A 43,678-nucleotide genomic window follows, 5' to 3' on the forward strand; every position below is an offset into this window, starting at 1 on the left:
CCTTTTATGATGGAGAGCCTGTCGCTTTCGTCCCTAAGCGGCGGATTCATCTTGGCGTTGGTGTTAAAGCCGTCGCAGGCGGCGGCGGTCAAGGCGATGTGGTGCGGAGTGGCTTCGGCTGAAACCTTTATTCCGCGAGCCTTTGCCCTGCGGACAATATCGATGGAATATCCGCTTGAAAGGTGCTGCAAATGAACCCTTGCCCCCGTGTAGTGCGAAAGAATAACGTCTCTTGACACAATCAAATCCTCACCCGCAGACGGCCAGCCCGCAAGACCGAGCTTGTAAGACCATTCGCCCTCGTGAACCTGCCCTTTCGCGGTCAGCGTAGCCTCTTGGCAGTGGTCCATGACCAAAAGCCCGAACATGTCGGCATACTGCAAGGCGTTAAGCATAAGCTCGTTGTTTTGAACGCAACCGCCGTCGTCGGTAATCGCAACAACGCCTGCATTTTTCAAAGAGCCTATCGGTGCAAGCTTTTGCCCCGCCCTGCCCTCTGTGATACAGCCCGTCTGGTAAACTTTTACGACCGCATTCTGCTTTATAAGCTCGTCAACCAGCTTTACTGTTGCGGTGTTGTCAACCGCGGGAACGGTATTGGGCATTGCGACAACGCTCGTAATTCCGCCCGCCGCCGCCGCGCTTGTCCCCGTCCTTATGGTTTCTTTTGAGGTTTGCCCAGGCTCGCGCAAATGCGCGTGAATATCCACAATCCCGGGGATTAAAAGCATTCCGTTTGCGTCGATTGCTTCCGCGCCGTCGGGAGATTGCGAAACGAACTTTCCGTTTGAAACATGCACGTCCGCAATTTTATCGACATTGTTTGCGGGATCCACCACTCTGGCGTTTTTTATTGTAAAATTTTTCATGAAAAGCCGCTTTCTATTTGATTTTTGACGCCGCGCACAGGCAAAGATGAATTGCCGCCATTCTGACTGCAACGCCGTTTGTAACCTGGCTTAAAATAACCGAACGCGGGGAATCCGCAAGGTAGGTGTCAACTTCAACTCCCCTGTTTATAGGCCCCGGGTGCATTATTATTGCGTCTTTTTTAAGGAAGCCCTCGCGCAGCCTGTTAAGACCAAAAACATTGGCATACTCGGATATCGAAGGGAAGTAGTTTGCGCTCTGGCGTTCGTGCTGTATTCTCAAAAGCATGACAGCGTCCGCATCTTTCACCGCATCTTTCAAATCGTGGCAGACTTTAACGCCCATCTTTTCAAATTCGCGCGGAACCAAAGTTGAAGGCCCCGACAAAACGACATCCACTCCCTGCTTTTTGAGGCAGTATATGTTTGAGCGCGCGACCCTGCTGAAAAGAATGTCCCCCAAAATCGTAACTTTCTTGCCCCTCAAATCGTCGCCGAATTTTTCGCGCAGGGTAAAAGAATCGAGGAGAGCCTGCGTCGGGTGGGCATGCGCCCCGTCGCCCGCGTTTATGACGGGAATGCGCAGACGCTCCGCAAGATACTTTGCGGCTCCCGCGGCGGAGTGGCGTATGATAATCATGTCGGCGGTGATTGCCTCGAGATTTTTTGCGGTGTCTTTCAACGTCTCGCCCTTTGTTATGGAAGAGGCGGACGAATTTACCGACAATACATCAGCCCCAAGCCGATAAGCCGACATTTCAAAGGCGTTGCGCGTGCGCGTGCTCGGCTCCAAAAACAAATTCACTATGGTTTTTCCGCGCTGGCAGGGAAGCTTGCCGAGCTTGTTTACAATGCTTTCCTTAAAAACTTTGGCAAGAGCCATAATCTCTTCGATTTCCCAAAGCTCTAAATCTTTAATGTTTGTGAGATCCTTGCGGAACCACTTGAAAGAATTTAAAAATTTTACGGATGCCATATACTGCTATTTTAAAGAATATTGAACCTGCGCAAATATTTTGTCAAAAAAAATCCGAACGGGCGCAAAAAAACTGCGGACGGAAAGCCCGCAGTTTTGCAAATTTATTTTTCAAGAGCCTGTTTGAAATCAACAATAATGTCGTCTATATGCTCGATGCCGACGCTAACCCTGATTAGCTCGGGAAGAATGCCCGTTTCTCTCTGTGCTTCTTCCGAAAGCTGGCGGTGCGTTGTGCTTGCGGGATGCAAAACGCTCGTGCGCGAATCCGCAACGTGTATGACTTGCGCCGCAAGCTTCAAGGAATTCATGAACTTTTCCGCCTCATGCGCCCCGCCCTTCGGACCGAAAGTCAAAACGCCGCTGCAAGCCTTTAAGTATTTGTCGGCATAAGGCTTTTCGGGAGAGGATTTAAGCCCAGGATACTCGACCCACGAAACTTTCGGGTGGTTTTCCAAAAACTCGGCAAGCTTCAAGGCGTTGGAGCTGTGACGCTCCATGCGAAGCGGAAGCGTCTCCAAATTCATGTTTATCAAGAACGCGTTTTGCGGCGACAAAATCGCGCCCGTATCGCGCATTATGTGCGTGCGCGCCTTGACCAAAAACGCGAATTTGCCAAACTTCTTGGCGTAAACCATGCCGTGATAGCTTTCATCAGGCGTGCAAAAATCGGGGAATTTAGGGTTGTCGTAATTGAAGTCTCCCTTGTCAACGATAATTCCGCCCATTGCAGAGGCATGCCCGTCGGCATACTTTGAAAGGCTGTGGATTACCAAATTCGCCCCGAAGTCAAAAGGTCTGCATAATGCGGGTGTCGGGAAAGTATTGTCAACGGCAAACGGAATGTTAAATTCCCTTGCGACATTCGCAAACTTTTCAAAATCCAAAACTTTGACGCTCGGGTTTGACAAAGTTTCGCCAAAAATAAATTTTGTGTTCGGGCGAACTTTTGAACGTATTTCATCTGCGCTTGCCTTGGGGTCAACAAAAGTAACTTCGACGCCGAGCTTTTTTACGGTGTGCGCAAACAAGTTGTAAGTTCCTCCGTAAATTGTCGATGCGCTCAAGATGTGGTCGCCCGCATTGCACAAATTAAAAATAAGAGCCGTCGAAGCCGCCTGTCCGCTCGAAAACGCAATCGCACCTATTCCGCCTTCAAGAGCCGCAAACTTGCGCTCAAGCGCGTCGATTGTCGGATTTCCAAGCCGTGTGTAAAAGTAGCCGCTTTCGTCAAGGTCGAACAGCTTTGCAAGCTCTTCGCATGAAGTGTATCTGAAAGTCGTGCTTTGGCAAATCGGCAATACGCGCGGCTCGCCGTTTTTCGGTTCGTAGCCCGCCTGTACGGCAAGCGTTTCGATATGAGTCTTGTTTTCCATGTTATTAGATTTTTTAAAGGTTGGCGGTTTCCCTCAAAACTTTTATGAGGTTTAGGAAGTCGCTCGGCGGCTTTGCTGAAACATCAATCTGCTTTTCGGGATTTACAGGATGCGCCATTTTAAGCGAATAGGCGTGAAGCATAACCCTCTGCGGCGGCTCGATTTTCTTCATTTTGTTCTTTTGGAAATTGTAAGTGTAATCTCCGAGTATGGGAAATCCGATTGAAGAGAGATGGACGCGGATTGGATGCGTCCTGCCCGTAAAAATTCGGCATTTCAAAAGAGCCGCGTCGCTTCCGAAGCTTTCGAGCATTTCCCAGTCGGTATGCGCGTCCCTGCCCGATAAATCGTCGCAAACGCACATCTTGGTGCGGAAGTCGGGATGCCTTGCAATCGCCTTTTGTATAGACCCCGTGCGAACCGACGGAACACCGCATACAAGCGCGACATAGGTTTTTTCCATATCGCGCTCCGAAAACATTTTGACAAGGCTGTAATAAGCCCTGTCGGTCTTGGCCATAATCATGACGCCCGAAGTTTCCTTGTCGAGCCTGTGGACAATACCGGGGCGCATCGCGCCTCCCGCCATGCTGAGTTTTGACTTGCAGTGGTGCATCATCGCATGGCACAAAGTGTCCTCTCCCGTTCCGCTTCCGGGGTGGACTGTCATTCCCGCGGGCTTGTTCACCACAACAACATCTTCGTCCTCGTACAAAATTTCAACGGGTATTTCAACGGGTTTTACCTCTGCGGGCGGAATTTCGGGAAGGACAATTTCAACAACGTCCCCCGCCTCCAATATCCGCTTTTTGGGAATTGCCTCGCCCGATATTTTCACATTGCCACCCTTAAAGCTTTCTTCGAGCCTCGAACGCGAAAATTCCCCCGCAAAAAATGCGGAAACAGCCTTGTCTGCCCTGACAGGTTCCGCGCCCTCGGGGTGAACGTAAAGGCGCACTTGCGGCTCGGTTTCGGGCGCGCTCATTTCTGCCCCTTCAAGAAGTCGCGCGAAGAACGCTTTATTTTTTTGAGCTTGGACGATATTTTCAAAAGCTGTTTGGAAGAGAGTCTGTCAACAAAAGTGACGCCGTCCAAATGGTCGTTTTCGTGCTGGATACAGCGCGCAAAAAGCCCGTCGCAAACGATTTCATGCCGCAATCCGCGCAAGTCGTTGTAAGTCAGCCTCACCTTGTAAAAACGCTCTACTTCAGCATAAATCCCGGGGAAGGAAAGGCAACCCTCCTCCGCGGTTTCAACATACATGCCCGCGTTTTCAACTTCAGGATTTACGGCAACAAGCGGCATTGCAAGCTCAAGAGGAACATATCGCCCGTCGAGAGTGAAATTGCATTCGCTATCCGTATCGACTCTGCGGCGCATGTCGATTACAAACATTCTTTTAGATATGCCGACCTGCGGAGCGGCAAGCCCTATGCCGTTTGCCTCGCACATCGTCTCAAACATATCGTTTGCGAGCGTTTCAAGCTCATCGTTAAATATGTCGATGTCTTCCGCCTTCTGCTTCAAGACAGGCTCTCCGTACTGTGTGACGCGCATCTGCATAAGAATTTCCTGAATTTACTCTGTTGGAATTTTGTTGTTTGTTGGAACGACCAAAACGGGTTCCTTGCTCTTTATCCAAATTTTCTGCTCCTTGAAAATCTTTGCAGAACCGAACTCGCAGGCTTCGGCGACGGTGCGCACGGGATAACGTCTGCCCTTTATCGAACGGTTGAAGTCGTACGCGCCAAGATGGAGCTTTTCAAGCGCGGTTGCGGGATTGTCGTCTTCGGGAATTTGCACAACCCACCCCGTGAAGTCGGTATCACCCTTGAACTTGCCGTAAGGGTCGCTCAAAAGGAACACAAACTGCTTTTTTACAGGAGGCTCTTTTTCGCCTTTGGACTCCTCCGCAAGCTTTGTCTCCATATTGATGTCCTCTATGATTTTGGCGATGTCAAGCGTGTCTATTTTAGCGCGCTGAAGCACCATTTTTACCAATTCCAAATCTACCTTTGCCATACTGACTTTCTAAAAATTCCTTTCGGGCGGAAAATCGTAAAACTTCCGCGTTTTTTATGTTTTAACCGTAAAAATTTGCCCGATTTCGCCAAAAAGTCAAGTTATATAAAAAATCGAAACAACCCGGTCGGCGAAAAGCTCTTTTTTTTTAATAAAAGATTTTACAAACGCGGAAATACAATCTTTACTTGAAAGATTAAGACAAACTTAAAATAAAGCAGACTATGCCCGCAAAAATATTTTCAATAGCAAACCAAAAAGGCGGCGTTGGCAAGACCACGACAGCAGTAAACTTGTCCGCCGCACTCGCGCGCAGAAAAATCAGGACTCTTCTTGTTGACATGGACCAGCAGGCAAGCGCGACAAGCGCGCTCGGCATAGAAAAAAAACAGGGGGCGAGTCTTTACAAAGTCATGTGCGGAGAAGGCTCCGCAAACGATAAAGTTCTGCCAACCGGGCGCGACAGGCTTTCGATAATCCCGTCAGAAGTCGATATTTCCGCAATAGAAGTCGAGCTTTCGGGCAGCGAAAACTATCTTTTAAGGCTCAAGGAATGCCTTGAACCGCTCAAAAATTCAGAAGAGTACGACGCCATAATAATCGACGCCCCGCCGTCGCTCGGGCTTCTTTCAATGAACTCCCTCGCCGCCTCCGACTATCTTTTGATTGCGCTTCAATGCGAATATTTGGCAATGGAAGGATTGGGGCAGATTTTGGGGGTTGTCGAACAGCTCCAAAACGCGGGTGTTTCAGATTCCCTTCAGCTTGGCGGCGTGGTAATGACCATGTACGACTCGCGCACAAACCTTTCAAAGCAGGTTGTAAACGAAGTGCGCGCCCACCTTGGCGACTATGTGTTTAAAACAATGATTCCGCGCACGGTAAGGCTCGCGGAAGCCCCGAGCTTCGGCAGAACCATTTTCGAGCACGCCCGCTTTAACGAAGGCTCTTTTGCATACGACAAGCTTGCAAAGGAGATAATAAACCGCTTCGCCCTAAAAAAATGATTACGCTCAGAGGCTACATAAAAGGGCTGATGAAACGCCGCGCAGTCCGCAAGGGGCTGAAAAAACGCAAAAAGATTTTATCGCAAAAAGCAATCGAGCAGTTTTCGTCTCTTGAAAAAAACATAGGCTACATCTTTAACGACAAATCGCTTTTAAAGCTCGCCCTGACACACCCCAGCTCGGTAAATTCGGCGCATTCGCGCATACTCTCAAACCAGAGGCTCGAATTTTTGGGAGATGCTGTTTTGCAGACAATCATAAGCGACTTGGTTTACCACAACTTGGACGACAAGCAGGAAGGCGATTTAACCCGCGCAAGAATTGCAATGACGCACGGCAAGTTCTTGGCTAAGCTTGCAGAGGGCCTGTCAATCCCCGAAAATTTGATTTTGCCCAAAAAGCTCGCGCACCTGCGCGAAGTATCATCGGCAAAAGAGGACGCCTTTGAGTCGGTGGTGGGCGCAATTTATTTGGATGCGGGCTTTGAGCAAACCAAGCGCATTGTGCTCTCATGGTACGAAGCGGAAACTTTGGATGTCGGTGAAATGGTCACTACGCAAAACCCGAAAGGCAAACTCCAAGAGCTTGCCGCAAAGAAGTCTATGACGGTGAAATATCGCCTCGCCTCCCAGACGGGCCCCGACCACAACAAAAAGTTTGAAATGGAAGTTTTGATTGACGACGCCGTTTACGGCTCGGCAACAGCCTCGTCCAAAAAAGAGGCGGAAACAAAAGCGGCGCAAATCGCGCTCGAAAAATTTGCATGACAAGCGTAAAACCGCATAAGAACGCAAAGGCTGTTTTCTATCCCAATTTGGCGCAATCCGCATTCGCGGCGGCAATTTCCAATATTTGCGCGCGCACCGCAGGCGTAAAAATAATCTTGTGCGAGACATCCGGAGAGTGCGAAAGGCTTTTCGCAAAAATGTCGGCTTTTTTAAAAATGGAAAACTGCGCCGACGACCTTAGGATTTTGCCCAAACTCCCCCCACGCGAAGACCCCGACAGCTTTGATGCCTACTGCGAGAGAGTCGGCACGCTCAACGCCGCCGCAGCGGGTCTGAATACCGCAATCATCACAACCCCCGACGCTATTTTGTCGGAAACTCCCGCCCAAGCCGAACGCCTCGAGCTAAAAAAAGGCTCCGTGATAGAAATGGAAAACCTGCGCAAACGCCTCGTCGATTTCGGCTACTATAACGAAGTCCTCTGCGAAGGCCCCGGGCAGTTCGCTCTGAGGGGCGGCATAGTTGACATCTATCCGATAGCTGCGCGCACGCCGTTTAGAATTGATTTTTTCGGGGACGAAATAGACTCAATCCGCCCATACGATCCCGATACGCAGTTAAGCGACGGCGGCGAAGTCGGGGAAATTGAAATAGACTCCTACACGACAAGCCTCGGCACAAAACTTGCGGTCGATTTTCTGAACAAAAGCCCCGTTTCGTGGATTTTCATTGAGCCGTCGAGGCTTGCCCTCGAATATCCCGAAAAGTTCAATGTTTTCGAAAATATAGAAAATCCGTCCGCAAACTTTCAAACGGTATTCGATTCAAGGGCAAATGACACCTTAATAGGGATTTCATCTCTCGAGGAGCGCGCGGAATTTTTAAAAGGCGCAAAAAGCGTAAAAACCGCCACGGAAGACATATCGCAATATCGCCCCCTGCCCCTTTCGGAAGGTGTCGGCGAAGACAGGATGAAGTCCGAAAACGAGCTTCGCAAAAATTTCATAAAACAGCTTTTGAAGTGGTCCGAAAACGGGTATGCGCTCTTTATGGAAGCAGAGGGAGACGGCGAGCAAAGGCGCATAAAAGAAATGTTTTTAGAATGCGGAAAATTCCCGAAAAATTGCGTTTTCATAAAACCGTTCTTCGGCGAGGGATTTGTCGCGGACTTTAAAAATTCCGAAAAATTTTTAGGTTGGGAAGGAATGCCCGAAGGCGCGAGGGGCGCAGTGTGCGCGGGTTCTCTTGAAATGTTCGGAAGGCGCATAAAAACAAACATTTCGCCGCGCCGCAAAATGCTGTCGCGCCGCGCCGAAGTTGACGCCCTCTTGGATTTTTCTGAACTTTGCGAAGGCGATTATATAGTTCACGCCGCGCACGGCATCTGCCGCTACCAGGGCATCGTGCAAATCGAGACAAACGGAGCAAAGCAGGAAGTCCTGAAACTTGAATTTGAAGACAACGCGCATCTATATCTCCCTCTTCACAAGTCGCATTTAATAAGCAGATACATAGGTCTTGACAAGCGCACGCCCAAGCTTTCCAAGCTCGATTCCCGCGCATGGATAAAAGTCAGAACCGCCGCCGAAACCGCCGCGCTCGACTACGCCGCGGAGCTTCTCGACTTGCAGTCGAAGCGCGAAATATCAAAAGGCTACGCATTCCCCGAAGACGGAGACTGGCAGGACGCCTTTGAAGACTCTTTCCCCTTTACAGAAACGCCCGACCAACTGCGCACAATAAAAGAAGTAAAGGCCGACATGCAGTCGGACTCCCCGATGGACAGGCTCGTCTGCGCCGACGTCGGCTTCGGGAAAACCGAAATTGCGATACGCGCCGCTTTCAAATGCGCCCTTGCGGGGAAGCAGGCGGCTCTGCTCTGCCCCACCACGATTTTATGCCAGCAACACTTCAAAACCTTTAAGGAAAGAATGGCGGCTTTCCCGATTGTGGTCGAAATGCTTTCAAGATTTCGCAAACCCAAAGACACAGAGCGCATAAAAGCCCAGCTTGCGGCGGGCAAAATCGACATAATAGTGGGAACCCACGCCCTCCTTGCAAGCGACGTAAAATTCAAGGACTTGGGGCTTTTGATAATTGACGAAGAACACCGCTTCGGCGTAAAGCACAAAGAGAAGATAAAGCAAATCCGCGAGGGCGTGGACGTGCTTACAATGAGCGCAACCCCCATTCCCAGAACCCTCTACTTTGCAATGATGGGCGCAAAAACCATAAGCTTGATGGAGACCCCGCCAAAAAACCGCTTCCCCGTCGAAACATTCGTAAAAGAATACGACGAAGATTTAATAAAAAGCGTCATAGAAAGGGAAATCGCGCGCGAGGGTCAAATTTTCTACCTGCATAACCGCGTAAAAACAATCGAAGAAACCGCCGAAAAACTGCGCAAGATGTTCCCGAAACTCAAAATCGGCGTAGGCCACGGGCAAATGAAAGAGCGCGAGCTCGAAAAGCTGATGTCAGACTTCATGGACGGAAAATTCGACATTTTGGTATGCACAACCATCATTGAATCGGGCTTGGACATTCCAAACTGCAACACGATAATAATCGAGGGCGCGGACAAATTCGGGCTTGCCCAGCTCTACCAGCTAAGGGGAAGAGTAGGCAGGTTTACGAGAAAAGCCTACGCCTATCTGCTTTTGCACCGCCACGCAAAACTTGTCGAAAAAGCACACAAGCGGCTAAGCGCAATCCGCCAATACAACAAGCCCGGAGCGGGTTTTAGAATTGCAACGCGCGACTTGCAGCTAAGGGGTTGCGGCAATATCTTGGGCGCAAAGCAAAGCGGACACATCGCGGGCGTCGGGTTTGACATGTATTGTTCGCTCTTAAAGCAAAGCATTGCGCGGCTAAAAGGCGAAAAGAGCGCGTCGGGCATCAGAGCGACAGTCGCTCTCGACTTCATTTCACTTGGAGAGGGAGGCAAAAAAAGCGCGGGCGTCGAAAAAGCTTCAAACATGTTTGAGGAGCTGAAAGCAATCCAAATAATGAAAGACAAAGCTGAAATTCTGCCCGCATACATTCCCGAAGACTACATTCCGCAGGCGCAGCTGAGAGTTGACGCCTACCGCCGCCTCGAACTTTGCGCAAGCGAAGAGGAAATACGGCGCATCGAAAAGGAAATATTCGACCGCTACGGGAAAATCCCCAAAAGTGTCCAAATACTTTTCGACCTCGCAAAAATCCGTATATATGCCGAAATAAACGGCATTTCAAGGGTCGAGACAGAGGGCGCAAAGCTAAAACTGCGCATCGCAAACCCCGCAATGATAGAGTTTGTCAGAATAAACGGAAACTTTCCGCGCTTGACGAAATCAAATTCAACCGCAAGACTTGCCGAGATAATAAATTTTTTAAAAAACGTATTACCATCAATCAAAAAATGAAGAGACTTTTCCTTGCAATAACGCTGTCGATTTCCGTATTTGCCCGCGCCCAAAGCGGTGAAGAGGCGAAATTCAACATGCAGAAATTCATACTGGGCAACGACCAAATAGTGGCCGTCGTCGAAGACACCACCATAACGCGAGACGACATCCTAAAACGCCTCGCCCCCTTCGCCCAGAAAATCCAACAGACAGCAAGAAGCGAAAGGGAGTTTAACGCGGAAATAGAGCGTCTTTCGCAGGAAATATTGCAGGATTTAATAGATAGAGCCATAATCGTCAAAGATTTTCGCAAACAGGGTATGAAAATCCCCGAATCAAAACTCGACGGCATTATGGAAGACGACTTAAAGCGCAAGTTTAACGGCGACCGCTCCGAGCTTATAAAATACCTGAAATCGCAAAACAAGACATTGAAACAGTACCGCACCGAAGTCGAAGAAAACGTGATTGTAAGCGTTATGGAAAACCGCCAAAAACTAACGTTTTCAGAAATCAGCCCCGCGAGAATTATAGAATTTTACAACGAAAACAAAGACAAGTGGTACACGCCCGAATCGGTTAACATATCCCAAATAACAATATCGGAAGACACTGCGGAAGCCGCGACGGAAAAAGCGAAAAAAATTCTCGATGAAATAAAGGGCGGGCTTGATTTTTCAGACGCCGCAAAAAAATACTCGAAAGACGAAAAGGCGTCCGCGGGCGGCGAATGGGGCTGGTACAAAAAAGGCCAGCTAAACCCGATTTTGGACAAAGCCGTATTCTCGCTTGAAAAAGGCGCGACAAGCGAAGTAATAAACATCGCAAACTACGCCTACATCCTAAAAGTAAACGACAAAAAAGCCGAAGGCATAACGCCCATCGACGAAGTTCGCGAACAAATAGAATACGCAATATCTTCGGAAAATGCGCGCATAGAATACCGCAAATGGCTGAAACGCCTGCGCGACAAGGCATACATAAAATACTATTAAAATTCGGCGCGCCAAATAAAAACGGCGCGTTATTTATTATGAACGAGCTATCTTTTACAGCATCAATGTTGGCGGTATTGCCGATATACGCAATCATAGCGTCGGGAAGCTTCGCAAGAAAAGTCGGCTGGATTGCACCCGCTGGCGACTCTACTTTAATGAAAGTCGCAGTGGAGCTTACCCTGCCCTGCTTCATACTCTATAACTTGCTTGAAAACGACAAACTAAGAAGCGTGTCTTTTTCGATTTCCACAATCGTACTCGGCATGGCGATAACCGCCATAAGCATCTTTGTTTCTTGGATTGGCGGCAAAATTCTAAGACTTAAAGTCGGCGACGGGCTGAGGACATTCGTGGTCACGGCAGGCGTGCAAAACTACGGCTTCTTCATAATCGCGCTCGTTGCCATTTTAATGCCGAATTCCGAATTTACGGGGCTTGTTCTGACGTTTAACGTAGGCTGCGACTTGATATTTTGGTCGGTCGGCTTTCTGATGATTTCAAACGCAAAAAAAATGTCGTTCGATTTCTTGAAAAAAGGCCCCGTGTGGGCGGTTTTTTTGGGCCTTTTTCTGATGTGGACAGGACTTGATAAATATATAGGAGATTCAGTAAAAATTTTTCTAAAACTAATGGGCGGCGTGGCAATTCCCGTCAACCTCATGCTATTTGGAACGCTTATAGTCGATATGCTCGACTTGAAGAAAATAGCATGGAAAATCGTGCTTGCGGGAACGACGTTAAGAATGCTTATCCTTCCCGCAATGCTTGTTTTGTCGCTGACATTCCTGCCGCTTTCAAATCCGCTAAAAATGCTGATTTTAATGCAGTCGCTCGCACCAAGCGGAGTGATGTCGGCAGTGTTAGCCAAACATTTTGGCGGACATCCGCACATATCAGTTCAAATTACAATCGCAACCTGCGCCATAAGCCTGATAACCCTCCCCCTCTGGCTAAACTTAGGGCTTAAAATAATAAATTAAACAATATTTTTCCCGACGACACAAAGCGGCACAAAGGGAATTTTCCCCTTGCGCCGCTTTTGCCTTATTGGATTTTTAAAATTCCGATTGGTATTTTCTGCTACTTTTCGATTTTAAATTTCTCGAAGGAAGAGCTTATGAAATTATCCTTGCCCTCGTTCCAATTTATTGAAACAACCGCAACTCCCGAGTTTTCCGAAAGGGCAAGCATTGAGATTTCCGCGGTGCATTTGTCGCTTCCGTCTTTATAATTGAGCGTCAGCACTCCCGTGCCGTTCTTGTTGCTCTTGCATGTCCCCGAAACTTCACCCATTGCAAAGTTCTTCTTGTCGAAAAGCATCAGCGTTTCCTCTCCGACTGTTATCTTTTTACTTATCGGCAGGCTCAAAAGCGAAGCCTTGTCGGCGGATTCAATATCGGCGTCCGTGAACAAGCCGCTATGCAAAACATCTCCAAACCCGACGCCAAAGAGTTCTTCGGAAGATAACTTTTTAATTACTACCTCTTAGCGAATGCAAAATTTCTCTACTTCAATTTTACAAAAGAAAAAATTGCAGGCATTCTATGAATGCAAAAACCGCCGCTTGCAAAATGCAAGTGGCGGTTAAAAACGCGCCCCCATTGGGAGTCGAACCCAAATCAAAGGCTCCGGAAACCTTCGTTCTATCCATTGAACTATAGGGGCTGAAAAAAAATCAAGAGGGAGAATTTTCAAAAATTCTCAAAACAAAAGGCTTTTCCAAAACTTGTTCGGAAGACTCCAACGCCGAGCACGCCTGCTGTATGGCAAATTCGCTTGTTTTATGGGTTGTGAGTATAAGCCAGGCTTCGTCCGCATTCTCGTGCTTCTTTTGCTCCAAGAGCTCTATCGAGACGTTGCATGAGGCGAATATTGACGCGATTTTTGCGAGGGTGCCTGTCGCGTCTTTTACTGCCAAGCGAATATAAAACGAGCTTTCTATGTCCTTTAAAGGCATCATTTCAACGCCGTTTTGCACAGAGTGCGGGACGTATTGGGAATTGGAATTAAGAGCCTTGAAAGCGTCAGCTATGTCGGAAATAACTGCGCTTGCGGTGGCGTTCTGCCCCGCGCCCCTTCCGATATGCACGGTACGCCCGACAAGATCGCCTTCGAGCGCGACGGCGTTAAACACTTCGTTTACGTTCGCAACGACGTCCGAAAGCGAAAGCAACGCGGGATAAACCGCGACTGAAATTTTCTTTGCGGCAGTATCGCTTTTTATGGACGCCAAAAGCTTTATTCTGTAATTAAATTCGCGCGCCCAAATCATATCTTCCAAGCGGATGTCGCGTATGCCGGTTACAATCATTTCGGAAAGCTTAACCCATCTGCCGTAAGCCAAATAAGCCAAAACTGCCGCCTTGTGCGCGGAGTCTATGCCGTCGATGTCCAAAGATTCGTCGGCTTCAACGTATCCTAACCTGCGGGCATCGGCAAGAACTGCGTCGTAAGAGGCGTTTTCGCGCTCCATTCGGGTTAAGATGTAGTTGCAAGTGCCGTTTAAAATTCCGTAAATCAAAGAAAAATTATTGGCGACCAAACCTTCGCGCAAAGACTTTATTATTGGTATCCCGCCCGCCACGCTCGCCTCGAAAAATATTTGCGATTTGGGATTTTTCGCAAGAAGCCCAAAAATTTCCGCGCCCTTTTCGCAGAGCATTGCCTTATTTGCGGTAATCACGATTTTGCCAAGCTCAATCGCCTTTTTTACGAGCTTGAAAGCTTCGTCCACTCCGCCCATAAGCTCGCAAACGATGTCTATTTCGGGATTTAAAACCACGTCGTCGGGATTTTCGGTGAGCTTTTCGGCGGGAATATCCACCCCGCGCTTCTTTGCGATGCTGCGAACGCAGGCAAGGGACAATTCATAATCCGCGCCAAGCCTTCGGGACATCTCCGAATGATTTTCTTCAAGATGCCGCCATACGCCTTGGGCGACAGTGCCCATTCCCAAAAATCCTATTTTATATTTCGACTTCATTTAAATCTGTTCTCCGTGCCGTTTAAGAGCCTTTGGATGTTGGATTTGTGTTTGTAAATCACAGCAAACGCCAAAAATACCGCAAGGGCGGTTTGAATTGACGCCGCGCCGTACAAAAACGGCGAAGATATGGGTAGGCTCGCCGCCATTAAAATAGATGCAACCGAAACGTATTTCGTGCTGTAATAAGCCGCAACCCAAATAATAAGCCCTATCAGAATGGCTGCCCACATAAAAGCGACAAGCCCCCCGATGGTAACTGAAACGCCCTTACCTCCCCTGAATTTGGTAAATACGGGATACATGTGCCCCGCGATTGCCGCAAGCAGTCCCGCAACACACAAAATTTGGACGTCGGAAATCTCGACGAACATGCTTACCCACACAGGCAAAATCGCCGCCAAAAATCCCTTTAAGGCGTCCAGAAAAAAGCAAAGATTGCCTGCGAATTTTCCGCAGGCTCTCTTCACGTTAGTCGCTCCGGGATTGCCGCTGCCGAAGCTGAAAATATCGACGCCCTTTGAGCGCGCGATAATCACGGCAAACGGGATAGCCCCCAAGAGGTATCCCAATATCCCGAAAATAAAAATGCCGACTATATTCATCAAAAACTATGAAAAATCAACAACTTTGACCCTGTCAACCGAATCGAGCTTTTCGATTTCGGCGACAACTTCGCTTGACGGATGCTCGTCGAGTTCGTAAACGCTCAAAGCTTCGTCCGCGCCGATTCTGCTTACGGTCATATTTGCGATGTTGTAATTTTTGTTGCCCAAGATTGCGGCGATTGTCGCAACCATTCCCGGCTTATCCTTGTTGACGAGAAGAAGCACGGAATTTTTCGCGGAAATTTCAACATCGTTGCCGTCGATTTTAACAACGCGCGGCATAAGACCCTTGCCCATTACGGTGCCCGCAACAGAGCGTACCTCGCCCTTTTCGCAAACTGATTCAACCACAACGAGTTCAGAATAGTCGGATTCCGCGGAAGAATTTACCGCTTCAAATTCGATGCCCAAGTGCTTGAGCTTGCTCGGAGCGTTGACGTCATTTGCGTTGTCGCACACGAGTTTCAAATAACCCTTTTGGAGAGCGAGCATCAAAAGCTTGTTGTCGAGCTGGCTCAACTTTCCGTAGAAGGAGACTTTGAGCTTTTGAACCTTGTTTGCAGATATTTGCTGGATTAAAGTGCCAAGCTTTTCGCAAAGTCCTACATACGGCTTTACTGCCGCCAATGTTTCGGCATTGACGCTCGGAGCATTCACCGCGTTGCGGATTATGCCGTCTTTAACCGCGGCGGCAATGAGTTCGGCAACTTCTATGCCGCACGCTTCCTGCGCTTCCTTTGTTGACGCGCCCAAGTGCGGAGTAAACACAACATTCGGAAATTCGCGAAGAGGGCTGTCTTTTGCAAACGGTTCGGATTCGTAAACGTCCAATCCTGCCGCCGCAACTTTGCCGGATTTAAGAGCTTCAACAAGCGCGGCTTCCTTGATGATGCCGCCGCGGGCGCAGTTGAACACGCGGACGCCTTTTTTCATTTTGTCGAAAGCCTTTTCGTCGAGCATGTATTTTGTGGCGGGCGTCAAAGGCATATGAACCGTGATGTAGTCAGCCCTCGGCAAGCCGTCTTCAAGATTTGCGATAAGCTCAACGCCCAAGCTCTTGGCGCGGGCTTCGGTGAGGAAGGGGTCGTAAGCCAAAACCGTCATTTGGAACGCCTGTGCGCGCTTTGCGATTTCAGAGCCGATTCTGCCCATGCCCAAGATAAACAAAGTCTTGTGGAAAAGCTCGCTGCCCTTGAAAGTTTTTCTGTCCCACTTGCCTTCGCGTATTGAGTTGTTTGCCTGCACGATGGGACGCGTGCCGCACATAATGTGCGTGAATGTGAGTTCGGCAGTCGCGATGGTGTTGCCCGTGGGGGTATTCATCACAACAACGCCCTTTTCTGTCGCGGAGGGAATATCGATGTTGTCAACGCCAACCCCTGCCCTGCCGACAGCCTTAAGCTTTTTTGCGCAAGACAGGACGTCTGAAGTTATTTTGGTTTCGGAGCGGACAATGACGCCTTCCGCGTCAGCTATAAGCTCCTTGACCTGTTCCGGAGTCGAGCCATAGGCTTCGACAACGTCCAAGCCCTGCTGTTTCAATAATTCCACACCTTTGGGGGATATGGGATCTGCTACGAGTATTTTTGCTTTCTTATTCATGTTTAAACAACAATCGTGGGACTGTTTTCCAACCCGATTGTTAAAGACCGATAATGGCAGAACGCTAAGTCAAGTCAAGATGAAAGACTTTTTGTCAAAGTTCCACGGAAACCGAGGGAGATGCTATTTCAACACCGATATGCGGGGCGATGTCGAGAAGCTCGTCCATAAACCAGTTTCTCGATTCCTCTGAACCGTGGGTCAAAACGATTACGCGCGGATCGCACCTCAGTGCAAAGTCAATGAGTTCGCCCCTATCGGCGTGCGAGCTTAAATCGAATTTGTCAACCTTGCAGTTTACGCGCGCAATATAGCCCAAATTTTGGAATACGAATGTTTCATCGCCCTTAGCCTTCTTCAAAAGCCTTCCCCCGGGAGTGTCGGGATCGCAGTATCCTACAAAAAAGATGGCATTTTCCTGATGGTCCATGATAGCCGCCGCGGCAGCGTAACTCGGAGTGTTTTCAACCATCATTCCGCTTCCGAAAACATAAATTCCCTTTTGGGAAAAATCTTTCGCGGGCACGATTTCATCCCTGAACGGCTGAATCAACTCGTAAGCGGTTTTGTCGAAACTTACCCCGGCGTTCTTTCGGGACTGCCTTAGCATGTATTCAGAAATGTCTATGCCAAGTCCCGCCGCGAATACGGGAAATTCAGAGGGAATAAGCCCGCTTTTTCTGCCGTTTTTTACAAGCTGCAAAATTTCCTGCATTCTGCCAAGCGCAAACGCGGGCACAAGAACGCTGCCACCATCGCGCAAAACCCTGCCAACACTTTCGATAAACCTCGCGCACTCGTCCTGATAGCTTTCGCTTCTTTCGCGCTCGCCCCTCGTGGTTTCCATTATTAAAACGTCATACTTCCGAGTTGGAATGTTTGCACCCTTTATTAGCTGGGAGGCGTTAAAAGAAATGTCGCCCGTATAAAGAACAGACTGCTTTGAAGTCCTGAAAGAAATCGCCGAAGCCCCAGGAATATGCCCCGACTGGAAAAATTCGACTTCAACCCTCTTGCCTTCGACTTCAAACGCCCGTGGGCGGTTAAAGCCAAATGGCAGAATTTTTGGGCGAAGCGCGTCGATGTCCTCAAAAGAATACAGGGGATACTCCGCAATGCCAAGCTCTTCACGCTGGCGAACCATAACATTGCGCGAATTGCGAAGCATTCTCAAAGACAGGTCGGAAGTAACCTCGCTTGCAAGAATTGAGGCGAAATTCTGCCTTCGCGAAATTATCGGCAAAGCTCCGACATGGTCGAGATGCGCATGGGAAATAGCGATAAAATCCAAAGTGTCGTCCAATACCGCGTTCAAATCGGGCAACGCCTCAATGCCGACTTTTTTCGGGTGCATTCCGCAGTCTGCAAGCACGCGTATGCCGTCAAGCTCTATCAAATGCGCGCTCGAGCCTACATCCACACCTTTGTTTAAATCTGTATAAATCATTCCGCGGTATTGTAAAAATCGCAAAAAAACCGCAATCCGTCAAGATTGTTGTTCGATAAAGCCCAAATCAAAGTCTTTCCAAACAGGCTCGTAACCTTTTGAAACTATCATATTTGCAAACTCTTCGACAGACCTGTCATCATCGATGTCAAACTGCCCTTCCGCCGTTTCATGTTCGGCGTATCCGCCAGGGCGCGTAGAACTTGCCGCGCTCATCTGAGTTACGCCAAGACCTACGAGGCCGTCGCGCAAATAGCGCGGCTCCCTTGTGGAAACGGTGATTGCAAGATGCTCGAAAACAATTCTTAAAGCGCAAATGATTTTCACAAGCTCCCTGTCTGTCGGCACAAATTCGGGATTTGGCTGAAAGCCGCTCGCGGCGGGCCTCATTCGCGGCAGGCTTATGCCTATCCTTGCCCTGTAAAAATTCCTGTAAAGATATTTTGCATGAATTGCGCATGAAATAATTTCATACCGCCAGTCGTTCAATCCGAAAAGCGCGCCAAGCCCCGCTACGCGCATTCCCGCTTCGAGGGCGCGTTCGGGAGTTCCAAGACGCCACTTGAAGTTGGATTTCGGACCCGACGGATGCATGTATTTGTAAACTTCGCTGTCGAAAGTTTCCTGAAATACAGTAAGCCCCTCGCAGCCGTTTTTGACAAAACTTTTGTAAACCGAAACAGGAGACGGCGCAATTTCTACTGAAATGGACGGAAATCTTTTAGCCGCGATTTTTATACACTCGTCCATATAGCCCAAGTTCACGAGCTTGGGGCTTTCTCCCGCAACAAGCAAAATTGAGCGAAACCCCATTTTGTAAGTCGCGTCAACCTCCGCCCTGACTTCTTCCAACGTCAGGGTTTTGCGTTCGATATTGTTGCGCTTGGCAAAGCCGCAGTACCTGCAATTATTCACGCACACATTGCTTACATAAAGTGGCACGAACATCCTGATTGTCTTGCCAAAATTGCGCTCCGTTATAAGAGACGAGCGTTGAGCCATGTCTTCCAAATAAAAATCTGCGGCAGGAGAAATCAAAACCGCAAAATCTTCAATACTTTTCAAGCCCGACTTCGACAAAACCCTCCCGACGTCGGCGCGGGTCGAATTTCTTGAAATTTCCGCCAAAGACAAGGCTTGGGCGGGGTCAAACTCTTCAAAAAAACCCATATTCTATCCGTTCAAAAAACCAGTAAGAGGGCTTGTTGCCGACGCCTTGAAGGAGACCGCGCAAGACGCCCCCATAAGATATGCGCTCCTGCCCGCTTCAACCGCTTTTGCAAAAGCATTAGCCATTTCCGCAGGATTTTTTGCGATTGCGATTGCCGTGTTTATCAAAACCGCGTCCGCGCCTATTTCCATTGCAAGCGCGGCGTGTGACGGCATTCCTATGCCCGCGTCAACAACGACGGGGACTTTTGCCTGCTCTATTATGATTTCAATCTGGGCGCGGGTTTCAATACCCCTGTTAGTGCCGATTGGCGCACCAAGAGGCATGACGGCGGCAACGCCCGCATCCTGCAAGCGCATTGAAAGCGCGGGGTCTGCATTCATGTAAGCCATAACCTTAAAGCCTTCTTTTGCGAGAATTTCAGCCGCTTTCAGCGTTTCAACGGGATCGGGCAAAAGATAGTTAGGGTCGGGATGGACTTCAAGTTTCACAAAATCTCCAAGACCCGCCGCGCGCCCAAGACGCGCAATGCGCACCGCTTCTTCGGCATTCATTGCGCCCGAAGTGTTTGGAACAACCAAATATTTCGACGAATCCAGATAGTCCAAAATGTTTGCGCTTTCATCGTGCTCCGAAGCGAGATTTGCGCGCTTCAAGGCGACTGTCGCAAGAGACGCCCCGCAAGAATCGAGAGCGAGCTTCATGGCGTCGTTTGACGAGAATTTTCCCGTTCCCACAAAAAGGCGGGAAGAAAATTCCCTGCCTCCCAAAATCAATTTATCTTCCTTATTCATCTTCTTTTTCCGCAAAATCAACTGCGATTTTAAAATAGTTTAATATATCCGGATCGGTTTTTATGCGAATTTTTTTCAAGTCTTCAAAAATGGCTTCCGGCGCGCGCCCCTTCAATTCGTAGATTTCCTTGAATTTGAGGTCGAGAAGCGCCCTCGCCGCCTCGACCCTCATTTTGGGTATTCTCATAAACGGGCTGTTGAGCGCGGCATAGTCCGTCTTCTTTTTTTTCTTGGGCTGGTACATTTACTTTGAAAGTTTTTTCAAAAATTCCTTTGAGCGAGGATCGCTTTCATATTTTTTCAAAACCGTTTTTATCTCGCCTGCAATGCGCTCGTTTTCAAGCAGAGGCTTGACGCCTTCGCCGCTCAAAGCCATAAAGAGCATGTCCGCCCTTCCTTCTGTGTTGGCGGCAAACCCAAGCATCGCAAGGCGCACTTTCGGCGAAAAGTCGAAGTTTTCAAAATTCTTTTTGTACTTTTCAAAGATGCCCTGGTTCTTTGAAACGATAAAAAGCTCCATCGCGTCGTTTATGACCGACTTGTCGCCCAACGCCAAAATTTTGTCAAGCAGGGCTGAAGCCTCGTTTATTCCGCCCAAGTTGAACTCGACTATGCTCTTTCCCTTCAAGGCGTCAATATTGCTCGGATTTGCTTCGAGTATTTCCGAATACAAAGAGCGAGCAAGCCCCCAATGTCCGCTCAACATCGCCCCCCTCGCCGGCAAAATCAGCGCATTTGCATTCCAGACACCCTTTTCGACCATATATAAATTAAGTGCCATCAAGAAGGTGTCGAGAGAGGAATTTTTCAGCATTTCTCCCGCTTGAGCGGCGTTTATGGAACGCTTTGCAAGCTCCACATCCCTATTATTCTGGTTGCGGTAGGCGTACGAAAGCAGAATGTTCAATACCCCCAAATCCGTCTTTGCGAATTCCGAAAGTTCGGGCAAATATTCCTTTACGTCGTCAATTCTATTCGTCTGCAAAAGAATTAAAGCGATGAGCTTGGCAGACTCCTTGTCGCCGAGCACGTAGGATTTTTTGAAGTTTGGCAGTGCGTTTTCAAAATCGCCGAAAACTGCCAAAATATTGGCGTAAGTGCGTATCGCCTTTGCGTCGTTCGGAGAGGAGGCAATGTATTTTTCAAGCATCGCCTTTGTTTTTTCGGGTCGGTGCAAAGTCATATAACAAATTGCGACGGGAAACAGCTCCTTGTCGGAATAAGCGTCGGGATTTGTCTCGTAAGCCTTTACAACTTCCGCATTTATTTGCGGATTTGAAAATACGCTGTCCTCGGCAAACAGTTCCACTTTGGAAAAGTTCGACTTGTCTTTCAAAACATCCGTATTTGCGGCATAAGCCGACAAAGCCAACGCCGCCGCAATCATTATGATAGATAATTTTTTCATGATATGTATTTATTTAGAAACCATTTCAAATGCCATTGCAAGCCCGATGTTTGCAAGGCTCGGCTCGACAAGCCTGCCCGCAATCCAGTTTTCGGGCAAAACACCCGCGCTTCCGCCCGTAAAAATTGTCTTTTCAGCGGCGGATTTGCCAAAAAAATTTTTTTCGAAGTCGCCGATAATGCCGTCAACAAGCTTGCAAAAGCCTTTGACGCACCCGACATTCATGGCTTCGAGCGTGTTTTTGCCTATCACAAGATTAAAATCGGCATCTTTCGGATTTATCATAGGCAACTGGGCGGTTTTTTCCGACAAGTACGCGGTAAAAGCGTATAGCCCCGGGGCAATCGCCCCCCCCGCATATCTTCCGAATTTGTCAACCAAATCAATGGTGACTGCAGTTCCCATGTCAACTACTATGTACGGCGGCTCAAAAAATTTCCCAGCCCCGATTGCCGCCGCGATTCTGTCCTGCCCCACTTGTTCCGGATTTTTTACGTCAAAGGGCATAGGGGAATTTTTCGAGGAAAGCTGAAAATTTGAAATGCCAAACTTGGCAAAATTTTCCGATATTTTCGGGTTTATTTTGGGAACAACCGAGCACCATGCAACACCGCAACCCCCGCCCTTCAAGCCCGAAAAATTGAAATCGCAGGCAAATGCAGAGGTGTCGAAATCTGAAACGCTCAAAACTTTTCCGCATTCAACCAAGGCGCAATGTGTATGCGTGTTGCCGATATCTATCGTAAAAATCTTCACTTGAAATCCTTCAAAATCGTGGTTTCACCCGCTCCGCAGGCAACTGTTCCCAAGCTTTCCGTTTCCAATAGAAGCCTGCCTTTGGAATCGACCCCTGCGGCGACGCCCCTCAGGACATTATTGAAATTGTTTACGGAAATAACTTTTCCGCGCAAAAAATCAAACGACTCAAAAATTTTGCAAATATCCGTTTCGGGATTTTCCGACAAAGTTTTAAAAGCCGAAAAAACGGAATTTACCACAAGCGCGCACGCCTCGTTTATCTCGATTTCCGCATTGGCGCACTCTTCCATTGAAACAGGATTTCCGCCGTCAAAAGAATTTATTTTGCCAAAATTTACGCCTATGCCGAAAATCATCGAATCAAGTTTTCCGCCCTCGAGAAAGCATTGCCCAATCATTCCGCCCAATTTCCTGCCTTCAAAGAAAATGTCGTTCGGCCACTTTATTTTCAGCCGACATTTGCAATAATCTGAAAGGGTTGAAGCAACATTTACGCCTGCAAGAATGGAAAATTTTTCCACGGTTTCGGAGGACACGCCTTTCAATCCGAAACCGCAGGTAATGCAGATGCTCCGACCCGAAAAATCCCGCCAAGACCTGTCAAATCTTCCCTTTCCGTCCGTTTGGTGCGCGGCGACAATCGCAAAAGGAGTCTTTCCATTTTTCAGATATTCCACTGCCCGCAAATTCGTGCTGTCGGTCTCTTCGTAGAATTCAAAACCGCAACAGCCCGCGTCCAGCTTGCGCAAACAATCCGTTATCCGCATTTCGCACAATTTCTGCTCCTGCTTAAAAAATGGTTTCATTATTAAAAATAAAACTCCTTTTAACGCCAAAATTCAACTCTTTTTAACGCCTCTTAGAATACAAAATGTCTTTTAAAAACTTTTCCAATTTGAAAAGCTGAAACTGCGAGCACCTTGAAACAATGGCAAAAAGCCTTTCCATGAACAAATCGGACGTGTAATTTGCCGTTTCCAAAAGATAAAGCTGGAGCATTGTTTTATGAATCAGCATGTAAACGCGCTTTTCATAGCCCTTCGGGGCGCAACCGTTGCCTTGATGGCCCATTATCTTTCCACTGTGGAAGCTGTTTCGCACAAACTGGTCGCTTCTGCCTATTATTTCTCCAACTTCCTTAGGGCTGAACCATTCCTGCTTTGTGGGAAACAGATATTCAAACTCTTCAAACTGTCTTTCTTTTTCACTCTTCATTTTTAGATTATTTTATTATTTTTTAATAAAAACTGATAATACAGGATAATAACTTATTAAATATGTCAAGATAAAAAAGAAATAAAAAAGGCGCATTGTAAAAAAATGCGCCTTGGAAAATCTGAAAAACCTTTTAGCTTAAATCGCGTCTGAAAACGACACCTGCTTTATGCCCGCCTTCGCGCACGCGCTCAAAACAAACATTGACGCCTGGTGCGGAGCATCTCCGTCGGGAATGATTGTTACAACCGTCATTCTGCCGCCGCCGTCATTCGCCTTCTTCAAACGGGTCAAAGTCGTCGCAAGCGAAGTGAATTCGTGCGGAGGAGTTTTGTTTTCCGTTTGAGCCTTCAAAATCGGAGCGTCTTCAATGTAAGAACCGTTCAGAAATATACTGCCGTCTGGCTTAATCAAAACAACCTGCTCGCTCGGCAAGGTGGTTGTTTCCGTAGGCTCCGTCTGAATAGGCAACTGGACTGTCATGTCAGCTTCTTGCTGAATTGGCAAATACATAAAGTAAATGAGCAGCAAGAAGATGATGTCAATCATCGAAGTCAAGCTGAAACTATCGTTGTCGAGCGCCAATCCTTTTTTCTTTCTTTGTGCCATATTACTGCTGCTCCACACCAAATATTATGTTATATATGCCGACATTGGCGCACCTCTTCATAATTTCGCTTACAAAGCGGTAATGGGTTGCTTCGTCAGCGCGCAAGTAAACGCCCTTGAAATCGGGATTTGCAATGCGAGCTGCCAATGCGTTTTCAATTTCATCCAAATTTGAAGGACGCGCGCCCAAGAAGTAGTTCCCCTCTTTGTCGATGGAGATAAACTGCCTGTCGCGACTGTCTTCGGGAACTTTGGATTCCGCCGCAATCGGCATCTGGACTTTTACAAGCTCCGCGGAAGCGAAACTTGTAACAGTCATAAAGAAGGCAATCAACAGGAACACAACGTCAATCATTGACGTCAGCTCAAATGCCGTATCTTCATCTTGTTGTGCCCTAATTTTCATTTTACAAACTTAAAATTGCCGTTGAAAAATTATTTTTTTGCGGGAGCTTCAACCGCGTCCAAACCCAAGTCCTGCGGACCGTATTTAGACGACATCTTAAATACATACAAAACGTCGCCCACAACAGAGCTTAACCCCGAAACGACCTTGCCATACTGGTTTTTGAAAATGAAGTAGCCCAACATTGCGGGAATACCAACCATCATGCCCGTCGCAGTGGTGATGAGAGCTTCGGAAATGTTGTCTGCGAGCTTTTGCGCAGAACCCGCGCCTTCGGCGGCAATAGTGTTAAATGCCTTAACCATGCCCGTAACCGTGCCGAACAGACCCAACATCGGGGAGATTGACGCGATAAGAGCCAAATAGTTTACCATGACGTAGGGAGACGCCATTTCCTGCATTGAAGATTCTTCCATAGCAACCTCAATGGCTTCCCAGTCGATTTCCTTGTCGTTTACGCGGGAAAGACCTGCGCCCAAGATGTTTGTAAAGGGAGTGGGATGCTTTTCGCAGTATTCGATTGCGCCGTCGATATTCTTTTCGTTCAAAAGCTTTTTGAGTTCATTTACGTCTGCGGGAACTGCAAATTTCTTGGAGCGCATTGAAATTCCATTTACGATAGCCAAAGAAATACACGCGATTGCACACAAAGCAAGAGGATACATTGTCATACCGCCCGCTTTCCACATGTCCATAAGGGATTTACCCGCAATTTTTTCGGGTTCGCCGGGCTTTTTCTTGGCGGCGTCCGCAGCCGTCTGATTTGCCGCTTCAGGGGCGGGAGCAGCTTCTTGCGCTGATGCAATGCCAAAGCCAAAAGCCGCAACTGCGGCGATAGCCAATACCTTTAATAACTTACTTTTCATTTATTTAATTGGGATTGTTAATGTTTATTATAGAAAATGAATAAAAATCCGCCTGCGCAATAACAGGCGTCTTTGTTTGAAATTAAATATTGTACTTTTGCATATTTTTTGCAAGCGATTTTTTTATCTTTTTTTCATGCGCACACCCTCCCCGCAAAAGGCAAAATACGCAAAAGCCTACATATTTTCAAGTTTTTGACGCTCCGCGATTAGCGCAAGCTGCCCGCATGCCGCCTCTATGTCCGAACCTTTTTCCCTGCGCAGCGTGCACGACACGCCTTTCGACTTCAAGGCATTAAAAAACGCTTTTCGCCTGTCGGAACTTGGTCTTTTCCAATCCAAGCCCTCTACCCTGTTGTAGGGTATCAAATTGACATGGGCATGCAGGGAGTTTGCTATGTCCGAAAGCAATTTTGCGTCAGAAAAGCTGTCGTTTACCTTGTCGATTAAAATATATTCCAAGGTAATCATTCTTCCGTTAGACTTTGCAAAAGCCTTTGCGGCGGGCAGGAGAACTTCAAGCGGAAAGCGTTTGTTTACAGGCATGATTTTTTCCCTGACATCGTTTGAAGCCCCGTGCAGACTTATCGCGAGCCTGAAAGGGAATTTCATTTCGGCAAGCTCTTTCAGCTTGTCGGCAATTCCGCAGGTAGAAAGCGTTATGCGGCGCGCGCCGAAGCCGAAACGGTCCTTTATTATATAGAGGGCCTTCACGACATTTTCAAAATTAGCCAAAGGCTCGCCCATGCCCATAACGACAATGTTTTCAAACTCAAACTCCCCGTTTTTCACAAACGGAAGGAGCTGGGAAACGATTTCGGAAGAATCGAGGTTTCTCTTAAAGCCACGCATGGTGGATGCGCAAAACCTGCACCCTTGCGCGCACCCCACCTGCGTGCTTATGCACAGGGTCTTGCGGAGTTCGTCCCCCTCGCCTTCGGGAGCTTCCAAAAGCACGCTCTCTATAAAATATCCGTCCGAAAGCTCAAAGAGATATTTGCCCGTGTCGTCCAAAGAAGTGCGCTTGCGTTGCGGCAATGCTGTCTTTATCTCAAAATTATCCGACAAAAATTTCCGCAAATCCGCAGGCAGGTTTGTTATTTCGGAAAAGCTGAAAATCTTTTTTTTGTAAACGCCCTCCCAAACCTGTTTTGCCCTGAAAGCGCGAAAGCCCGCCGAAGATAAAATTTCGGCAAGCTCGTCAAATTCAAGCAAAAAAAATCCGCGCTTCATGCTAAAAACGCTCGCTTGAAACGGGCCGCCAGACGTCCCGATTTTCCGACCTGTTTTGATTTTTGACGCGCTCGACATAGTTTTCAACCGACTTAGTCTTTCCCGAAACGACGCTGCCTATCGGAGTGTTGCGCGCGTCTTCCTCGACGCTTTCGCAAGAAACCAAAAAGAATGCAATTATTAAAACAAAAAACCTGCCCATAACCTTATATTACAATTCTTGAAGAATACGACCACCTGAATTCCGCTTTTCCGTCGGAACCTATAAATCTTATCTTTTCAAACTTCATGTTTACGGAGCCGACTTTGACAGTCGTTGACCTATCCTCAAATTCAGCGGGAGAAGGAAGCTTGCCTACGACTTCGTTTAGCTTTTTTAAAGAAACCAGAGCGCGGCGCACTTCGCCGCTTTTATGCCCGTTGCTTTCCGAATTCCCGTCCATAATTCTACCTTTGAGTTTTAGATTTCATTTTTTTTCGGCGCAAGGCAAGCTCGCGCATATCGACAGCAATGTCGTCTGTTTCAAAAATTTCAGAGCCAAGCAGATGCTCAAAAATATCTTCAAGAGTGATAACGCCCGTAAGGGAGCCGTATTCGTCAACGACAATTCCCAAATGCTGGTGCTTTTTTATGAGCTGGCGAAGTACGCTCAAAGAGCTTCCGTTTTCGGGGACAAAGGCGACTTCCTTAACAAAATCCCCGACCTTGCGCGAATATTCGTCGTTTGCCTTGGCAAGCAGAAGGTCGCGCCTGCGCACGACTCCCACAATGTTGTCGATGGTTTCCCTATACACGGGCATACGGGCAAAAGGCACAGCCTTGCCGCTCGACAAAACTTCCCCGACCGTCTGCGATTCGTCCAAAGCCGCGATTACCGTTCTCGGCGTCATTATTTCCGAAATGTAAGTGTCGTCGAGAGTCAGGGTGTTTGAAATAAGCTCTTTTTCCTGGATTGAAAGAAAACCGTCTTTCGCCCCCTTTTCGGCAAGCAGTTTGATTTCGTCGTCGCTTGAACTGTTGACCTGCCTTCCGCGCGTTATCATTGAAAGCAGCTTGCTCATGAAAATTGAAAACGGATACATCAAAACCCTTACCCAATAGAGCGGATATATGAAATAAGGCTGCAAAGAAGCGCGGTAGTAAACGCCTATGTTTTTCGGGAATATCTCCGAAAAAGTCAAAATCGCGATGGTAAGCAACGCGGGAAAGGCGTATTTTGAATATATGTCCGACTGGAAATACTTCGACAAGTGCGTCGCAAACAAAATGCCCGCGAGAGTGGCGCCGAAAGTGTTTGCTATTGTGTTTAAGGAAAGGATTGCAGAGCTTGTGCGGTCAATCTGCTTTACGAACAAATCCAAAAGCTCGCCCCTTCTCTTAGATACTTTTTTTAGCTGCTCGATTTCAGAAGGCTTCGTGCTTAAGACCATCGCCTCCAAAAGCGAGCAGAAAGCCGACACCGCAAGGGTGAAAAAAACTGTCAATATGAAATATATCATTTATTAAAGGATATTTTGCATTTTCCCGCAAATTTCCGCAACAAAATTTTTATCGGATTCAATAAAAGACCTTTTCCAAAAAAAGCCCGCAAGCGGGAGCCGTTTGGAATGCGTTTGTGCGCTTTTTCCCTTCCAAAATGCGCTCTATATCCGATTTCGAGAGCTTCCCAAGACCGACATCGACCATCGCCCCCGTGATTATGCGCACCATTTTGTACAAATACCCGCTGCCTTCCGTCAAAAGCCTTATTTCGCGCCCCTTTTTCGAGATTTTCAAAACCCGCAGAGTTTTCACGGGATTGTCCTCTTCATGACCCCTGTTTGCCGAAAACGCCGTAAAATCGTGCTCGCCAAGCAAGACCTCTGCCGCGTCGTTCATCTTTTCAATATCGAGCCTGCGCCTTTGCATGGACCAAAAGTATCTGGACTTGTAAGGCGGCGCATAGCCCTCGAAAATATTGTAGGCATAACGCTTGCCTTGCGCCGAATACCTTGCGTGAAAGCCGACATCGGCAACGGACACTTTAAAAATCTGTATTCCCGCGGGAAGCCCTGAACGCAAAGCCGCCTGCAAGTTTTCAGCGGAGTGCGCCCACTCGGCGTCGAAATGAAAAACCTGCGCCTTTGCATGGACGCCCGCGTCCGTTCTGCCGCTTCCGTGTATTCGTATTTTCTCTGAAAAAATTTCGGAAATCCTGCGCTCTATGAAATCCTGTATGGTGTTGCCGCAAAGCTGGCTTTGCCAGCCCCTGAAATCGGTGCCGTCGTAGGCGCAATGGCATTTAAATCGTGTCTTAGGCATAATTTACGCGGGGCGGTTATCAATGTAGTCCTGCAAGACTATTGCGATTGCGCGGCTGTCGATATCGCCGCTTCTTCTGTATTTTTGGCGCGCCGCAACAGTTTTTTTTCGCGACTTTTTAGGAGCGAAAGCCTCCAAATCCGCCTCGGCCTGAAAAGAGCTTAAACGCTCGTCGGAAGTATCGACAGGCAGGGAAAATCTCGACTTCAAAATTTCGATGAAAGCATCGACTTCCTTCATTTTTTGGCTTGCGGAGCCGTCCATGTTGTAGGGATAGCCGATTAGAAGCATATCGGGCTTTCTGCGCTCTATTTCAAGGGCGATGTGGTTTAGGCGCGCCTCGACGCTGTTTTCGACCGCGGCAGGTATCGGGAATGCGACGCCAAGCTCGTCTGCAAAAGCAAGCCCTATTCTCTTGTGTCCGTAATCAAGCCCCAAAATTTTCATATTTAGTTCAGTTTTATTTTAGACCAAAGAACCGCGTTTTTATGGTACATTGGCAAATCTTGACGCTTAGAGTGGCGCAAATATTCGCGGAGAATGTTTTTAGCCCCCACGTTGTCCCCCAATTCAAGCAGAGATTTAGCCCCGTAATAGTACGATGGCGACGACCACTCCTCAAATCCGAAATAGGCGATGAAAACGCGCTGGAAGCATTCGTAGGCGTTCGCCCATTTTTCCTCCTCAAAATACGAAAGCCCGCATTTGTAAATCGCCTCCGCGGCGGGCTTGCCCTGCATTTTGCGGTTCATGGAAACTTTTAGATATTCCTCTCGCGCCTCCTTGTATTTTTTTTGGAAACGAAGGCAGTCCCCCGAGAGAATGTAAATTTTCCAAGTGTCTTCAAGAGAATCGGGCGCAAGGCTGAGTGCGCGAGCCGCCATCGAATGAGAGATTTCATACTGCCCATCTTCAAACATGTTTACGGCAAGCGCATACCACGCCTCATACGCAAACTCAGACTCTGAATTTTCTTCAAGTGCCCTGTCCAAGTCGCTTTCGCCGACTTCTTTTTTTAGCTGCAAGAATTTTAGTACAAGCCCCATTCCCGCGTCTTCCGGCAATTTCAACCCTTCAAGCTCTCCCCTTATGATTTTAGCCCTCGCAGACGCCGCGCCGCCGCCGTTTTCGCCCGCGACAAAATCTTTCAAAAGCGAACAAGCCCTTTCGTCGAACAAAATTTTATCAACCCCGTCCGCATTCTTTTGGGTAGAATATTTTTGCCACAATTCCTTTAAGACTTCCCCCGCCTCTTCGCTTTTTCCGCGCTCGATTAACGCCCTTGCAAAACGCCACGCAAGCATGCTGTCTGACAAGACAATTTCCCTGTGGGTTTTGTAAAACGGCTCAAGAAGTTCTACCTCATACTCGAAAAATCCGTTGATGTCGCAAAACGCCGCAAAATTCTTTGCCAAATTCAACTCGTTGCCCTCAGGCAAATTTTTGAAGCACCTTTCAAACTTCGAACGCGCAAGAGCGGCGTCTCCGTCTTTTGCGGCTATCATAGCAAGCAGAAAATCCGCAAAGCGGCTCTTTGCGTCGTTTGCCTGCCCGACTTTCAAAAGACGCTCCTTTGCGGTCTTAAAGTCTTCATTGGCATAGGCGAACACGCCCGCATCAAAGTCCGACTGCGCTTCCTTGGAAAACGCGGGCGCAAAAGCTAAAACCAAAAACAAAAATATTAAAAGCCTACCCATTCAAAAAACCTTTAAACACCATGTAAACATCTTCGATTGTTTTGGAATTTGCAAGAGCCAAACGCATTTTTTTAAATCCGCCATGCCCGCGCATAAAGGCAATCAAGTTTGCGCGGATTGCCTTTAAGGAATCATCGCCCTGGTTTTGCAGGGATTTTTCAAGATATTTTAGAGCGGTTTCAACGCGCTCTTTGGCAGTCGGAGGAATAAAATCTTCCCCGTTTAACCCTGCCTTGATTTCCCTGAATATCCAAGGATTTCCCACTGCCGCCCTGCCGACCATGAAGCCGAAACACGCGCTTTCTTGCAATTCCGAAGCAGTCAACTTTTCAGCAGAACCGTTGCCTATCACGGGGATTTTCAAGCAGTTGGCAGTTTCCTCAATCAAAGTCCAGTCCGCATCTCCCTTGTAGCCCTGGTTTTTGCTCCTGCCGTGGATTGCCAAAACTTCCACTCCCGCCTCTTCAAGCTCAAGCGCCGCTCTCGGCAAGACGCTCTCAGCCCCCCATCCCGTGCGCATCTTTGCGGTAAGCGGAATTTTCTTTAAAGCCCCTTTAACTTTTTTTGCGATTTCCGCCATTTTGGGAACATTCTTTAAAAGCGCCGAACCCGCCCCCGCGTCAACGGCGTTGGGAGCGGGACATCCGTAATTTATGTCGATAAAATCAGGTTTGGCGTATTCCTCGACAAAACTTGCGGCATCCGCCATTTCAAATTCATCCCCGCCAAAAAGCTGTATTCCGCAGGGTCTTGCCAAAACGTCTATCCGCAGTTTCTCCAAGACCTTGGGGGCTTTTGAAAGAACGGCACGCGCATGTACAAACTCGCTCACGCAGACATCTGCGCCGTTTTCCATGGCAATTTCCCTAAACGCCGCGTCAGTATATCCCGACATCGGCGCAAGATATAAAGCCCCTCTTTTCAAAAAATCCGCCATTTTAAAATTCCCAAACAACGAAACCCTGAAATGTCTTGACCGCAAAGACGCCTATGTTGTACGCAGCGTGGGCAACCATGCACGGCAAAAGCGAACGCGTCTTGTTATAACAATTAAAGCGCAAAAAATAAAGCCATAGCGAATTTGCAAAAATAAACGCCGTGCTGAAAAAAGCCTTCCCCGTCAGATTTGCCTGAAAGCCGCTTTCAGCCGTGTAATCCCATAAAAACGGATGGCAGAGCGCAAACAAAACCGAAGCGGCAAAAATCCCCGCATAAAGCACCGCCCTGCCCTTGCCTTGAATGACGATGTAGCCTCTAAAAATAATTTCTTCTGTCACCGCCGCCGAAATCCAGACAAAAACAGCCCAGAATTTTACCTCGCTCTGCTCCCCTGAAAATCCGAGGCGGCACTCCAAAACGGTTTCAATCGCCAAAATCAGCAATGCGCCCAAAGAGCCGAAAATTAAAATCGGATAACTTGCAAAACCCGCCCCCGGGAAAGAGCGCGGAGAATTGCCGCCGCGACGCGCGTCATCGAGCCACATTTTGAAAAAGAATGCGCCGACAAAGAAAATCAATATCGAATATAGCGGATTATCCTGCATATTGTTCATCAAAAGAAAAATAGTCGTATTTTCAACTTTTTTAATTGTAAAATTTCGGCAATATGAGAAACTATTTTATTTGTAAGAGGCATAATGAAATACCAAAACGCCAGATTTGAAAAATTTGCGGAAAGCTTTGAAAAGCACATTTCCGAATTGAAGTCATATCTAAAAAAGCAGGCGGCAAGCTTTGATGTTGAAGTGCGCAAACAGGCGGCGGAATGCATAAAGCCGCAAGGCAAATATTTGCGCCCGCTTTTGGTTTATTCATCCGCCCCTTCTAAAAAATATTCCGACAAAGAGCTGCAAAAACGCGCCGCGGCGGTGGAACTGATACACCTTGCAAGCTTGATTCACGACGACGTAATCGACAATGCCGATTTGAGGCGCGACGAAGAGACAATCTTCAAGAAATTCGGCGCGCGAACGGCGATTTTGCTTGGAGACGCGATTTTCGCGCATGCAATGGGGCTTTCAGTTGACGGCAACGCACCCGAAGTTTCATCAAGGGCGATAGCCGTTGTAAAGACGCTTTCGCAGGGCGAAATAATGCAGACTCTCGCCCTAAATCGCGAAACCGACATGGCAAGATACATTTCGATTATCGAAGGCAAAACCGCATCTCTTTTTGAATTTGCGTGCTTTTTGGGCGCAAGCCTTGAATGCGGAGCGCAGTCGGAATGGGCAAAAGCCGCGCAAAAAGCGGGCAAAGCCCTCGGCAGGGCATACCAAATGTACGACGATATTTGCGACTGGGACATGGCGGAAAGCCAGTCGGGCAAAACGGCGGGCACTGATTTCATATCGGAAAAGCAGACGCTTCCTGTAATCATTCTTTTGAAAACTCTGCCCAAAAGAGAAAGCGCGAAACTTTCAAAAAATTTAAAGAGCCATTCCCCGCAAGACTTGCGCCAAATGATGTCGGAAAACGGCGTATTTAAAAAGTGCGCCGAAATATACGAAAAAGAAGTAGAAAAGGCGCGCGCGGCAATAGCAAAATTTGTCGGCAAAAACGAAAAGCTGCTCGAATTTTGCGACGCAATAAGCTCAATGATGCCAAAATACTGATTATGCCGCCCGACTGCGAAATATTTTCAATCGGAATTGCGCACGATACATGCGACGCCTCCATGATAGCCGAATATTCGCTTTCGGGAACGCTCCTTGAAGAAGCCTGCGAAAACGCGCTAAATAACTTTGGAATAAACGAAATTTTCGCGCTTTCGACTTGCAACCGCGTTGAAGTTTTCGCAGTGGGCTCTCCCCAAAAAACATTTAACGCATGCCTTGGCGCGATAACTTTAAACGGAGTGCGGCCACCCCAAAAATTCTTGGCAAGCGCAAAAATTTTCAAAGGCAAAGACGCGATAATCCACCTTTTTGAAACAGCTTCGGGGCTAAAATCCCAAATGGTCGGGGAAACGGAAATCTTGGGGCAAATCAAAAAAGCGTACGCTTTCGCCTCTGAAAAAAACTACTGCAAGTCTGTTCTAAACCGCGTAATACAAAAGGCGATACAGTGCGCAAAATGGATTAGGACAAACACCGAAATAGGAAGCGGCAACACCACAATAGGAGCGGTTGCTGCGGAAGTTGCGTCAAGAATATTTGAAGACGTTTCAAAAACCAAGATTTTGCTTGCGGGCTCAGGGGAAGTCGGCAGAAGCGTCGCCCAGGCACTCTGCGCAAGGGGTGCGGAAAACATAACTGTTTCAAGCAGAACATGGGAAAACGCAAAATCCCTCTCCGACGACGTCAAGGGAAGCGCAATAGGCTTTGACAGAGTCGCGGAAGAACTCGGCAAATTCGACATCGCAATTTTCGCCCTCTCAAACGCCGAGCACATCATAAATATGGAAATCGCTAAAGCCGCCGAAAAATACAGAAAAAGCAAGCCGATTTTCCTGATGGACCTCGCCGTGCCAAACAACGTTGAAAAATCCTGCGGCAAGCTTGGTGGAATATTTTTATACGACCTCTCCGACCTCTCGAAAGTCGCAAACGAAAACATACAAATGCGAAAAAATGAAATCGAAAAGGCAAAAAAGACGATTTCAGAGAAGGCGCAATATCTCTTTGCAAGACTTAGCAAAAGTTAAAACAAAAAAATAAATATCCCAAAAAAACGCTTATTTTGTTGACAAATCACACAGATAAAAGAACATCGGAAGTAATTTTGCTTAAACTTGAAAACCATTTTTTTGTAAAGGTAAAAATATGACAACAATCGTAGATATCAGAGCAAGACAAATCATCGACTCCCGCGGCAATCCGACAGTTGAAGTCGATGTAGAACTCGCAGACGGCTCACTCGGCCGCGCTGCTGTGCCATCCGGCGCATCAACAGGCGTTTCTGAAGCGCTCGAATTGCGCGACGGAGCATTGGCGGACAAGAATTTCCCCAAAGGCTTTAACGCGAAAAAGCGTTTCTTGGGCAAAGGCGTAATCAAGGCGGTTGAAAACGTAAACACAATCATCGCCCCCGAACTTATCGGCTTGGACGCGACAGACCAGGTAAGCGCAGACAAGCTCATGCTTGCTCTCGACGGAACCAAGAACAAGGCAAAGCTCGGCGCAAATGCAATCTTGGGCGTATCGCTTGCAATCGCAAAGGCGGCGGCAATTTCCTTGGGTCAGCCACTCTATAAGTACTTGGGCGGACCAAACGCAAAAGTATTGCCCGTTCCCATGATGAACATCATGAACGGCGGCGCGCACTCCGACGCCCCCATCGACATCCAGGAATTTATGATTATGCCGGTTGGCGCACCCACATTCAGCGAAGCTGTAAGAATGGGCGCGGAAGTGTTCCACTCTTTGAAGAGCGTTTTGAAGGGTATGGGTCTTTCAACCGCGGTTGGCGACGAAGGCGGTTTTGCCCCCAGCTTGAAGAGCAACGAACACGCGCTCGAAGTTATTTCCGAAGCCGTTAAAAAGGCAGGCTACAAGCTCGGCAAAGACATTTTCTTTGCTCTCGACGTTGCCTCTTCCGAATTCTACGACGCAAACTCAAAGAAATACGTCTTCTCAAAATCAGACGGCTCCAAGAAATCCTCCAAGGAAATGGTTGACTTCTTGAAAGACCTCTGCGACAAATACCCGATTCGCTCAATCGAAGACGGTTGCGCAGAAAACGACTGGGAAGGCTGGAAACTCCTCACCGAAACTCTCGGCGACCGCGTACAGCTCGTTGGCGACGACCTCTTTGTAACCAACACTGAGTTCTTGAAGAAGGGCATCGAAAAAGGCGTTGCAAACTCAATCTTGGTAAAGGTAAACCAAATCGGTTCACTCACCGAAACTTTGGACGCTATCGAAATGGCGAAGGAAGCGCGCTATACGGCGGTTGTATCGCACCGTTCGGGCGAAACAGAAGACGCCACAATCGCGGACATCGCAGTTGCCACAAATGCGGGTCAAATCAAGACAGGTTCTATGAGCCGTACAGACCGTGTTGCAAAATACAACCAGCTTCTCCGCATCGAAGAAGAATTGGGCGAAAACGCAATCTACGGCGGCAAATTCTACAACATCTAATTTGGTTGGAATATCGCAATTTGGGCGGTTTGGCTATTGCCAAGCCGCTTTTTTTGTATAGATTAACGACATACGGCGAAAAAATTGCAGATTATGAGAGACAATTTAACTACTTTAAATTTTATTTTTACAAAAGACGAAATTGAATATTTAAACATTATTCAAAGCACGCTTAAATTTGAACCAATGCGAGGGACAGAAGTTTAAAACTAACAATGCAGCAAGCAATGGATTTAAGTGATAAATTAACTGATTTATTAATGAAAGTCGGGTTTACTGAAGATGGAGAAGACGTAAACCCAAAAGGCAGAATAATAGAAGAGATAATAGATAAACTATTCGCCGCTGAAGATTTCCAATAAAAAAATCGCAAAGAGTAAACTTTGCGATTTTTTTATAACCTAATCTTAAAAAATTTACCTGCCCTAATCGCGGCGGCTTGCAAGCATGTAAAGAAGCCAGCCCAAAGAGGATACAAATGCCGCAACGTATGTGAGGGCGGCGGCGTCCAAAGTTTCGTTTACGCCGTACATCTCGTCTTCGTCCAATATGCCTAAGGTTTGAAGTCGAGCCTTAGCCCTCGCGCTCGCATTGTATTCGACAGGCAAAGTAACAAGCTGAAAGACCGTCATAATCAAATAAATCACTATGCAGATTTCCATGCACAAAATTCCGCTTGCCCCGCCAAAAAGCACAAATCCGCCAAAAATAACTATTGGCAAAATAGAGCTTGCAAGCTGTGTTATTGGCACCAACGCCATGCGAGTTTTAAGCGGCGCGTAGGCTTCCTTATCCTGAATAGCGTGCCCCGCTTCGTGAGCCGCGACGCCCAAGGCGGCAAGGCTTGTACCCCTGTAATTTTCGCGGGAAAGCGCAAGAGTCTTGTTCGTCGGGTTGTAATGGTCTGTCAAATGCCCTTCGATTTCGACTATATCGACATCGTCAATGCCTGCGGAGCTCATTACCCTGCGCGCGGCTTCCGCGCCCGTAATGCCCCTTCGCGAGCGTATTTGAACGTTTTTTGAATACGCGCCCGAAACTTTTGCTTGCGCATAAAGCCCGATAAGCAATGGAATAATTATAAAAATTAAAAAATTCATATCCTCTTAAAATAAATTTAGACAACTTGTTTTTATATTTGCTCCCAAAATTTATAAAAAAAGGCGAAAATCCAAAACATTTAGAAGTTTCGCCTCCAAATATCCGGCGGACTCCCCTACGCCTTGAATGTGGCGTTTTCCGACGCGCCGTCTCCCGAGGACTTCTTAAAATCCTTTTCGTACTGCTCGACATCGGAAAGCTCGCGGTCGCGCATACGCATGTAGTCAACGTCGATTTCGCCCTGGTAAATCTGGCGCGGGCGCGTTATCCTGCCCTTTACGCGCTCTGCGACTTCCTTCCAGTGGGCAATCCAGCCGGGCATTCTTCCGATTGCGAACATTGCGGTGAACATTTCGGTTGGAACGCCTATCGCCTTCATGATTATGCCGCTGTAAAAATCGACGTTGGGATACAGGTTTCTTTCGATGAAATAGTCGTCGTTTCGCGCCTTTTCGGCAAGGGTTTGGGCGATGTCCAAAACGGGATCACTGCTTTTTACGACTTTCAAAACCTTCTGCGCCGCCTCTTTTAAAATCATTGCGCGCGGATCGTAGGTTTTGTAAATTCTGTGCCCGAAGCCCATCAAACGCTTTTTGCCCATCTTCGCGTCTTCAATAGCCTTGTTGACGTCGCCGCCGTTTCTGTGGATTTCTTCAAGCATTTTGATTACCTGCGTGTTCGCACCTCCATGCAAGGGACCCCACAAGGCGCATACGCCCGCAGAAACAGACGCAAACAAATTCGCGCCGCTCGAAGCCACGATGCGCACGGTCGAAGTCGAACAATTCTGCTCGTGGTCTGCGTGCAAAAGCAAAATCAAGTCGAGAGCCTTCGTGATGTCGTCATGCGGATAGTATTCGTGATACGGCTCCGAGAACATCATGTGGAGAAAGTTTTGCGAGTAGCCCAAATCGCGCTTGGGATAAATCAGCGGCAATCCGTTTTTCATCCTGTAAGACATCGCGACTATCGTGCGAACCTTGCTTATCAAAAGCGCGGCGGCATCGTCAAAATATTCCAAGTCGTGCTCGCGCTCGTTGGTTACCATGTTCGGGTAGTAAGAGCCCAAAGAGTTCAAAAGCGCGGAAAGAATCGCCATCGGGTGGGCGGAAAACGGGAAGCCCCCGTCAAAAAAGTGCATCATCGACTCGTGGATGTTTGCGTTTCGCAAAACCCTTTGAGAGAAGTCGCTCATCTGCCTGCGCGTCGGCAATTCTCCGTAAATTATGAGATAGGCGGTTTCGATAAACGTTGAATTTTCCGCAAGCGTCTCGATGGGAACGCCCCTGTAAAAGAGCTTTCCCTTTTCGCCGTCGATATAAGTAATCTTGCTTTCGCACGCGCCGGTATTGCCAAAACCCTCGTCCAAGGTTATATAGCCTGTGCGCGAGCGCAAAGTGGCAATATCAATGGCTTTTTCTCCGCGAGTGCCTGTTATCAGCGGAAAATCGTATGTTTTCCCCTCGATTTCAAATTTGGCAACGCCGCTGTTTTTATTCTGATTAGTGTCCGACATATCAACCTCTAAACATATCCAAGAAAATTTTTGTAAAGTTGCAAGCCTTTTGACTGGCTTTTTTCGGGATGGAACTGGCACGCCATGAGCTTTCCGCGCAAAATCGCGCTCACAAACTCCATTCCGCCATACTCACTCGTCCCGAAAACTATGTCGCTTTCGGGAGTGTGGACGCAATAGCTATGCACAAAGTAAAACTGCTCTCCCGAAACTGAAATGCCCCGCAAGAGCTTTTCGTTGGGCTTAAACGACACGTCGTCCCACCCCATATGGGGGACTTTGAATTCGCGCGGAACGTCGAATTTTTTAACGCTTCCCTTAAAGACGCCCAAGCACTCCGAATGCCCGCCCTCTTCCGAATACTCGAAGAGAGCCTGCAAGCCGAGGCATATTCCGAAGAAGGGCTTTTCGTCCTTAATCCAAGAGCGTATCGCGCTGTCAAACCCCGTATCCTTCAAAAGCTTCATCGTATCGACAATCGCCCCCTGCCCCGGGAAAACCAAAACGTCATTATCATCGATGTCGGACGGGGATGAAACAAGCCTCGACTTCGCGCCTGCCGCCTCCCACGCCTTCAAGACGCTTCGCAAATTGCCCATTCCGTAGTCTATTACAGCAACAGAGCGCATTTTATATGGAACCTTTCGTTGTCGGCAAAATTCCCGCGCGGCGCGGATTTTTCTCAACCGCCATGGCAAGAGATTTCGCAAAACATTTGAACATTCCCTCCGCAATGTGGTGGGGTTCCCCGCCGTAAAGAAGCTCTATGTGCAGGTTTGCGCCCGCCTCGTTTGCAAACGCCTGAAAGAACTCCCTGCAAAGCCCCACGTTGAAATCGCGAACTCTCTCGGAACATTCGGCGCGGTAAACCAAATAAGGGCGGTTTGACAAATCTATGGCAACGCGCGCCAAAGTTTCGTCCATCGGCAGAATGAAAAATCCGTACCTGTTCATTCCCGCCTTGTCTCCGACAGCCTGCTTAACGGCCTGCCCCAGCACAATCCCGACATCTTCGACTGTGTGATGATAGTCAACATCCACGTCTCCTGACGCCTTTATTCTCAAATCAAAAAGCCCGTGCCGCGCAAAAAGGCAAAGCATATGGTCGAAGAACGGAATGCCCGTATCCACCTCGTAGATGCCTGAACCGTCGAGATTTATTTCGAGGGAAATTTGAGTCTCTTTTGTGTTTCTTTCGATTTTCGCTATTCTTTTATCCATTTTAGTATGCTTTCCCTTAATTTTTGCATTTCCGCGTCCGTGCCGACGGTAATTCTCAAGCCTGAACAAATTTTCATGTCGTTTTTCCAGTATCTAACAAGGATTTTTTCAGACTTTAAGAAATCGAACAAGCCGCTTGCTACATCTCTGCCGCAAACGCCGTTTTTGCTCGGCATCACGAATATGAAATTCGACGCGCTTTTGTAAAATTTCCAGCCGATAGAAGCGAAAAACGCCTCGGTTTCCTCGCGGGTTTTAACGACTTTTCCGATTTTTTCCGCATAATATTCTTCGTCTTGAAGCGCCGCGATTGAAGCCGCCTGCGCAAGCCTGTCAACATTGTAGCTGTCTCTGATCTTGTCCAAAATACAAATTACGCCCTCGTCGGAGACAGCCCAGCCCACGCGCATGCCCGCAAGACCCCACCCCTTTGAAGAGGTGCACACGGTCAAAACGTTTTTGCGCCCTGCCGCGAACTTTGCGGCTGAAAATCCCGAAAACGGAGCGTAAGCCTCGTCTATCACCAAAAGCCCTTTAAAATTGTCCGCAAGGCATTGCAAGTCCCCAAGAGAGAAAGAAATGCCCAAAGGAGCGTTGGGGCTTGTCAAAATGAATACGTTTGCACCGCTGTTAAAAATTTTTTCAAAGGGCAGTTTTGTTTCGTTTTCAAAATCAAACTCCAAAAGCTCCGCGCCCTGCATTTTAGACAATACCGGATAGAGCGAATAACTCGGATTCATCGCCGCTACTTTCAATTTGTCGTCACCGAAAGCGCGCATGATGAGATTTAAAATGTCGTCCGAACCGTTGCCTACAATCACGTTTTTGCCTTCAACACCGTAATGCTTTGCGACAGCCTCGCGAACCTTGCCCGAAAGCGGGTCGGGATAAAGCCGAAGAGGCGCGCAATCGCTCCCCATGGCGTCAATAACCGCCGTCTTTATTTTTGGAGTCGGCGGATATGGAAATTCGTTCGTGTTAAGCTTTACCCATCCGCCGCCCTGCGGTTGTTCGCCCGGAGTGTAAGCCGAAAGGCTTTCAACATTTTTTGAAACTTTGTATGGATTATTTTGCATTTTTATACCTCGCGATTAACTCATCGCCGTTTAAAATCGGTTTTCTGCGCAAACCGTTGTCCAATTTCTCAAGATAAACATCAGCTTTTTTCTCGACAGTAAAAGGCTCGTCGGGCAAAGTGTCCTCGTCAAGCTCAAGCTCGTCGAGAGGGTCGTATTCGTCAAATACCATTGAAATGCGTCGCGTCTCGTCAATTAAAAGCATGCAAGGGTTTTCGACTTCGCCGTTTTTCATCGCAAGCTGGAATGTGTGCGGACGGCATTCATCTTTGTACCTTTTCTTTATTTCATTCACGACTTTGCCGCTCACGCCGCCACGGTTCGACAAAAGCACGGCGTCGCAAAAATGCGACATCGCGTCAAAAAACGGAGCGCATTCGTCAAAAGCCGCGCCGTACAATGAACAGTCAAACACACCTATTATGCGGATAAGCTTAAAAATTCCCGCGTCGCAAATTTCCTTAAACGCCTCAATTTCGTCCGCGATGTTCTTTGAAGCGTCCGCCACAAAAAACGCCACGTCAGATTTTTCCGAAACCTCGCGCGCGCATTCAATGCGGTTTTCGCCATACCTGCTTACCAAGGCAAGAGAAGAAAGCGGAGCGTCAAATTCCGAAGGATTTTCATTTTCGGAAATAAAAACGGCCGCGCGAGACTCCGCGCCAAGACCGCGCGAAATCAAGTCGCACAAAATCGCGCGCCTTTTGGAGTTTCGAGTTCCCAATATCAAATAAGCGTCCATAATATTATAGCGGCAAAGATTTTCCCGCGGCGAGAACGGCATCTGCCAAGACCAAAGAAGCCATAGCTTCCACAACCGCAACCGCCCTCGGCAAGACACACGGGTCATGCCTGCCGCGCCCGACAACCGTCGTCGGCTCTTTGTTTAGCGAAAGGGTTTTTTGCTCTTTTAAAATAGTGGCAGTCGGCTTGAACGCGACCCTGAAATCAATCATCTGCCCGTTTGAAATGCCGCCAAGCACCCCGCCCGCGTAATTTGTTTTGGTGCGGACTTCGCCGCCTTCGCCGACAAAAAATTCATCGTTGTGGGCGGAGCCGAACATTCGCGTTCCCGCAAAACCACTGCCGATTTCAAACCCCTTGCATGCGGGAATTGAAAGCATAGCCTTTGCCAAATCTGCTTCAAGCCTGTCAAACACAGGTTCGCCCAAACCTGCGGGCGCATTTGAAATTCTGCATCTGATTACCCCGCCAACACTGTCGCCTTCCGCCCTCGCCTTTTTGATGAATTCAACCATTCTAAGAGCAGTCGGGGCATGCGGACAACGCACGGCGTTCGACTCTATGTCCTCTTCAGACGGCATTCCGTCAAACGAAGGCATGGAAATTGAATGCACGCTTTCAACCCACGCGCGAATTACAATGCTTGGCATGCACATTCTCGCAATAGCCCCTGCCGCGACGCGCGCCGCGGTTTCACGAGCAGAACTGCGACCGCCGCCGCGGGGATCCCTTATCCCGAACTTGGCGTCATAAGTGAAGTCGGCATGGCTCGGACGCCAAAGCTTGGCTATTTCCGAATAGTCGGAAGACTTCTGGTTGGCGTTTTCGATAATAAGAGCAATGGGAGTTCCCAAAGTTTTTCCCTCGAATACGCCTGATAAAATCCTGCACGAATCGGACTCCTTTCGCGGAGTGGAAATATCGCTCTGTCCGGGTTTTCGCTTGTCCAAAAAAGACTGTATGTCGGCTTCCGACAAGCTCAAATTCGACGGACATCCGTCCACAATGCAACCCAACGCCGCGCCATGGCTTTCGCCGAATGTCGCGACCTTAAAATAACGTCCAAAAATACTGCCGCCCATTGTCGTAAATAAATTGTAAAAACTTCCAATCTTCAAGAATAAAATTTGCCGCAAAACAAACCGCACAAATTAACGCCCCATAAGATGTTCCGCATATTCTACGGGGGAAACGCCCTCTTTTTGGGCGGATTGCGCGATATCCGAATAAGGGCGGCAGGAAATCACCTTCAAATCCACGCTCGAAAAAGGAAACGGTATTTGAAACTTGTCCCAAGTAGGCAGGGTAAAATACGACCTGTAATTAACGCGCAGAAAAAGAATATCCAAATCTGTAAATTCCGCAACTTTAAGCGAGCCTTTCTTAAGCTTGTAAATCGGGCCTATCGGACCGTCGGGAGTGATGCAGACCGAACTGCCCTGCCCAACAGCCTCCGCAATTTCAAAAAGAGACGCAACCTTTCTTTTGCGGCTCGACCCGCGAATGGAATCTATGTCGAAGAAATTGAACAAAGCCGCCAAAAGCGCGCCGTCCTTGCTTGCGCTGACAAGCCCCGACATTTTTTTCCGCCTGCGAAAAACCCTTTTTAAATAAGGCAGGACAAAAATTCGATTGTGCCAAAACATCACAAAGAACTTGTCCTTTGAAAGCAAAAACTCGGCGTCCTCGCCTGAAATCTTCAAACGCAAAGTGAAATGCCAAAGCTTTATGAAAAAACAAAGCGGAAGAAGAACCAGATAAAAATAAATCGGAACCCTGTTGATATTTGAACTTGAAACAGAAGACTGCATAAAAAAAGAAAATATAAATGTAGTAAAAGAACCGAAATTATACAAATTAAAAAACGCGAATATGAAAAATATGCAAATTAACGCAATCTGTCCGCATAAAAAAGACATTTACGAAAGAATAAACGGCGCCAAATAAAAAATTAAGATAAAAACATTGACAAAAAAATTCAATTTCGTAGCGTAAAAGTCTTTCAATTTTCAGGGGTGGTAGTTCAGTTGGTTAGAATGCTGGCCTGTCACGCCGGAGCTCGCGGGTTCGAGTCCCGTCCATCCCGCCATTTAACTGGAAAAGAAAACCGTCTTGCCGAAAGCGAGACGGTTTTTTTATGCCTACATTTTGAAAAAAAAGGGTCAACACCAAAGAGAGTGGATTTTAATGAAAGAGGCCGCATAGAACCAAGACCCTCAATCTGTAATTTTCAAAGTTTTTATAACCGTAAGCCATTCGTTGTATCAGTTTCATTTTCCTATGGAAACCCTCGGTTATTGAGTTGTTTTTCGTAAATCTCCACATTCGGATTATTGGTGTAAACCACTCGCTTATTGTCTATGCGAGCCTCTCAAACTCTTGTGTCGCTTCGTATTTCATCTGTTTCATCATTGTTTTCAGTTCCTTTATATTTCTCTTACATTCCTTTGCCGTTTGATGTTTCCTGTTCAGCA

Annotated in this window: 47 protein-coding genes, 2 tRNA genes and 1 pseudogene (1 of these 50 running past the window's edge); 10 read left to right on the top strand and 40 right to left on the bottom strand. The window is 47.8% G+C overall.

All coding sequences use genetic code 11. From position 1 onward, the window contains the following. The 6 genes from MOX91_RS07005 to MOX91_RS07030 form a co-directional block, all read right to left on the bottom strand. A protein-coding gene (locus tag MOX91_RS07005; protein ID WP_370397372.1) for a dihydroorotase crosses the window boundary here: on the bottom strand, window positions 1-869 show its 5' portion. 409 nt of this gene lie to the left of the window's left edge; 869 of the gene's 1,278 nt are visible here — the first part of the coding sequence; it begins with the start codon at window positions 867-869; its stop codon lies beyond the left edge, outside the window. A gap of 13 nt (window positions 870-882) precedes the next feature. Next, window positions 883-1,845, bottom strand: a complete 963-nt coding sequence (locus MOX91_RS07010; protein ID WP_370397373.1) for an aspartate carbamoyltransferase catalytic subunit — start codon at window positions 1,843-1,845, stop codon at window positions 883-885. 104 nt (window positions 1,846-1,949) lie between these two features. Continuing rightward, window positions 1,950-3,221: an O-acetylhomoserine aminocarboxypropyltransferase/cysteine synthase family protein gene (locus tag MOX91_RS07015; RefSeq protein WP_370397374.1), complete on the bottom strand. Its 1,272-nt coding sequence runs from the start codon at window positions 3,219-3,221 to the stop codon at window positions 1,950-1,952. Window positions 3,222-3,234: 13 nt separating this feature from the next. After that, window positions 3,235-4,206: an RluA family pseudouridine synthase gene (locus MOX91_RS07020; protein ID WP_370397375.1), complete on the bottom strand. Its 972-nt coding sequence runs from the start codon at window positions 4,204-4,206 to the stop codon at window positions 3,235-3,237. Further along, window positions 4,203-4,778: a peptide deformylase gene (locus MOX91_RS07025; protein ID WP_370397376.1), complete on the bottom strand. Its 576-nt coding sequence runs from the start codon at window positions 4,776-4,778 to the stop codon at window positions 4,203-4,205. Before MOX91_RS07025 ends, MOX91_RS07020 begins: the two co-directional genes overlap by 4 nt. Window positions 4,779-4,799: 21 nt before the next feature. Continuing rightward, window positions 4,800-5,243 (bottom strand): hypothetical protein, encoded by a 444-nt coding sequence (locus MOX91_RS07030; RefSeq protein WP_370397377.1) that lies wholly within the window; start codon window positions 5,241-5,243, stop codon window positions 4,800-4,802. A 224-nt stretch (window positions 5,244-5,467) separates the two neighbouring features. Between MOX91_RS07030 and MOX91_RS07035 the strand changes: the two genes are divergently transcribed. The 5 genes from MOX91_RS07035 to MOX91_RS07055 are packed head-to-tail and all read left to right on the top strand — an operon-like array spanning window position 5,468 to window position 12,345. Beyond that, entirely contained in the window at window positions 5,468-6,250 is a 783-nt protein-coding gene (locus tag MOX91_RS07035; RefSeq protein WP_370397378.1) for a ParA family protein, read from the top strand. Then, window positions 6,247-7,017 carry a ribonuclease III gene (gene rnc, locus MOX91_RS07040; protein ID WP_370397379.1) on the top strand — a complete coding sequence of 257 codons (771 nt, stop codon included), beginning with the start codon at window positions 6,247-6,249 and terminating at the stop codon, window positions 7,015-7,017. The genes MOX91_RS07035 and rnc overlap by 4 nt, the downstream gene beginning before the upstream one ends. Beyond that, a complete protein-coding gene (gene mfd / locus MOX91_RS07045) occupies window positions 7,014-10,385 on the top strand; it encodes a transcription-repair coupling factor (RefSeq protein ID WP_370397380.1) in 3,372 nt (1,123 codons plus the stop codon). Before rnc ends, mfd begins: the two co-directional genes overlap by 4 nt. Continuing rightward, window positions 10,382-11,362: a peptidylprolyl isomerase gene (locus tag MOX91_RS07050; protein WP_370397381.1), complete on the top strand. Its 981-nt coding sequence runs from the start codon at window positions 10,382-10,384 to the stop codon at window positions 11,360-11,362. The genes mfd and MOX91_RS07050 overlap by 4 nt, the downstream gene beginning before the upstream one ends. Window positions 11,363-11,400: 38 nt before the next feature. After that, window positions 11,401-12,345 carry an AEC family transporter gene (locus MOX91_RS07055; RefSeq protein WP_370397382.1) on the top strand — a complete coding sequence of 315 codons (945 nt, stop codon included), beginning with the start codon at window positions 11,401-11,403 and terminating at the stop codon, window positions 12,343-12,345. A gap of 100 nt (window positions 12,346-12,445) precedes the next feature. On the opposite strand, the gene MOX91_RS07060 is transcribed toward MOX91_RS07055, so the two are convergent. The 25 genes from MOX91_RS07060 to MOX91_RS07180 form a co-directional block, all read right to left on the bottom strand. Continuing rightward, on the bottom strand, window positions 12,446-12,790 hold the full coding sequence (locus tag MOX91_RS07060; RefSeq protein WP_370397383.1) for a hypothetical protein: 345 nt from the start codon (window positions 12,788-12,790) through the stop codon (window positions 12,446-12,448). A 168-nt stretch (window positions 12,791-12,958) separates the two neighbouring features. Continuing rightward, window positions 12,959-13,030, bottom strand: a tRNA-Arg gene (locus MOX91_RS07065). Window positions 13,031-13,040: 10 nt separating this feature from the next. Further along, window positions 13,041-14,348: a homoserine dehydrogenase gene (locus MOX91_RS07070; RefSeq protein ID WP_370397384.1), complete on the bottom strand. Its 1,308-nt coding sequence runs from the start codon at window positions 14,346-14,348 to the stop codon at window positions 13,041-13,043. Next, window positions 14,345-14,953 (bottom strand): glycerol-3-phosphate 1-O-acyltransferase PlsY, encoded by a 609-nt coding sequence (gene plsY / locus MOX91_RS07075; RefSeq protein WP_370397385.1) that lies wholly within the window; start codon window positions 14,951-14,953, stop codon window positions 14,345-14,347. Before plsY ends, MOX91_RS07070 begins: the two co-directional genes overlap by 4 nt. A gap of 6 nt (window positions 14,954-14,959) precedes the next feature. Continuing rightward, window positions 14,960-16,558: a phosphoglycerate dehydrogenase gene (gene serA / locus MOX91_RS07080; RefSeq protein WP_370397386.1), complete on the bottom strand. Its 1,599-nt coding sequence runs from the start codon at window positions 16,556-16,558 to the stop codon at window positions 14,960-14,962. A 94-nt stretch (window positions 16,559-16,652) separates the two neighbouring features. Then, window positions 16,653-18,005, bottom strand: a complete 1,353-nt coding sequence (locus MOX91_RS07085) for an MBL fold metallo-hydrolase (RefSeq protein ID WP_370397387.1) — start codon at window positions 18,003-18,005, stop codon at window positions 16,653-16,655. Between the two features lie 39 nt (window positions 18,006-18,044). Next, a complete protein-coding gene (gene thiH, locus MOX91_RS07090) occupies window positions 18,045-19,175 on the bottom strand; it encodes a 2-iminoacetate synthase ThiH (protein WP_370397388.1) in 1,131 nt (376 codons plus the stop codon). A gap of 3 nt (window positions 19,176-19,178) precedes the next feature. Then, the gene (locus MOX91_RS07095) at window positions 19,179-19,970 is read right to left on the bottom strand and encodes a thiazole synthase (RefSeq protein WP_370397389.1); all 792 of its coding nucleotides are present in this window, start codon (window positions 19,968-19,970) and stop codon (window positions 19,179-19,181) included. After that, entirely contained in the window at window positions 19,963-20,214 is a 252-nt protein-coding gene (locus MOX91_RS07100; protein WP_370397390.1) for a helix-hairpin-helix domain-containing protein, read from the bottom strand. Before MOX91_RS07100 ends, MOX91_RS07095 begins: the two co-directional genes overlap by 8 nt. Further along, entirely contained in the window at window positions 20,215-21,378 is a 1,164-nt protein-coding gene (locus tag MOX91_RS07105; RefSeq protein ID WP_370397391.1) for a hypothetical protein, read from the bottom strand. Between the two features lie 9 nt (window positions 21,379-21,387). Then, on the bottom strand, window positions 21,388-22,134 hold the full coding sequence (locus MOX91_RS07110) for a type III pantothenate kinase (protein ID WP_370397392.1): 747 nt from the start codon (window positions 22,132-22,134) through the stop codon (window positions 21,388-21,390). Then, complete coding sequence (locus MOX91_RS07115; RefSeq protein ID WP_370397393.1) at window positions 22,131-22,943, bottom strand: biotin--[acetyl-CoA-carboxylase] ligase; 813 nt, start codon at window positions 22,941-22,943, stop codon at window positions 22,131-22,133. The genes MOX91_RS07110 and MOX91_RS07115 overlap by 4 nt, the downstream gene beginning before the upstream one ends. Before the next feature lie 43 nt (window positions 22,944-22,986). Further along, window positions 22,987-23,352 carry a hypothetical protein gene (locus MOX91_RS07120; RefSeq protein ID WP_370397394.1) on the bottom strand — a complete coding sequence of 122 codons (366 nt, stop codon included), beginning with the start codon at window positions 23,350-23,352 and terminating at the stop codon, window positions 22,987-22,989. A gap of 138 nt (window positions 23,353-23,490) precedes the next feature. Then, window positions 23,491-23,961 carry an ExbD/TolR family protein gene (locus tag MOX91_RS07125; protein WP_370397395.1) on the bottom strand — a complete coding sequence of 157 codons (471 nt, stop codon included), beginning with the start codon at window positions 23,959-23,961 and terminating at the stop codon, window positions 23,491-23,493. A gap of 1 nt (window position 23,962) precedes the next feature. Continuing rightward, complete coding sequence (locus tag MOX91_RS07130; protein WP_370397396.1) at window positions 23,963-24,367, bottom strand: ExbD/TolR family protein; 405 nt, start codon at window positions 24,365-24,367, stop codon at window positions 23,963-23,965. Window positions 24,368-24,396: 29 nt separating this feature from the next. After that, entirely contained in the window at window positions 24,397-25,233 is an 837-nt protein-coding gene (locus tag MOX91_RS07135) for a MotA/TolQ/ExbB proton channel family protein (RefSeq protein ID WP_370397397.1), read from the bottom strand. A 177-nt stretch (window positions 25,234-25,410) separates the two neighbouring features. After that, complete coding sequence (gene rlmN / locus MOX91_RS07140; RefSeq protein ID WP_370397398.1) at window positions 25,411-26,466, bottom strand: dual-specificity RNA methyltransferase RlmN; 1,056 nt, start codon at window positions 26,464-26,466, stop codon at window positions 25,411-25,413. Between the two features lies 1 nt (window position 26,467). Further along, complete coding sequence (locus MOX91_RS07145; RefSeq protein ID WP_370397399.1) at window positions 26,468-26,668, bottom strand: hypothetical protein; 201 nt, start codon at window positions 26,666-26,668, stop codon at window positions 26,468-26,470. Between the two features lie 4 nt (window positions 26,669-26,672). Continuing rightward, window positions 26,673-26,909 carry a hypothetical protein gene (locus MOX91_RS07150; RefSeq protein WP_370397400.1) on the bottom strand — a complete coding sequence of 79 codons (237 nt, stop codon included), beginning with the start codon at window positions 26,907-26,909 and terminating at the stop codon, window positions 26,673-26,675. A 4-nt stretch (window positions 26,910-26,913) separates the two neighbouring features. Continuing rightward, complete coding sequence (locus tag MOX91_RS07155; protein ID WP_370397401.1) at window positions 26,914-27,966, bottom strand: hemolysin family protein; 1,053 nt, start codon at window positions 27,964-27,966, stop codon at window positions 26,914-26,916. A 58-nt stretch (window positions 27,967-28,024) separates the two neighbouring features. After that, a complete protein-coding gene (truA, locus tag MOX91_RS07160; protein ID WP_370397402.1) occupies window positions 28,025-28,768 on the bottom strand; it encodes a tRNA pseudouridine(38-40) synthase TruA in 744 nt (247 codons plus the stop codon). A 3-nt stretch (window positions 28,769-28,771) separates the two neighbouring features. Then, a complete protein-coding gene (gene ruvX, locus MOX91_RS07165) occupies window positions 28,772-29,215 on the bottom strand; it encodes a Holliday junction resolvase RuvX (protein ID WP_370397403.1) in 444 nt (147 codons plus the stop codon). Window positions 29,216-29,217: 2 nt separating this feature from the next. Beyond that, window positions 29,218-30,465, bottom strand: a complete 1,248-nt coding sequence (locus MOX91_RS07170; RefSeq protein ID WP_370397404.1) for a tol-pal system YbgF family protein — start codon at window positions 30,463-30,465, stop codon at window positions 29,218-29,220. Next, on the bottom strand, window positions 30,458-31,402 hold the full coding sequence (locus MOX91_RS07175) for a tRNA dihydrouridine synthase (RefSeq protein WP_370397405.1): 945 nt from the start codon (window positions 31,400-31,402) through the stop codon (window positions 30,458-30,460). Before MOX91_RS07175 ends, MOX91_RS07170 begins: the two co-directional genes overlap by 8 nt. A 1-nt stretch (window position 31,403) precedes the next feature. Beyond that, complete coding sequence (locus tag MOX91_RS07180) at window positions 31,404-32,009, bottom strand: CPBP family intramembrane glutamic endopeptidase (protein WP_370397406.1); 606 nt, start codon at window positions 32,007-32,009, stop codon at window positions 31,404-31,406. A gap of 93 nt (window positions 32,010-32,102) precedes the next feature. On the opposite strand from MOX91_RS07180, the gene MOX91_RS07185 reads away from it, so the two are divergent. The 4 genes from MOX91_RS07185 to MOX91_RS07200 all read left to right on the top strand — a co-directional run bounded on the left by MOX91_RS07185 (window position 32,103) and on the right by MOX91_RS07200 (window position 35,908). After that, entirely contained in the window at window positions 32,103-33,077 is a 975-nt protein-coding gene (locus tag MOX91_RS07185; RefSeq protein WP_370397407.1) for a polyprenyl synthetase family protein, read from the top strand. A 2-nt stretch (window positions 33,078-33,079) separates the two neighbouring features. Beyond that, on the top strand, window positions 33,080-34,108 hold the full coding sequence (hemA, locus tag MOX91_RS07190; RefSeq protein WP_370397408.1) for a glutamyl-tRNA reductase: 1,029 nt from the start codon (window positions 33,080-33,082) through the stop codon (window positions 34,106-34,108). A 118-nt stretch (window positions 34,109-34,226) separates the two neighbouring features. Beyond that, entirely contained in the window at window positions 34,227-35,546 is a 1,320-nt protein-coding gene (eno, locus tag MOX91_RS07195) for a phosphopyruvate hydratase (RefSeq protein WP_370397409.1), read from the top strand. Window positions 35,547-35,761: 215 nt separating this feature from the next. Continuing rightward, a complete protein-coding gene (locus MOX91_RS07200) occupies window positions 35,762-35,908 on the top strand; it encodes a hypothetical protein (protein ID WP_370397410.1) in 147 nt (48 codons plus the stop codon). A gap of 63 nt (window positions 35,909-35,971) precedes the next feature. Here the strand turns inward: MOX91_RS07200 and MOX91_RS07205 are convergent, their stop codons facing one another. From MOX91_RS07205 to MOX91_RS07240, 8 genes are all read right to left on the bottom strand, one after another. Then, window positions 35,972-36,646: a zinc metallopeptidase gene (locus tag MOX91_RS07205; protein ID WP_370397411.1), complete on the bottom strand. Its 675-nt coding sequence runs from the start codon at window positions 36,644-36,646 to the stop codon at window positions 35,972-35,974. 116 nt (window positions 36,647-36,762) lie between these two features. Next, window positions 36,763-38,163, bottom strand: a complete 1,401-nt coding sequence (locus tag MOX91_RS07210) for a citrate synthase (protein ID WP_370397412.1) — start codon at window positions 38,161-38,163, stop codon at window positions 36,763-36,765. Between the two features lie 8 nt (window positions 38,164-38,171). Then, window positions 38,172-38,792, bottom strand: a complete 621-nt coding sequence (gene hisH, locus MOX91_RS07215) for an imidazole glycerol phosphate synthase subunit HisH (protein ID WP_370397413.1) — start codon at window positions 38,790-38,792, stop codon at window positions 38,172-38,174. Between the two features lies 1 nt (window position 38,793). Next, a complete protein-coding gene (gene hisB, locus MOX91_RS07220) occupies window positions 38,794-39,384 on the bottom strand; it encodes an imidazoleglycerol-phosphate dehydratase HisB (protein ID WP_370397414.1) in 591 nt (196 codons plus the stop codon). Next, the gene (locus MOX91_RS07225; RefSeq protein WP_370397415.1) at window positions 39,369-40,460 is read right to left on the bottom strand and encodes a pyridoxal phosphate-dependent aminotransferase; all 1,092 of its coding nucleotides are present in this window, start codon (window positions 40,458-40,460) and stop codon (window positions 39,369-39,371) included. Before MOX91_RS07225 ends, hisB begins: the two co-directional genes overlap by 16 nt. After that, window positions 40,450-41,202 carry a hypothetical protein gene (locus MOX91_RS07230; RefSeq protein ID WP_370397416.1) on the bottom strand — a complete coding sequence of 251 codons (753 nt, stop codon included), beginning with the start codon at window positions 41,200-41,202 and terminating at the stop codon, window positions 40,450-40,452. The genes MOX91_RS07225 and MOX91_RS07230 overlap by 11 nt, the downstream gene beginning before the upstream one ends. A gap of 4 nt (window positions 41,203-41,206) precedes the next feature. Beyond that, entirely contained in the window at window positions 41,207-42,286 is a 1,080-nt protein-coding gene (aroC, locus tag MOX91_RS07235; protein WP_370397417.1) for a chorismate synthase, read from the bottom strand. A gap of 69 nt (window positions 42,287-42,355) precedes the next feature. Continuing rightward, complete coding sequence (locus MOX91_RS07240; protein WP_370397418.1) at window positions 42,356-43,015, bottom strand: lysophospholipid acyltransferase family protein; 660 nt, start codon at window positions 43,013-43,015, stop codon at window positions 42,356-42,358. A gap of 201 nt (window positions 43,016-43,216) precedes the next feature. Here MOX91_RS07240 and MOX91_RS07245 point away from each other — a divergent pair. Next, window positions 43,217-43,293: transfer RNA gene (locus tag MOX91_RS07245), tRNA-Asp, on the top strand. Window positions 43,294-43,388: 95 nt separating this feature from the next. Here the strand turns inward: MOX91_RS07245 and MOX91_RS07250 are convergent. Beyond that, a pseudogene (locus MOX91_RS07250) lies at window positions 43,389-43,550 on the bottom strand (transposase); the annotation flags it as partial. Between the last annotated feature and the right edge of the window lie 128 nt (window positions 43,551-43,678).

The sequence above is a fragment of the Intestinicryptomonas porci genome, from assembly GCF_033971905.1.
GTDB lineage: Bacteria > Verrucomicrobiota > Verrucomicrobiia > Opitutales > Intestinicryptomonadaceae > Intestinicryptomonas > Intestinicryptomonas porci.

Coding starts and splice junctions, on each gene's coding strand:
- thiH (WP_370397388.1), bottom strand. CDS start 19,175: ATGGGTTTTTTTGAAGAGTTTGACCCCGCCCAAGCCTTGTCTTTGGCG.
- MOX91_RS07145 (WP_370397399.1), bottom strand. CDS start 26,668: ATGGGCAGGTTTTTTGTTTTAATAATTGCATTCTTTTTGGTTTCTTGC.
- MOX91_RS07175 (WP_370397405.1), bottom strand. CDS start 31,402: ATGGCGGATTTTTTGAAAAGAGGGGCTTTATATCTTGCGCCGATGTCG.
- MOX91_RS07205 (WP_370397411.1), bottom strand. CDS start 36,646: ATGAATTTTTTAATTTTTATAATTATTCCATTGCTTATCGGGCTTTAT.
- MOX91_RS07230 (WP_370397416.1), bottom strand. CDS start 41,202: ATGGACGCTTATTTGATATTGGGAACTCGAAACTCCAAAAGGCGCGCG.
- MOX91_RS07155 (WP_370397401.1), bottom strand. CDS start 27,966: ATGATATATTTCATATTGACAGTTTTTTTCACCCTTGCGGTGTCGGCT.
- MOX91_RS07100 (WP_370397390.1), bottom strand. CDS start 20,214: ATGTACCAGCCCAAGAAAAAAAAGAAGACGGACTATGCCGCGCTCAAC.
- MOX91_RS07210 (WP_370397412.1), bottom strand. CDS start 38,163: ATGTCGGACACTAATCAGAATAAAAACAGCGGCGTTGCCAAATTTGAA.
- MOX91_RS07225 (WP_370397415.1), bottom strand. CDS start 40,460: ATGCAAAATAATCCATACAAAGTTTCAAAAAATGTTGAAAGCCTTTCG.
- MOX91_RS07010 (WP_370397373.1), bottom strand. CDS start 1,845: ATGGCATCCGTAAAATTTTTAAATTCTTTCAAGTGGTTCCGCAAGGAT.
- MOX91_RS07025 (WP_370397376.1), bottom strand. CDS start 4,778: ATGCGCGTCACACAGTACGGAGAGCCTGTCTTGAAGCAGAAGGCGGAA.
- MOX91_RS07095 (WP_370397389.1), bottom strand. CDS start 19,970: ATGAATAAGGAAGATAAATTGATTTTGGGAGGCAGGGAATTTTCTTCC.
- MOX91_RS07050 (WP_370397381.1), top strand. CDS start 10,382: ATGAAGAGACTTTTCCTTGCAATAACGCTGTCGATTTCCGTATTTGCC.
- MOX91_RS07180 (WP_370397406.1), bottom strand. CDS start 32,009: ATGCAGGATAATCCGCTATATTCGATATTGATTTTCTTTGTCGGCGCA.
- serA (WP_370397386.1), bottom strand. CDS start 16,558: ATGAATAAGAAAGCAAAAATACTCGTAGCAGATCCCATATCCCCCAAA.
- MOX91_RS07020 (WP_370397375.1), bottom strand. CDS start 4,206: ATGAGCGCGCCCGAAACCGAGCCGCAAGTGCGCCTTTACGTTCACCCC.
- ruvX (WP_370397403.1), bottom strand. CDS start 29,215: ATGAAAATTTTGGGGCTTGATTACGGACACAAGAGAATAGGGCTTGCT.
- hisB (WP_370397414.1), bottom strand. CDS start 39,384: ATGGATAAAAGAATAGCGAAAATCGAAAGAAACACAAAAGAGACTCAA.
- hisH (WP_370397413.1), bottom strand. CDS start 38,792: ATGCGCTCTGTTGCTGTAATAGACTACGGAATGGGCAATTTGCGAAGC.
- rnc (WP_370397379.1), top strand. CDS start 6,247: ATGATTACGCTCAGAGGCTACATAAAAGGGCTGATGAAACGCCGCGCA.
- MOX91_RS07240 (WP_370397418.1), bottom strand. CDS start 43,015: ATGCAGTCTTCTGTTTCAAGTTCAAATATCAACAGGGTTCCGATTTAT.
- eno (WP_370397409.1), top strand. CDS start 34,227: ATGACAACAATCGTAGATATCAGAGCAAGACAAATCATCGACTCCCGC.
- MOX91_RS07185 (WP_370397407.1), top strand. CDS start 32,103: ATGAAATACCAAAACGCCAGATTTGAAAAATTTGCGGAAAGCTTTGAA.
- MOX91_RS07035 (WP_370397378.1), top strand. CDS start 5,468: ATGCCCGCAAAAATATTTTCAATAGCAAACCAAAAAGGCGGCGTTGGC.
- MOX91_RS07120 (WP_370397394.1), bottom strand. CDS start 23,352: ATGAAGAGTGAAAAAGAAAGACAGTTTGAAGAGTTTGAATATCTGTTT.
- plsY (WP_370397385.1), bottom strand. CDS start 14,953: ATGAATATAGTCGGCATTTTTATTTTCGGGATATTGGGATACCTCTTG.
- aroC (WP_370397417.1), bottom strand. CDS start 42,286: ATGGGCGGCAGTATTTTTGGACGTTATTTTAAGGTCGCGACATTCGGC.
- MOX91_RS07125 (WP_370397395.1), bottom strand. CDS start 23,961: ATGGCACAAAGAAAGAAAAAAGGATTGGCGCTCGACAACGATAGTTTC.
- MOX91_RS07030 (WP_370397377.1), bottom strand. CDS start 5,243: ATGGCAAAGGTAGATTTGGAATTGGTAAAAATGGTGCTTCAGCGCGCT.
- truA (WP_370397402.1), bottom strand. CDS start 28,768: ATGCCTAAGACACGATTTAAATGCCATTGCGCCTACGACGGCACCGAT.
- hemA (WP_370397408.1), top strand. CDS start 33,080: ATGCCGCCCGACTGCGAAATATTTTCAATCGGAATTGCGCACGATACA.
- MOX91_RS07105 (WP_370397391.1), bottom strand. CDS start 21,378: ATGAAAAAATTATCTATCATAATGATTGCGGCGGCGTTGGCTTTGTCG.
- MOX91_RS07015 (WP_370397374.1), bottom strand. CDS start 3,221: ATGGAAAACAAGACTCATATCGAAACGCTTGCCGTACAGGCGGGCTAC.
- MOX91_RS07135 (WP_370397397.1), bottom strand. CDS start 25,233: ATGAAAAGTAAGTTATTAAAGGTATTGGCTATCGCCGCAGTTGCGGCT.
- MOX91_RS07170 (WP_370397404.1), bottom strand. CDS start 30,465: ATGGGTAGGCTTTTAATATTTTTGTTTTTGGTTTTAGCTTTTGCGCCC.
- MOX91_RS07150 (WP_370397400.1), bottom strand. CDS start 26,909: ATGGACGGGAATTCGGAAAGCAACGGGCATAAAAGCGGCGAAGTGCGC.
- MOX91_RS07115 (WP_370397393.1), bottom strand. CDS start 22,943: ATGAAACCATTTTTTAAGCAGGAGCAGAAATTGTGCGAAATGCGGATA.
- MOX91_RS07055 (WP_370397382.1), top strand. CDS start 11,401: ATGAACGAGCTATCTTTTACAGCATCAATGTTGGCGGTATTGCCGATA.
- mfd (WP_370397380.1), top strand. CDS start 7,014: ATGACAAGCGTAAAACCGCATAAGAACGCAAAGGCTGTTTTCTATCCC.
- rlmN (WP_370397398.1), bottom strand. CDS start 26,466: ATGAAGCGCGGATTTTTTTTGCTTGAATTTGACGAGCTTGCCGAAATT.
- MOX91_RS07130 (WP_370397396.1), bottom strand. CDS start 24,367: ATGAAAATTAGGGCACAACAAGATGAAGATACGGCATTTGAGCTGACG.
- MOX91_RS07070 (WP_370397384.1), bottom strand. CDS start 14,348: ATGAAGTCGAAATATAAAATAGGATTTTTGGGAATGGGCACTGTCGCC.
- MOX91_RS07085 (WP_370397387.1), bottom strand. CDS start 18,005: ATGATTTATACAGATTTAAACAAAGGTGTGGATGTAGGCTCGAGCGCG.
- MOX91_RS07200 (WP_370397410.1), top strand. CDS start 35,762: ATGCAGCAAGCAATGGATTTAAGTGATAAATTAACTGATTTATTAATG.